General features: G+C 60.7%; 50 protein-coding genes and 1 pseudogene (2 of these 51 only partly in view). 29 read left to right on the plus strand and 22 right to left on the minus strand.

All coding sequences use genetic code 11. From position 1 onward, the window contains the following. The 4 genes in view from ppdK to AB1555_05900 are tightly spaced (at most 26 nt apart) and all read right to left on the minus strand, a layout consistent with a single transcriptional unit that may run on beyond the window. A protein-coding gene (gene ppdK, locus AB1555_05885; GenBank protein ID MEW6246227.1) for a pyruvate, phosphate dikinase crosses the window boundary here: on the minus strand, positions 1–1,847 show its 5' portion. It extends 949 nt beyond the left edge of the window; the window shows 1,847 of its 2,796 coding nt (coding positions 1–1,847); it begins with the start codon at positions 1,845–1,847; its stop codon lies beyond the left edge, outside the window. Between the two features lie 26 nt (positions 1,848–1,873). Then, positions 1,874–2,389 (minus strand): hypothetical protein, encoded by a 516-nt coding sequence (locus tag AB1555_05890; GenBank protein ID MEW6246228.1) that lies wholly within the window; start codon positions 2,387–2,389, stop codon positions 1,874–1,876. 15 nt (positions 2,390–2,404) lie between these two features. Further along, a complete protein-coding gene (gene glyS, locus AB1555_05895) occupies positions 2,405–4,597 on the minus strand; it encodes a glycine--tRNA ligase subunit beta (protein MEW6246229.1) in 2,193 nt (730 codons plus the stop codon). Then, positions 4,594–5,535: a glycine--tRNA ligase subunit alpha gene (locus AB1555_05900; GenBank protein MEW6246230.1), complete on the minus strand. Its 942-nt coding sequence runs from the start codon at positions 5,533–5,535 to the stop codon at positions 4,594–4,596. The genes glyS and AB1555_05900 overlap by 4 nt, the downstream gene beginning before the upstream one ends. A 252-nt stretch (positions 5,536–5,787) precedes the next feature. On the opposite strand from AB1555_05900, the gene AB1555_05905 reads away from it, so the two are divergent. The 8 genes from AB1555_05905 (at position 5,788) to AB1555_05940 (ending at position 13,017) form a co-directional block, all read left to right on the plus strand. Continuing rightward, entirely contained in the window at positions 5,788–6,252 is a 465-nt protein-coding gene (locus tag AB1555_05905; protein MEW6246231.1) for an Rrf2 family transcriptional regulator, read from the plus strand. Beyond that, a complete protein-coding gene (locus tag AB1555_05910) occupies positions 6,236–7,312 on the plus strand; it encodes a sulfate ABC transporter substrate-binding protein (GenBank protein ID MEW6246232.1) in 1,077 nt (358 codons plus the stop codon). Before AB1555_05905 ends, AB1555_05910 begins: the two co-directional genes overlap by 17 nt. A 4-nt stretch (positions 7,313–7,316) precedes the next feature. Beyond that, positions 7,317–8,183 (plus strand): sulfate ABC transporter permease subunit CysT, encoded by an 867-nt coding sequence (cysT, locus tag AB1555_05915; GenBank protein MEW6246233.1) that lies wholly within the window; start codon positions 7,317–7,319, stop codon positions 8,181–8,183. 60 nt (positions 8,184–8,243) lie between these two features. Next, positions 8,244–9,041 (plus strand): sulfate ABC transporter permease subunit, encoded by a 798-nt coding sequence (locus AB1555_05920; GenBank protein MEW6246234.1) that lies wholly within the window; start codon positions 8,244–8,246, stop codon positions 9,039–9,041. 16 nt (positions 9,042–9,057) lie between these two features. Beyond that, complete coding sequence (locus AB1555_05925) at positions 9,058–10,149, plus strand: ABC transporter ATP-binding protein (protein ID MEW6246235.1); 1,092 nt, start codon at positions 9,058–9,060, stop codon at positions 10,147–10,149. Between the two features lie 497 nt (positions 10,150–10,646). After that, positions 10,647–11,030 (plus strand): fibronectin type III domain-containing protein, encoded by a 384-nt coding sequence (locus AB1555_05930; GenBank protein MEW6246236.1) that lies wholly within the window; start codon positions 10,647–10,649, stop codon positions 11,028–11,030. Between the two features lie 167 nt (positions 11,031–11,197). Next, entirely contained in the window at positions 11,198–12,025 is an 828-nt protein-coding gene (locus AB1555_05935) for an HAD-IIB family hydrolase (protein MEW6246237.1), read from the plus strand. Positions 12,026–12,087: 62 nt separating this feature from the next. Continuing rightward, the gene (locus AB1555_05940; GenBank protein ID MEW6246238.1) at positions 12,088–13,017 is read left to right on the plus strand and encodes a mechanosensitive ion channel family protein; all 930 of its coding nucleotides are present in this window, start codon (positions 12,088–12,090) and stop codon (positions 13,015–13,017) included. A gap of 114 nt (positions 13,018–13,131) precedes the next feature. Here AB1555_05940 and AB1555_05945 read toward each other — a convergent pair whose 3' ends face one another. Together AB1555_05945 and AB1555_05950 are read right to left on the minus strand one after the other, a co-directional pair. Beyond that, complete coding sequence (locus AB1555_05945; GenBank protein ID MEW6246239.1) at positions 13,132–14,364, minus strand: sodium:proton antiporter; 1,233 nt, start codon at positions 14,362–14,364, stop codon at positions 13,132–13,134. A gap of 103 nt (positions 14,365–14,467) precedes the next feature. Beyond that, positions 14,468–15,808 (minus strand): ArsB/NhaD family transporter, encoded by a 1,341-nt coding sequence (locus AB1555_05950; GenBank protein MEW6246240.1) that lies wholly within the window; start codon positions 15,806–15,808, stop codon positions 14,468–14,470. 347 nt (positions 15,809–16,155) lie between these two features. Between AB1555_05950 and AB1555_05955 the strand changes: the two genes are divergently transcribed. From AB1555_05955 to AB1555_05980, 6 genes are all read left to right on the plus strand, one after another. Beyond that, the gene (locus AB1555_05955) at positions 16,156–18,039 is read left to right on the plus strand and encodes a transketolase (protein MEW6246241.1); all 1,884 of its coding nucleotides are present in this window, start codon (positions 16,156–16,158) and stop codon (positions 18,037–18,039) included. A gap of 9 nt (positions 18,040–18,048) precedes the next feature. After that, entirely contained in the window at positions 18,049–18,753 is a 705-nt protein-coding gene (locus AB1555_05960; protein MEW6246242.1) for a Crp/Fnr family transcriptional regulator, read from the plus strand. Positions 18,754–19,006: 253 nt separating this feature from the next. Next, the gene (locus AB1555_05965) at positions 19,007–19,879 is read left to right on the plus strand and encodes a multicopper oxidase domain-containing protein (protein ID MEW6246243.1); all 873 of its coding nucleotides are present in this window, start codon (positions 19,007–19,009) and stop codon (positions 19,877–19,879) included. Positions 19,880–20,041: 162 nt separating this feature from the next. After that, a complete protein-coding gene (locus AB1555_05970) occupies positions 20,042–20,650 on the plus strand; it encodes a hypothetical protein (GenBank protein MEW6246244.1) in 609 nt (202 codons plus the stop codon). Beyond that, the gene (locus AB1555_05975) at positions 20,620–21,663 is read left to right on the plus strand and encodes a transporter substrate-binding domain-containing protein (protein MEW6246245.1); all 1,044 of its coding nucleotides are present in this window, start codon (positions 20,620–20,622) and stop codon (positions 21,661–21,663) included. The genes AB1555_05970 and AB1555_05975 overlap by 31 nt, the downstream gene beginning before the upstream one ends. A 33-nt stretch (positions 21,664–21,696) precedes the next feature. Further along, positions 21,697–22,446, plus strand: coding sequence for a DUF3365 domain-containing protein (locus AB1555_05980; GenBank protein ID MEW6246246.1), 750 nt, complete (start codon positions 21,697–21,699; stop codon positions 22,444–22,446). Positions 22,447–22,737: 291 nt separating this feature from the next. Here AB1555_05980 and AB1555_05985 read toward each other — a convergent pair whose 3' ends face one another. From AB1555_05985 to AB1555_06040, 12 genes are all read right to left on the minus strand, one after another. After that, a complete protein-coding gene (locus AB1555_05985; protein ID MEW6246247.1) occupies positions 22,738–23,640 on the minus strand; it encodes a hypothetical protein in 903 nt (300 codons plus the stop codon). A gap of 981 nt (positions 23,641–24,621) precedes the next feature. Then, on the minus strand, positions 24,622–25,194 hold the full coding sequence (locus tag AB1555_05990; GenBank protein MEW6246248.1) for a tetratricopeptide repeat protein: 573 nt from the start codon (positions 25,192–25,194) through the stop codon (positions 24,622–24,624). 289 nt (positions 25,195–25,483) lie between these two features. Then, on the minus strand, positions 25,484–26,017 hold the full coding sequence (locus AB1555_05995) for a hypothetical protein (GenBank protein ID MEW6246249.1): 534 nt from the start codon (positions 26,015–26,017) through the stop codon (positions 25,484–25,486). A gap of 14 nt (positions 26,018–26,031) precedes the next feature. After that, positions 26,032–26,427, minus strand: a complete 396-nt coding sequence (locus AB1555_06000; GenBank protein MEW6246250.1) for a response regulator — start codon at positions 26,425–26,427, stop codon at positions 26,032–26,034. A 151-nt stretch (positions 26,428–26,578) separates the two neighbouring features. Then, positions 26,579–26,794: a hypothetical protein gene (locus tag AB1555_06005; protein ID MEW6246251.1), complete on the minus strand. Its 216-nt coding sequence runs from the start codon at positions 26,792–26,794 to the stop codon at positions 26,579–26,581. A gap of 275 nt (positions 26,795–27,069) precedes the next feature. Beyond that, positions 27,070–28,473 (minus strand): sigma-54 dependent transcriptional regulator, encoded by a 1,404-nt coding sequence (locus tag AB1555_06010; GenBank protein MEW6246252.1) that lies wholly within the window; start codon positions 28,471–28,473, stop codon positions 27,070–27,072. Next, positions 28,474–30,084, minus strand: coding sequence for an ATP-binding protein (locus AB1555_06015; protein MEW6246253.1), 1,611 nt, complete (start codon positions 30,082–30,084; stop codon positions 28,474–28,476). Positions 30,085–30,179: 95 nt separating this feature from the next. Further along, positions 30,180–31,076, minus strand: a complete 897-nt coding sequence (locus AB1555_06020; GenBank protein MEW6246254.1) for a prohibitin family protein — start codon at positions 31,074–31,076, stop codon at positions 30,180–30,182. A 47-nt stretch (positions 31,077–31,123) separates the two neighbouring features. Further along, positions 31,124–31,465: a hypothetical protein gene (locus AB1555_06025; GenBank protein ID MEW6246255.1), complete on the minus strand. Its 342-nt coding sequence runs from the start codon at positions 31,463–31,465 to the stop codon at positions 31,124–31,126. Beyond that, complete coding sequence (locus tag AB1555_06030; GenBank protein ID MEW6246256.1) at positions 31,443–31,658, minus strand: hypothetical protein; 216 nt, start codon at positions 31,656–31,658, stop codon at positions 31,443–31,445. The genes AB1555_06025 and AB1555_06030 overlap by 23 nt, the downstream gene beginning before the upstream one ends. A gap of 181 nt (positions 31,659–31,839) precedes the next feature. Continuing rightward, positions 31,840–32,622: a molybdate ABC transporter substrate-binding protein gene (gene modA, locus AB1555_06035; GenBank protein MEW6246257.1), complete on the minus strand. Its 783-nt coding sequence runs from the start codon at positions 32,620–32,622 to the stop codon at positions 31,840–31,842. A 923-nt stretch (positions 32,623–33,545) separates the two neighbouring features. Then, positions 33,546–33,791 carry a hypothetical protein gene (locus tag AB1555_06040; protein ID MEW6246258.1) on the minus strand — a complete coding sequence of 82 codons (246 nt, stop codon included), beginning with the start codon at positions 33,789–33,791 and terminating at the stop codon, positions 33,546–33,548. A 463-nt stretch (positions 33,792–34,254) separates the two neighbouring features. Between AB1555_06040 and AB1555_06045 the strand changes: the two genes are divergently transcribed. The 7 genes and pseudogenes from AB1555_06045 to AB1555_06075 all read left to right on the plus strand — a co-directional run bounded on the left by AB1555_06045 (position 34,255) and on the right by AB1555_06075 (position 46,696). Continuing rightward, positions 34,255–35,772, plus strand: coding sequence for an efflux RND transporter permease subunit (locus AB1555_06045; protein ID MEW6246259.1), 1,518 nt, complete (start codon positions 34,255–34,257; stop codon positions 35,770–35,772). A gap of 251 nt (positions 35,773–36,023) precedes the next feature. Continuing rightward, positions 36,024–36,329 carry a hypothetical protein gene (locus AB1555_06050; protein MEW6246260.1) on the plus strand — a complete coding sequence of 102 codons (306 nt, stop codon included), beginning with the start codon at positions 36,024–36,026 and terminating at the stop codon, positions 36,327–36,329. A gap of 561 nt (positions 36,330–36,890) precedes the next feature. After that, positions 36,891–40,213, plus strand: a pseudogene (locus AB1555_06055) (efflux RND transporter permease subunit). 1 nt (position 40,214) lies between these two features. Continuing rightward, entirely contained in the window at positions 40,215–41,462 is a 1,248-nt protein-coding gene (locus AB1555_06060) for an efflux RND transporter periplasmic adaptor subunit (GenBank protein MEW6246261.1), read from the plus strand. A 5-nt stretch (positions 41,463–41,467) separates the two neighbouring features. Then, positions 41,468–43,075 (plus strand): efflux transporter outer membrane subunit, encoded by a 1,608-nt coding sequence (locus AB1555_06065; GenBank protein MEW6246262.1) that lies wholly within the window; start codon positions 41,468–41,470, stop codon positions 43,073–43,075. A gap of 300 nt (positions 43,076–43,375) precedes the next feature. Continuing rightward, positions 43,376–45,304, plus strand: a complete 1,929-nt coding sequence (locus tag AB1555_06070; protein MEW6246263.1) for an ATP-binding protein — start codon at positions 43,376–43,378, stop codon at positions 45,302–45,304. Between the two features lie 3 nt (positions 45,305–45,307). After that, complete coding sequence (locus AB1555_06075) at positions 45,308–46,696, plus strand: sigma-54 dependent transcriptional regulator (GenBank protein MEW6246264.1); 1,389 nt, start codon at positions 45,308–45,310, stop codon at positions 46,694–46,696. A gap of 81 nt (positions 46,697–46,777) precedes the next feature. On the opposite strand, the gene AB1555_06080 is transcribed toward AB1555_06075, so the two are convergent. Both AB1555_06080 and AB1555_06085 read right to left on the minus strand, forming a co-directional pair. Then, complete coding sequence (locus AB1555_06080; GenBank protein MEW6246265.1) at positions 46,778–47,689, minus strand: FAD:protein FMN transferase; 912 nt, start codon at positions 47,687–47,689, stop codon at positions 46,778–46,780. Positions 47,690–47,844: 155 nt separating this feature from the next. Beyond that, complete coding sequence (locus AB1555_06085) at positions 47,845–48,456, minus strand: hypothetical protein (protein MEW6246266.1); 612 nt, start codon at positions 48,454–48,456, stop codon at positions 47,845–47,847. 793 nt (positions 48,457–49,249) lie between these two features. Here AB1555_06085 and AB1555_06090 point away from each other — a divergent pair. The 4 genes from AB1555_06090 (at position 49,250) to AB1555_06105 (ending at position 52,503) form a co-directional block, all read left to right on the plus strand. Next, complete coding sequence (locus AB1555_06090) at positions 49,250–50,758, plus strand: hypothetical protein (protein ID MEW6246267.1); 1,509 nt, start codon at positions 49,250–49,252, stop codon at positions 50,756–50,758. 67 nt (positions 50,759–50,825) lie between these two features. Next, complete coding sequence (locus tag AB1555_06095; GenBank protein MEW6246268.1) at positions 50,826–51,290, plus strand: hypothetical protein; 465 nt, start codon at positions 50,826–50,828, stop codon at positions 51,288–51,290. After that, a complete protein-coding gene (locus AB1555_06100; GenBank protein ID MEW6246269.1) occupies positions 51,287–51,964 on the plus strand; it encodes an FMN-binding protein in 678 nt (225 codons plus the stop codon). The genes AB1555_06095 and AB1555_06100 overlap by 4 nt, the downstream gene beginning before the upstream one ends. Positions 51,965–51,990: 26 nt before the next feature. Continuing rightward, positions 51,991–52,503: a hypothetical protein gene (locus AB1555_06105; protein ID MEW6246270.1), complete on the plus strand. Its 513-nt coding sequence runs from the start codon at positions 51,991–51,993 to the stop codon at positions 52,501–52,503. 123 nt (positions 52,504–52,626) lie between these two features. Here the strand turns inward: AB1555_06105 and AB1555_06110 are convergent, their stop codons facing one another. Beyond that, the gene (locus tag AB1555_06110) at positions 52,627–52,947 is read right to left on the minus strand and encodes a cupin domain-containing protein (protein MEW6246271.1); all 321 of its coding nucleotides are present in this window, start codon (positions 52,945–52,947) and stop codon (positions 52,627–52,629) included. A gap of 87 nt (positions 52,948–53,034) precedes the next feature. Beyond that, entirely contained in the window at positions 53,035–53,961 is a 927-nt protein-coding gene (locus AB1555_06115) for a CoB--CoM heterodisulfide reductase iron-sulfur subunit B family protein (protein ID MEW6246272.1), read from the minus strand. 272 nt (positions 53,962–54,233) lie between these two features. On the opposite strand from AB1555_06115, the gene AB1555_06120 reads away from it, so the two are divergent. The 4 genes from AB1555_06120 to AB1555_06135 form a co-directional block, all read left to right on the plus strand. Continuing rightward, positions 54,234–54,593, plus strand: coding sequence for a PilZ domain-containing protein (locus AB1555_06120; GenBank protein ID MEW6246273.1), 360 nt, complete (start codon positions 54,234–54,236; stop codon positions 54,591–54,593). Positions 54,594–55,157: 564 nt separating this feature from the next. Continuing rightward, on the plus strand, positions 55,158–56,027 hold the full coding sequence (locus tag AB1555_06125) for an HDOD domain-containing protein (protein ID MEW6246274.1): 870 nt from the start codon (positions 55,158–55,160) through the stop codon (positions 56,025–56,027). Continuing rightward, the gene (sthA, locus tag AB1555_06130) at positions 56,024–57,442 is read left to right on the plus strand and encodes a Si-specific NAD(P)(+) transhydrogenase (GenBank protein MEW6246275.1); all 1,419 of its coding nucleotides are present in this window, start codon (positions 56,024–56,026) and stop codon (positions 57,440–57,442) included. Before AB1555_06125 ends, sthA begins: the two co-directional genes overlap by 4 nt. A 143-nt stretch (positions 57,443–57,585) precedes the next feature. Then, positions 57,586–57,671, plus strand: partial view of a tetratricopeptide repeat protein gene (locus AB1555_06135; protein MEW6246276.1) — the 5' end (the start) only. 1,612 nt of this gene lie beyond the right edge of the window; 86 of the gene's 1,698 nt are visible here — the first part of the coding sequence; it begins with the start codon at positions 57,586–57,588; the stop codon falls past the right edge of the window.

Genomic DNA, 57,671 nt, shown 5'->3' on the forward strand with positions numbered 1-57,671 from the left:
AACGGCAGCAGTTGCTCCAGGTAGCGTTCCCGTTCTTCACGCGACCGGGCCAGGATCATCCGTTGCATGATCGGCACCCGATCCTCGGCGAAAAACATATGCTCGGTGCGGCAGAGACCGATGCCTTCGGCGCCGAACCCGCGGGCGATCTGCGCCTGCTCCGGCACGTCGGCGTTGGCTCTCACGCGGAGGCGCCGCACCTCGTCCGCCCACTTCAGCACGGTGGCGAAACATTGGTACTTCTCGGACTTGGCCGGATCGAGTTTGCCTTGCAGGACCTGAATAATCTCGGATTCCACGACGGGGATGTCGCCGTCATAGACGTTGCCGGTGGAGCCGTTGATCGAGATGTAGTCGCCCTCCCGGAAGACCTTGGCGCCGATCCGAACCGTCTGACCGTCCTCGACCTCCACCGCGTCGCAGCCGGCCACGCAAACCTTGCCCATCTGCCGGGCGACGACGGCGGCGTGACTCGTCATGCCTCCCCGCGCCGTCAGGAATCCCAACGCCGCGTTCATGCCATGGATGTCGTCCGGGCTGGTCTCCTGTCGGACGAGGATCACCCGATCGCCGCCGGCCTTCATGTCAACCGCGCGGTCAGGGGTCAGCGCGATCTTGCCCGCGGCCGCGCCGGGGCCGGCAGGAAGACCCTTCCCCAACGCGGTGCATTTCGACTCTTCCTTGGGGTCGAAGATCGGATAGAGGTATTGGGCCAATTGATCGGGCGCGACGCGGAGGACGGCTTCCTTCTTGGAGATCAGGCCTTCCTTGACCATGTCCGCGGCGATCCGCACCGCGGCGATGCCGGTCCGTTTTCCGACCCGGGTCTGGAGCATGTACAGCTTGCCCTCCTGGATGGTGAATTCCAGGTCAAGCATGTCGCGGTAATGGCGCTCGAGCTTCTTGTAGGTGGCTTCGAGCTCTTTGTAAGCGTTCGGCAGGAGCCTGGCGAGTTCGCTGACCGGCAACGGCGTCCGGATGCCGGCGACGACGTCCTCCCCTTGCGCGTTCATCAGGCATTCGCCGAAGAACGTTCTCTCGCCGGTCGCCGGATCGCGGGTGAACGCGACGCCGGTGCCGCTCGTCTCCCCCATATTGCCGAACACCATGGCGACGACGTTGACCGCGGTGCCCCATGTGTCCGGAATGTTGTACAGCCGGCGGTACGTCACCGCGCGGGCGCCGTACCACGAGGAAAAGACCGCGTCGATCGCCATCTTCAATTGTTCGAAGGGATCATCGGGAAAGTCCCGCTTCGTGTGCTCCCTGATCAAGGCCTTGAAGCTGGCGACCAGTTCTTTCAGCGCCTTGGCGTCGAGATGGGTATCCTGCGTGACGCCGAGTTCGGCTTTCTTATGCTTGAGGATCACTTCGAAGTGTTCCCGTCCGACGCCCATGACGATGCTGCCGAACATGGCGACGAACCGGCGGTAGCTGTCCTGGGCGAAGCGGTCGTTACGGGTCCTGGCGGCCAGGCCCTCGACCGTCCGTTCCGTCAGACCCACGTTGAGCACGGTGTCCATCATGCCCGGCATCGACGCGCGCGCGCCGGAACGCACGGAGACGAGCAGCGGATCGGCGGGATCGCCGAACTTCGCGCCCATGGAGCGCTCGACTTTTTTCAGGGCCGCGAGGGCTTCGTCCCACATGCCCGGCGGATAGGTCTTGCCGCGCTTGTAATATTCGACGCAGGCCTCGGTGGTGATCGTGAAGCCGGGCGGAACCGAGATGCCGAGGTTGGTCATTTCGGCCAGGCCGGCGCCCTTTCCGCCGAGCAATTCCTTCATGTCGCCGGCGCCTTCCGCCTTGCCGTCTCCGAAATAATAGACATATTTCTTCTTGCCCACGCTGCCGTCTCCTTCTCCTGAAGCCCTTACCGGGTGAGGGATGATTCCTCGGGATCGGCCGAGTCCAGCCGCAGTTTATAACGGGACACCAGATACCGTTTCAACAGGAGACCGCAGGCCACGATCCCGACGACGAACAGGACGAACATGAACAGTCGATAATCCACGCGGGTCCCGTAGTCGAAATACAGCCGTCCGTCCGCTCCCTGTTTGACCTGCGTCTCCTTCTGAAACTGGTGCGTCTGACCGGAAGGGTCGGACAGATTGATCCATTCGGAACAGAGTTGAACCAGTTCGTCGGAGCCGATCACTTTCCGCCACGTCTGGCGCAGGCACACGTCCTGTTTGGGGTTGAACACGTCCGGGATGCGGATCAGGCGGTCGAGATTTACGCCGCTCACCCAGATGCCGAGCAGAAAGACCGCGTTGCACAGCACCATCATTGCGATGGTGACCCCGAGCGAGAATCGGCGCAATCGTCTGGCTCGGCGCTCCTCGGGGCTTTCGTGAAAGGGGCCGGACGTGATGAACGGATTGCCCATCGACACGCGCTCCCATCAGTGGCTCTGCACCATGATGAGGGAGAAGTCGGCGACGCTCGCGAAGAGACGGTCCACCTCCAGGAGCAACGACAGTCGATTGCCGCGAACGGCCGGGTCTTCCGCGTTGACCATGACGCCCGTGAAGAACTCGTCGATGGCCGGCTTCATTCGAACCAGAACGTCCAACGCCTCGGCGTATCGGCCGTCTTTCAGGAGCGACGGAAGGCGATGGGCCGCATCCCCGACGACCCCGTGCAGTTGCGATTCGGCGGGGTGCTGAAACAGCGTCGGATCGACCGGCTTGCGGTCCCATCGTTCTTTTTCGACGAGGCGGTGTGCCCGCTTAAAGCCGATCATCAGGGGATCGAACTCCGGCCGGTCCGTGATGGCCTGCAAGGCCCGCATCTTGGCGAGCAAATCGAGCAGATCGAAGGATCCCGTCTCCGCCGGTTTTAAGGCCGCGTCAATCACGTCGTCCCGGAGCCCGTGGACCGTCCGGCCGTAATGCCGCAGACGCTCGAAGATGAACTCGATAATGCATTGCCGGACGTCGTGTTCGGAGCCGCCGGGAGTGAAACCGTCGGCCGCGACGATGGCCGTCGCCTGCGCGATCGCTTCCGTGAGGTTCAGGCGCAGATTGCCTTCGAGGAGGAGACGCACGATGGCGGCGGCGTGCCGCCTGAGCGCGAACGGATCCTCCGATCCGGTCGGGACGATTCCGACCCAGAAGAAGGCGGCGATGGTATCGAGTCGATCCGTCAGGGACAGGATTTTGCCGACCTGCGTCTCCGGCAGTTCTCCTTCCATCGAGCGGGGCAGGTACTGCTCGCGGATGGCCCGGCTCACTTCCTCGGCTTCTCCATCGTGCCTCGCATATTCCCCTCCCATGACGCCCTGCAAGGTCGGAAACTCGCCGACGATGCCGGTCAACAGATCGGCCTTGCTCAGTTCCGCCGCGCGTCGGCACTCCTTGACCAGCCCGCTGTGTCCCAGCAATTCGGCCAGCTTCGCGGCAAGCCGGATCATTCGCGCGGTCTTCTGATACAGCGTGCCGATCTTCTGGTGAAAGGTGACGGTCTTCAGCTTGTCCACCCGGTCGGCCAACCTGACCTTCCGGTCCTCCTCGAAGAAGAACTTGGCGTCGGCCAGTCGAGCCGCCAGCACCCGCTCGTTGCCCTCGCGAATCAGATCCATGTTCGGCAACTTCACGTTGGTGACGGCCAGGAACTTCGGGAGGAGCGCGCCCTTCTGATCCACCAGGGAAAAATAGCCTTGATGCTCCTTCATGGCGGTCATCAGAATCTCTTTAGGCAGCGAGAGATACTGTGGTGTGAACCCGCCCAGGATCGTGTTGGGACACTCCACCGTGTAGACAGCCTGTTCCAGCAGTTCCTCGTCGCGATGCAACCGCCCTTTGGCGGCCTTCGCCAGTTCCGCCAATTGCTGCATAATCATCCGGCGGCGGCGATCCTGATCGACGATCACGCCGTGGCGCTCGGCGTCTTTCAAGTATTGGGAAAAGCCGGTGACGCGAAACCCTTGAGAAGGACGGCGGTTTCCTTTCGTCGCCACGCGATGGCCGAAGCTGCGATCGCCCGCCCTAATGCCGCCGACTTCGATAGGCAGGACACGGCCTCCATAGAGGGCGGCGAGCCACCGGATCGGGCGCGCGAACCTGATTCCCGTGGCGTTCCAGCGCATCGACTTCGGAAACGAGAGCCCGCTGATCAGATGTGGCAGATGCTCGGACAGAACGTGATGGACCGGCAGGCCCTGTTCCTGCTTCACTGCGAAGACGTAGTCGCCTTTGGGAGTCTGCCGGATCTCCAGATCTTGGACCGAGACCCCTTGCGAGGCGGCGAAGCCCAGAGCGGCCTTCGTTGGCTGACCGGCGTGATCGAAGGCCACGGCCTTGGACGGCCCCATGGTTTCCTTGACCGCCGCGGATTGCCGAGCGGCCAGCGAGTCGACGACCAGGACCAGCCGCCTCGGCGTTCCGAGGATGCGGATGGCTCCGCACGCGAGGCGTTGTTCCTTGAGCAGGCGCTCGGTCGAATCTTTGAGGGCTTGAAGCGCCGGAGGAATGAACTGGTACGGCAATTCTTCGGTCCCGATTTCAAGGAGCAGCTCGGCCGCAGTCCCTGCGGGAGGGATCTGTTTGCCGGACGAGCGTCCCGCTCCCGGTCGCTTGTTGGCAGATTTCTTCATCGGCGTACAGGGGACAGGTTCGCGCCGGTCTTGCTCCGTCGCGCGGCCGGGGCGTTTCCGTCTGCGCCCGAACGCGTCAGCAGCGGATGGCCCATGGCTTCCCGTTCGGCGATATACCGTTCGGCGCATTGCCGGGCGAGCCCGCGGACCCGCGCGATGTAGCCCGTCCGTTCCGCTACGCTGATCGCGCCCCGCGCATCGAGCAGGTTGAACAGGTGCGAGGTTTTGATGCAGTAGTCGTAGGCCGGGAGCGTCAGGTTGCACGCCAAGAGCTTCCGGCATTCCGCTTCGAACGCTTGAAAGGTGGACATCAGCATGCCCACGTCCGCCTGTTCAAAGTTATACCGGGAAAACTGGACTTCGGTTTCGTGGTGAATGTCGCCGTAGGAGACCGACTCCGTCCAGGCCAGATCGTAGACACTGTCGACCTGCTGCAGATACATCGCGATGCGTTCGGTCCCGTACGTGATTTCGACGGTGATCGGATTCAGTTCGATGCCGCCGATCTCCTGGAAATACGTGAACTGCGTGATCTCCATGCCGTCAAGTCGCACCTCCCACCCCAATCCCCAGGCGCCCAGCGTCGGAGATTCCCAGTCATCCTGCACAAACCGGATGTCGTGCTTGGCCGGATTGATGCCGAGGCGGGTCAGGCTTTCGAGATAGAGCGCCTGGATGTCGTCGGGAGAGGGTTTCAGCACCACTTGATATTGGTAGTAGTGCTGCATCCGGTTGGGATTGTCTCCGTAGCGTCCGTCGGTCGGACGGCGACAAGGTTGAGCGTATGCCGACCGCCAGGGTTCCGGCCCCAACGCGCGGAGAAACGTCGCGGGGTGAAACGTGCCGGCTCCCATTTCGAGATCATACGGCTGATGGATCACACAACCCTGATCGGCCCAATAGCGGTGAAGGGAGAGAATCAGGTCCTGGAAGGTCACAAACGGTCCATTCTTCGGGGACTGCCGGCGGCGGTGAACGATCGCTCAGGCGAATTGCCAAGCTAACAAGAAATGTAGGGAGAGTCAAGCCGGACAAGGTGCGTGGAACATACGTAAGGACGCGGTGGAGCGGACGGCGGGACGGCCGTTCGACGGTGCGGTTGCTCGACGAGATTCATCGCCGGTCGAACAGGAGAAGTTCATTGTATTGAAACTTGATGAACTCACTTCACTTCGGTACACTCCGCGCTTATGAGGTTCTCCAAGAAAAGCGAATACGGCTTTCGAGCCCTCCTGGAACTGGCCGCCCATCACAACCGTTCCGTCCTGCTGCGCCAGGAGATCGCCAAACGTCAAAACATCCCCCTGGAATTTCTCGAACAGATTCTTCTGGCTCTCAAACGGGCGGGACTCCTGGCGAGCCGCCGCGGCGTCAACGGCGGGTACACGCTGATTAAATCCCCCGAGGAAATCACGCTGGGTCAGGTGATTCGGATTTTAGACGGACCGTTGGCGCCGCTCGGCTGCGTCAGCAAGACCGCCTACCAGAAGTGTCGCGACTGCCCCTATGCCGAAAAAACACGTTGCCCGATTCAGGACGTCATGCTGGAAGTGCGGAACGCCATCGCCGACATTTTGGACAACTACACGCTGAGCGAATTCGCCGGGGGCAAGAGGCCCCAGGGGCCGCGGGACGGATATGAAGCGAAGTCCTAGCGCGAATATGAATCGGACGGCCGGTCGCATGCTGGCCGGTCTGTTGGGGATACTGCTCCTTCCGGCTGCCTCGATCTCGGCCGAAGACACGCGCGAACTCATTCTGGCCGCGTACAGCGTGCCGAAGGAAGCCTATGAACGGAAGATCATCCCCGCCTTCCAGCGGTATTGGAAACAGCGGACCGGTCAAACGGTCCGTGTGCGCGGCTCCTACGGGGCTTCGGGCGCGCAGGCGCGCGCGATCATCGGAGGGTTCGAGGCGGACGTGGCGGCGCTGTCCCTCGAAGGCGACCTCGATCAAATCGTCAAGGCCGGCGCGATCTCCCATGACTGGCGCAAAGGACCGCACGGCGGCATCATCACGACGTCGGTGGTCGCGTTCGGGACGAGAAAAGGGAATCCCAAAGAGATCAAGACCTGGGAAGATCTGGCTCGGCCCGGCGTCGAGGTGCTGTACCCCAATCCCAAAACATCGGGCGGCGCCATGTGGGATATCATCGCGATCTACGGAGCCGGGCTCAAGCTGGGAGCGCAGCGGACCGGCGCGGGTCGGCCGTCGGACAGAGCCGAGGCCGAAGCCTATGCGTCCGGACTGCTGAAGCGGATTCAGCGGAACGTGAAGGTGATGGACAAGAGCGGGCGCGAATCCGTGACGACGTTCGAGCGCGGCGTGGGCGATGTGATCGTGACATACGAGAACGAGCTCCTGCCCCGGGTCAGGAGCGGGCGCCCGTACGAGATCATCGTTCCCTCCGAGACGTTGCTGATCGAGAATCCGGTCGCGCTCGTCGATCGCCATGTCGATCGCCATAAGGTGCGCGACATGGCGGAAGCGTTCGTCGTGTTTTTGCACGGCGACGAAGCCCAAGCCGCGTTTGCGGAACTCGGCTTTCGACCCGTGAATCGGTCGGCGACGATTCCCGCAAGCGCAGCCTTGCCTCGTCCCGTCGATCTGTTTACCGTCGCCGATCTCGGAGGCTGGGACAAGATCAGCGCGCACCTCTTCGGTCCGCAAGGACTCTGGACCAAGGCCGTGGAAGAGTTGGCCAGAGGCGGATGAGCGCATGACGTCACGCACGGTGATCCAGCTTGCGCTTCGCTCCGCCGCCGTCGGCTACGTGGTCTGTCTGATTCTGCTGCCGCTGTCGGCTCTCGGTCGTGAGGCGTTGGTCGCAGGGCCCGGCAGGTTCGTCGAGGACGTGACGCAGCCGCAGGCGTTCGCGGCCCTGGCGCTGACCCTGGAGGCGGCGGTCGTCACCACGGCGATCCACGCGGTGTTCGGAACGGTCTCGGCGGTCGCGCTCGTCCGTTATGAGTTCCCCGGCAAGTGGTTTCTGAACGCCTTGGTCGATCTGCCGTTTGCCGTTCCGACCTTGGTCGCAGGCCTGATGATCGCGGCGATCTACGGCCCGACCGGCATTCTCGGCGCCTGGCTCCAGGACCGAGGGTTGGCCATTCTGTATGAGAAGCCGGGCATCGTCCTCGCCATGCTGTTCGTCACCATGCCGTTCACGATCCGCGCCCTGCAGCCCGTGCTCATGGAGCTGGAGCGGGAGCAGGAAGAAGCGGCGTTCACCCTGGGGGCGAGTTCCTGGACGACCTTCCGGAAGGTGACGGTGCCGTCGGTGTTGCCGGGCCTGCTGACCGGCGTCTTTCTGACGTTCGTGCGGGCCCTGGGCGAGTTCGGGGCGATCGTCATCGTGGCGGGCAATATTCCGATGAAGACCCAGGTCGCATCGGTCTATGTCTACGGCGAGATCGAAAGCTATAACCCGCAGGGAGCGACGTCGGTCTCCATCGTCATTCTGCTGATTTCCTTCCTGGCCCTCGTCTTGTTGGAGCGGTTGACCCGGCCGCCGGGTGAACGGATGCCCGCGTTCTTTCAGGGTAGGTTGAGGCTCAGGTCGAGGGTCAGGGAACTTCCGACATGATCATCCGGCCGGTTGGAATTGTAACCTTCCCCTCAACCGTAACCTGAACGGGGTGCGCCTATGCGGCTTGTGCTCATTGCGACCGTCTGGCTCTACTTTGCGGTGCTGCTGATCGGCCCCATCGCGTATCTCTCGGCTCAGAGTTTCCGCGAGGGCGTCGCGGCGTTTTGGGAAGAGATCACCAGGCCGGAAGCCGTGCACGGGTTCGCGCTCACGGCGGAAATCACGGCGATCGTTCTGGCGGTCAACGTAGTGCTCGGCACGATCACCGCCCTGGTATTGGCTCGCCAGCGGTTCATCGGCCGGACGCTACTCAGCGGCATCATCGACCTACCCTTCGCCGTGTCGCCCGTCATCGCCGGGTTCATGCTCATCCTGCTCTTCGGTCCGGAGACGATCCTTGGAACCCTGCTCGGCGCGGCGGGAATCAAAGTGCTCTTCGCCCTGCCGGCCATGGTGGTCGCCACGTTGTTCGTCACCTTTCCGTTCGTCGTCCGCGAACTGACCCCCCTCCTGCAGACGATCGGCGCCGAGAGCGAAGAAGCCGCCAGGACCTTGGGAGCGAACGAATGGCAGGTCTTCCTGAGAGTCACCCTGCCGTCGCTGCGTTGGGGGTTGATCTACGGAGCGACCCTGACCGTCGCGCGGGCGATCGGGGAGTTCGGCGCGGTGTTGGTGGTCTCGGGCAACATCCTCATGCTGACTCAGACCGCGACGTTGCACATCTACCAGAGTTACGTCGATTTCAATTACGTCGCCGCCAACGCGGTGGCCTTCACGCTGCTGGCCGTGTCGTTCGGAATCCTGACGGTGCTGGAAGTCGCCAAGGCCCGCGCCGCTGCGGCGCAGCAAGCGTGATCGATCGCGAGAGGCCATGAAGATCGAGGTGCGGGGGCTTTCCAAACGGTTCGGGTCGGTGCAGGCGGTCTCCGACGTGTCGTTCGTCGTTCGGGAAGGCGAATTGCTCGGCCTGCTGGGGCCGAGCGGCAGCGGCAAGACGACGGTGCTCCGGCTCATCGCCGGGCTGGAGACGCCCACCTCCGGCGAGATCTTCATCGACGGGAGGCGGGTGAACGACCTGTCGGTCCAGCAACGCAACATCGGGTTCGTGTTTCAGCATTACGCGCTGTTCAAGCACCTCACCGTCTTCGACAACGTGGCGTTCGGGTTGAAGATCAAAAAGTGGCGGCGGTCGGACGTCGAGGCGCGCGTGGCGGAGCTGTTGCGATTGATGGGACTGGAAGGACTCGGACACCGTTATCCACACCAGTTATCCGGAGGCCAGCGGCAGCGCGTGGCCATCGCCCGGGCGCTGGCGCCGCGACCCAGCGTCCTGCTCTTGGACGAACCGTTCGGCGCCGTCGATGCGAAGGTGCGACAGGAGCTGCGCGAGTGGCTGATCCGCCTCCACGACGATCTCGACGTGACCAGTCTGTTCGTGACTCACGACCAGGAAGAGGCGATGGAGGTCTCCGATCGCATCATCGTGTTTTCCAAAGGCCGCCTCGAGCAGGTCGGGTCGCCCGCCGAGGTCTATGAGGAACCGGTTTCGGAATTCGTCGCCCGGTTCATCGGGTCCATGAACATCCTGGAAGGCGAAGTGAAGAACGGCCTGGTGCGAGTCGGCTCGTTGGAGTTTCCGGCCCCGGGTTTCCAAGACGGCCAACGTCTGCAGGTAGGATTCCGTCCCTATTACGTGAAGGTGTCGGAAGATCCCGCCCGCTTTCGCCAGCAGGCCAGACTGAGACACGTGTATTTTCTCGGGGTTGCGTATCGACTCGAAATCGAGACCAGCGACGGGTTGACCCTTCGCTCGCGCATGAACAAGGAAGAATTCCGGCAATGCCGGTTCGAGGTCGGCCAACCCGTCTCCTACGCCGTGACGCATTTTCGGTTTTTGCCCCAGGAAGGCGTGCCGATTCCGTGCCCTGAAGCTCCGCCGGTAAGCGGACCCTTGACTCCCTAACCTGAACTTGCCAGCCTTTCGATCTTCTTCTTCCTGCTTCTTCCTGGAAATAGTCCTCATGAACCTTCGGCTCACCCACGCCTGTTGAACATCTGGCTGGGCGCGAGGCTCGGGGCGAGGGGCAAGGGGCAAGGGGGTTGCACTCTTAGCCTCTGGCCTCTAGCCTCGCGCCCAATACTGTTTCACATCCTCTGGTGTGTAGGGAGAATCATACGCATGTTCCTTGTTACAAGATCAACGAGATAGCCTGCGACGCCATCGAGCGACTGCAGGGAACTTCCTGCAGCCATGCCTTCCGGTCCCTTCTATAGCGAAGAGCTTTTCCGCTACTGGAGGGAACTCTTGGATGATCACCGCTTCGGCACCGCCCTTGCTTGTGTCTCAATAACCTTAAGATGCATGGCCGGGGGATCGGCGATGAAACTCTTCGTGGCGTTGATTGCGGCGGCCGTGATGTTGGCTCTCGCGTCGGGAAGCCGACCGTCGATGGAGTACCGATGGAAGGAATGAGAGAGCGCGGGCGTCTGAGGCATACTCTGCAGCCGCTGGTGATGGTCGGGGCGCTTCTGCTCTTCGGCGCGTCGCTCGCGGCATGCGGAGGCGGAGCGGAAGGGTCGAGCCCGGAAATCATGACGGGCACCGGACCGACCGGGGCGACCGCCACATTGGCGTGGGATCCGGTCAATGATCCGAGCGTCCAGGGCTATAACGTGTATTTCGGGACTTCCTCGCGGCAGTATCAGACCTACGCGAACGCCGGCCTGACCACCACCTACACAGTGGCCGATCTCCAACCGGGAACCACGTATTACTTCGCCGTCACCGCCTACAACAGCGCCGGCGAGAGCGGCTATTCGGACGAAGTGAGCGCGACGCCTTGATCGTTCCCCGACAGACGCGATCGGTGTGTCGGCTTTCTACGTCGCCTGTTTCCCTCCCGGATTAGAAACCACCCTTCTCGCGCTTCCCCGCTCCTAGCCCGGGCGGTTGCGTAACCGCGAACGCTTCCAGTAAGGTGCTGGTCATCGGCTCGCAACTCCGATGACCTATGACCCGCCTGATAGTCTTCAGCGATCTGGACGGCAGCCTGCTCGATGCGCAGACCTACTCCTACGAGGCGGCGCATGAGGCCCTGCACACGCTGCGGATCCGGGACATTCCGCTGATTCCGGTATCGAGCAAGACCCGCGCGGAAATCGAGCCGCTCTGCTTTCGGTTGGACGTTCGCCACCCGTTCATTACCGAAAACGGAGGAGGCATTTTCGTTCCCAAGGGATATTTCGACTTTCCGCTCGAAGGGGCGGCGTTGCGCGGCAGCCACCAGGTCATCGAACTGGGTACCCCCTACGCGCAGTTGCGCGCCGCGCTGAAGGAGATCGCGCAGACGGTGGGACATCCCTTGCGGGGATTCGGCGACATGCCGGCGGAAGAAATCGCCGAACGGACCAAGCTTTCCTTGGCCGACGCCGTGCTGGCGAAACAACGGGACTACGATGAGCCGTTTCTCATCGACGGACCAGCGGAGCTGGTGAAAGAAGTCGCGCGTCAGGCTGAAAGCCGGGGCCTTCGCTGCGTCACAGGGGGGCGGTTCCACCATCTCATCGGCGATTCGGACAAAGGCAAGGCCTGTCGCATCCTGATCGACTGCTACCGCCGCAGGAGCGGAGGACACGCCGGAGCGTTGGTCACGATCGGAGTGGGAGACAGCGAGAACGATCTTCCGCTGCTGGCCGCCGTGGACCGGCCCGTTCTGGTCCAGAAACCGGACGGCTCCTATGATCCGGCCGTGACGCTGCCCGATCTCGTCAAGGCTCCGGGCATCGGACCGTCGGGCTGGAACCGGGCGATCCTCGACTGCCTCGGCCGTGCCATCTGACGGCTGATGTCCTGCGGCTCGGTTCCAAACCCCTCTCGCGAACAACCAATGGAGGAGCACGCATGAACGCGATTTCCCTGCAGGACATTACTCCGTGGGTCATGACCGCCGCCGCGGCGGCCGCGCAAGCCGGCCTGCGCATTTTCGTCATCTTCTTGGCCGGGTATGTCTTGACGCGATTTCTCCGCGCCGGTATCCGCCATCTGGAAACGATTCTGATCAAAGCGGGGGAGGCGGCCGAGCCGGCTCCCGGAGCCGCCAGAAAGCGGGTGACGACGCTGACCAGCCTTCTCCATACGATGGCGTTGGCGCTGATCTGGGCCGTCGTGGTCGTCATGTCGTTGGCCCAGATCGGCTTGGACATTACGCCCATTTTGGCCGGCGCCGGCATCCTCGGCTTGGCCGTCGGCTTCGGCGCGCAAAATCTCGTCCGCGACTTGATCAGCGGATTCTTCATGGTGCTGGAAAACCAGGTGCGGGTCGGAGACGTGGCCATCATCAACGGAACCGGAGGATTGGTCGAGGCGATCACCTTCCGCACGATCGTGTTGCGGGATCTCGCGGGAGTGGTCCATGTGTTTCCCAACGGCACGATTACCACCCTGTCGAACATGACCAAGGAATGGTCGGCCTATGTGATTGACGTGGGCGTCGGCTACAAGGAGGATACGGATCGCGTCGTCGAGGTGATGCGCCAAGTGGCGGAAGAAATGCGCCGGGACCCGGTGTTCGGCGAGAAGATCCTCGAGCCGATGGAGATTTTCGGTGTGGACAATTTCGGCGAATCGGAGGTGACGATCAAGGCGCGGATCAAGACCAAACCCATCGAGCAGTGGAACGTGGGACGCGAATATCGACGCCGGTTGAAAAAGGCCTTCGACGCGCAGGGCATCGAGATCCCCTTCCCGCACCGGTCGCTCTACATGGGCGAAGCCAGCGCGCCGTTCAAGGTGCACGTGGTCAATGGTAAGGAAGTGATGGGTGATGGGTGATGCGTTAAACGTGAACCGTTAAACGGACGACCCCAGCTTCACGATGAACGCATAAGGATTAACGAGTCTCAGTTGACGAATGACGGATGACGGTTCCTGTCCGAACAGATCGGGCTAGGCGCGCGAAGTCAGGGAGACCGCGCGGCCCAGCGTCAAGCCTTGAACGAGGATGGAAAACGCGACGACCGCGTACGTGATCGTCAACAGCGCGTCGCGGGTTTCGCCAGGCGGAAGGGACAGGGCCAGTGCGACGGAAATGCCGCCGCGAAGACCGCCCCAGATCATGACCCCCATGCCTTCACGGTCGACCAGCCGCAGCAGGCTGAACAGCCGCATCGGAATGCCGACGCTGACCGCCCGTGCCAGGAGCACGACGGGAATCGCGATGAGCCCGGCCTCGAGGTATTGAGGCCGGAAGCTCAACACCAGCACCTCCAGGCCGATCAGGACGAACAACACGGCGTTGAGGAGTTCATCGACCAGTTCCCAAAACGTGTCCAAGTACTCGAGGGTCGTGTCGGACATGGCGAAGTGCCGGCCGTGATTGCCGATGAACAGGCCCGCCACCACCACCGCGATCGGGCCCGAGGTGTGCAGCGTGTCGGCCAGGGCGTAGCTGCCCATCGCCAGGGCCAGGGTGATCAGCAATTCGACCTGATGCTGGTCCACCGACTTCAGCATGCGATACGCCAGGTATCCTAAGGTGAACCCGATCACGGCTCCGCCCGCCGTCTCTTGCACAAACAAGAGCAGGACATCGGCCGCGGTGGTCCGTCCTGTGGAGGCCATGGTCAGGAGTGCGAGAAACACGACGACGCCGACGCCGTCGTTGAACAGCGACTCGCCCGTGATTTTGACCTCCAGCGATTTGGGCACGCCGGCTTTTTTCAGAATCCCCAGGACCGCGATGGGATCGGTGGGCGAGATCAGCGCGCCGAACAAGAGGCAGGACATGAGCGGGAGATCCAGTCCGATGAGACCGAACAGGTAGAACGTCAGCAGGCCGATGACGAGGGTGGATAAGACCACCCCCAGCGATGACAGCAGGCCGATCGACCATTTCTGCTCCAGGAGGTCGTCGAGGTTCACGTGCAGGGCTCCTGCAAAAAGCAGAAGACTGAGCATGCCGCCCAACAGGGCGACGTTGAAATCCACGCCCCGGATGAAGGATTCCGCTTCCTGCTCGATGACGAAACCCATCTTGCCCAGGATGAGCAGGGCGAGGGACATCAGTAGCGCGATGGCCATCAAACCGATGGTCATCGGCAGTTTGATGAACCGGTGGTTGAGATAGCTGAAGCCCGCCGACAGGCAGACGAGGATCGTGATGGTGTGGATCAGATTCACGGCGCGTCCTCCGCGCCGCTCCGGTCCCGTCCGGACGCGAAGAGCGCCGGGCGGCCGTCTCGGCAGGGCGGCGGGCTCGCTGCGTCGCGCGTCTCAGGCCGGATCATAGAAAGAAGCGCAGCCACAGATAGATCATGCTGATGAGCACGGAACCGACCATGATCGGGAACCCGAACGCCATGAACCGCCAGAAACTGATGGTGTACCCGGCGCGCCTGGCCAGATCGACGATCACGACATTGGCCGTCGCCCCGATCATCGTGCCGTTCCCGCCCAGACAGGCGCCCAGCGCCAAGGCCCACCAAAGCGGCAGGATGTCCGGCTGATGGACCAGCACGGCGTGCTCCGTGATTTCAGGATGCATCGAACGGGCCAGGTCTATGATCAGCGGATTCATCGCCGCGACATACGGAATGTTGTCCACGATGGCGGAGAGCACGGCCGATCCCCACAGCACGGCGAACGTCGTGCCCGCCACGTTGCCCCGCGTGACATGAACCAATTGGTCAGCGAGATAGCGGATCGCGCCGACTTTGACCAAGCCGCCGACCAGAATGAACAGTCCGATAAAGAAGAAAATCGTCTTCCACTCGACTTCGGTCAGATAGTCGAGTTCGCCCGCGCCGGACACCGCCTCGTGACCGTGACCGACCAACATGAACAGGCTCGCGCCCAGCAGGGCCACCGTCGCCGGTTCCAGGTGAACCAGCCCGTGCACGCAGAATCCCAGCGTCGTGAGCCCCAACAGCCATAAGCACTTGATGAGCAGGGGCCGGTCGCGGATGGCGTCCCGTTCGTTCATGGCCAGGACGGCCTGTCGGCGCTCGGGCGAGACCTTCATGGTTCTGCCGCTGATCAGCCACAGCACGGCGATGAACACCGCCATGATGACGAGGACGATCGGCCCGAGCATGACCAGAAACTCCATGTAGCTCAGATCCGCTTTGCTGGCGATCATAATATTGGGTGGATCGCCGACCAGCGTGGCGGTGCCGCCGATGTTGGACGCCAGCGCCTCGGTCACCAGGAAGGAGATGGGATTCACATCCAGGCGCTTCGAAATTTCCAGCGTCACCGGCGCCATCAACAGGACGGTGGTCACGTTGTCCAGGAAGGCGGAGAGCACGGCCGTGATGACGGCGAGCAGCGCCATCATCCGGAACGGCCGGGCCTTCGCCCGTTTCGCCGCCCAGATGGCCAGCCACTCGAACAGTCCCGTTTTCCGCGTGATGTTGATGATCACCATCATCGCGATCAGCAGAAAGATCACGTTGTAGTCGATCCCGTATTCCTGCGAATGGAAGGCCTCTTCCTGGGTGACGACGCCGAAACTGATCATCAGCGCGGCGCCGAACAGCGCCACGATGGTCTTGTGAATCCGTTCGGTGACGATCGCCAGGTACGCGGTGCCGAAAATGATCAACGCCAGCGTCACATCGGACATGAGCGCTCCTTCATTTCACAAGAGGGCCGTCCGTCCAGATCACGCTCGATCGCGCAGAAACGAAGCCGTGAACCGCGGCGATCCCGCGTGCCCGGACGTTCTCATGAGGCGGGCGATACGACGGGGAGCTGTGCGGGGGAACGGAAGGTCCGTCTGCTTCTGTTCGACGCATTATGCAATGAACGACCGGCTTGCGCAATCCGTCGGACGGATGCGGCGGACGGCGCCCCAACGTTCGTTGACTCCGTCGGTTTCCTTCTGTTAGCCTCAGCGGAGTCGACAGTTCCTGCCGCAACGGAATCATGCCGGACATCGTCACAGCCTGAGACGGCCCGAAAGGAGTAGCCATGGCTTCACGTGCGACCGTGACTCCCGAGTTGGTCACGATGCTGCGAAACAAGGCCACCCATCTGAGGATCGACAGCGTACGCGCGACGACGGAGGCCGGCAGCGGCCACCCGACGAGCTGCTGTTCGGCGGCCGATATCGTCGCGACGTTGTTCTTCGCGGTCATGCGATACGACTCCAAAGATCCCCGGCGTTCCGGAAACGACCGGTTCGTCCTGTCGAAGGGCCACGCCGCGCCGCTGCTGTACGCCGCCTGGGCCGAAGCCGGCCTGTTCGACAAGGCCGAATTGCTCAAGCTGCGCACGTTGACCTCCGATCTCGAAGGCCATCCGACTCCACGGCTTCCGTTCGTGGACGTCGCGACCGGCTCGTTGGGCCAGGGTTTATCCGCCGGCGTGGGCATGGCGCTGAACGCCAAGTATCTCGACAAAGCCGACTACCGGACCTACGTCCTCTTGGGCGACGGCGAGTCGGTGGAGGGTGCGGTGTGGGAAGCGGTGGAACTCGCCCGCCACTATGCGCTCGACAACCTCTGTGCCATTGTAGACGTGAACCGCCTCGGCCAGAGCGATCCGACGATGTTGCAGCACGACATGGAAGGGTACCGGTCGCGCTGGGCCGGATTCGGCTGGCACGCCGTCGTCGCGGACGGGCACGATATTCCGGCGTTGCTCGACGCGTTCGACGAAGCCGCGCGGACCAAGGGCAAACCGACGGTCATCCTCGCCCGCACGTTCAAGGGCCGCGGGATCTCCTTCGTCGAGAACAAGCCGGACTGGCACGGCAAGGCGCTCAAGAAGGGCGACGAGGCGAACCGGGCGATCGAAGAGTTGACGCGCCAACTGAAACCGATGGCCGGCGAATTGACGATCGGCCGTTCTTCCCCTCCCCAACCTCGAACCGCGAACCGCGAACCTCGAACCTGGGCGCCTATGCCTCCGCCAGCCTACAGGCCGACCGATCAGGTCGCGACGCGCGAAGCGTTCGGGTCGGCGCTGCTCGCCCTCGGCGAGGTCCACCCCTTGGTCGTGGCGCTGGACGCCGACGTGAAAAACTCCACCTACACGGAAAAGTTCGGCAAGAAGTTTCCGGACCGGTTTTTCGAGCATTTCATCGCCGAGCAAAACATGATCGGCGCCGCCGCCGGCCTCGCCGCCTGCGGCAAGATTCCCTTCGCGGCGACGTTCGCCTGTTTCCTGACCCGCGCCTATGATTTCATCCGCATGGCGGCGATCGGCCAAGCCAATATCAAGCTGGTCGGCACCCATGTCGGGGTGAGCATCGGCGAGGACGGCCCGTCGCAGATGGGCCTCGAAGACATCGCGATGATGGCCGCGCAGCCCGGCGTGGTGGTCCTCTACCCGTCGGACGCCGTGTCCATGCATCGACTGGTCGAAGCCGCGGCGCGGCATCGGGGCATGGTCTACCTCCGCGCCGGCCGGCCCAAGTCGCCTGTCTTGTACGGGAACGACGAAACGTTTCAGATCGGCGGCTCCAAGGTCGTGCGGCAGAGTCCTTCGGATGCGCTGACGATCGTGGCGGCCGGGGTCACCCTCTTCGAAGCCCTGAAGGCGCATGACCAGCTCAAGGCGGCCGGCATTGCGGTGCGGATCATCGACCTCTACAGCGTGGCTCCCATCGATCGCGCCACCTTGCTGGACAGCGCCCGCGCCACACAGGGCCGCGTGCTGACGGTGGAGGACCACTACGAGCACGGCGGGATCGGCGATGCGGTGCTGAACGCGCTCGGCTCGGAAGGCATCAGGGTTCACAAGCTGGCGGTCCGGGAGATTCCCCGCAGCGGGAAGCCCGAGGAGTTGATCGACCATTTCGGGATCGGAGCGCGCTCGATCGTGGAGACAGCCAAGCGGATCGTCAAATAGCGACCGGCGATGACGGCAACGGACCCCCTGCGGCGCATCCCCCTCTTCGACCTGCTCAATGAGCGGGACCGCCGTCGCCTGGCCGGCGAAGTCGTCGAGGCCCGTTATCGGAAGGGCGAATATATTTTCCGCGAGGGCGATCCGGCCGAGTATTTCCACATTCTTAACGAAGGCGCGGTCAAGTGCGTCAAATCCTCCCCGTCGGGAAAGGAGTGCACGCTCAAGGTCCTCATGCCCGGCGACCTGTTCTGCTGCGAGGCCGCGGTGTTCGACGGAGCCCCTCATCCGGGCAGCGCGGAGCCTCTGTGCGACGTCAGCATCCTCCGCGTGAGCAAGAAATCCTATTTCGCGATGCTGCGCCGCAATCCCGACGCGGCGTTGGAAGTGATTAAGTACCTGGGCAAGCGCCTGAACGAGGCGCAGGAAAACGCCAAGATCCTGGCGCTCGACCGCGCCGACCAGCGGCTGGCGTCGCTGCTGGTGAAGCTGGCCGAACGGGTGGGAGTCCGGGAACCGGGCGGACTCCGCCTAGCGGTGCGCCTGACTCGCCAGGATCTGGCGAACATGGTCGGGATCACGGTCGAGACGGCCATCCGCATCATGAGCCGTTTCAAGCGCGCCAAGCTGGTGTCCGGCAGCGCCGAGCACATCGTGATCCGTGATCTGACCGGGTTGAAGCACCTGGCCGCCGATCCTCTCGCCGTCCGCCGCTGACTGACATCCCATCCGGCCCGTCTTGAGAATATGACCTAGATCATAGAATGGGTCGCGAGAACCGTCTATCCTTCCCGCGCGTGGTCTTTTCATCACAGGCTTGCCATCACTCCAGGAGGCATTTCCAATGTTGCTTTCAGATCTGAGGATCGATCGTCGCTTAGGGTATGCGACGGCGTGGCTATTCGCCGTGAGCGTGTGGGCGGCGGGCTTCCCGCTGCACGACGCGTTGGCCAAAACTCACGCAGTCGAGATGACCGCCGTCGAGACCGAGGTGGTTATCGACGGGGGCGGAGAGAAATATAAGGCTTGGACTTTCAACGGTCAGTTCCCCGGTCCGGTGGTGCGCGTCACCGAAGGCGACACCATCAAGTTCACGCTGACGAACCCGGCGACCAACAAGAATCCCCATGCCATGGATTTCCACGCCGCCGAGGTGGACATGTTGAAGAACTATCGGGCGATCAACGCCGGGGAATCCGTCAGCTTCACGTTCGTCGCCAAAAAACCCGGCGTATTTTTCTACCACTGCGGGGCGCCGCCGATGATCCAGCACGTCGCCCGCGGGATGTTCGGCGCGATCATCGTGGATCCGAAAAATCCGAAAGCTTTGCCCAAGGCGGACCGGGAGTACGTGCTCATCCAGTCGGAGCTGTTCAAGAATCCCGACGACGTGCAAAGCATGTTCGACCGGAAATTCGATCACATGATTTTCAACGGCGGGGTCTTCAAGTATCACCCGTTCGTCACCGGCGGGCATGCTCTGGAGGCCAAGCCGGGCGAGCGGGTCCGGATCTATTTCATCAACGCGGGCCCGAACGAGTTCTCGGCCTTCCATCCCATCGGCGAGATCTGGGACAACGTCTATGAGAGCGGCAATCCGGCCAACAAGTTGAGCGGCGTGCAGACCTACGTCGTCGGTCCCGGCAGCGCCGCGACGTTCGACGTGGTCGTCGAATCGGAAGGCGCCTACCCGCTCGTCACTCACTCGTTGACCGGCGCTCTGCGCGGGGCCATTGCCGTGCTCGTCGCCAAGCCGGACGCCAAGCCCGCGCCGCTGATGCCGCACACCCCGTGGAAGGTCGCGATGCCACAGACGGAGATCACCCCGCCGTCCGCACCATAGCCGAGAAGAAAGCGGCATCACTGTGACCGGCGGGGTCGGCCTGTGTGGCCACCCCGCCGGGTTTGTTTCCGGCGGCCGTCAGGGACGCTGACGTCGCCGAGGACGGGCGACGACCGGGAAGCCGGGTGACGCATGCTGAGTAAGGGATGCAGGGCAAACTCCGTGATTCCGGCGGAGAACTGCCGCCGTTGGGTCTTTGTCGCCGTCCTCGCGTTGATCAGTCCGTCCCCAGCCTTAGCCCAGGAAGCCTTCCTTGAAGTCCTCCCGCTCCGGCCGTTCAGCTTCGACGTGGCCTTTCGCCAGCAGACGTTTGCGCCCGATGACCGGGAAATCGGGATTCAGGCCGGTTTTACCGCGTTGCGGTATGGGAATCTCGAGGTGAGAACCATCTATCAATTCTTCAGCATCCACGCGGAGGAGACGAAGACCGACCAGCATGCGCTGTTCGTCAATCCCCGGTGGAACAATTTCATCGATATCCTGGATTTCCCGAAAGGGAAGCCGATCAGCCGGATCATCCGGCACGTGCTGTTCGGACCGTTGGAGGATCGGGCGGTGCCGTATGTCGGGCTGTTGGGAGGAGCGGTGATGCCGGGACCGGGCCATGACACGCCGGGCCATCTCGTGGGCGGACAGGTCGGCGTGCGTTTTCCGGTGGCCGGCGGCTTGGCGGTGGACGTCACCCTGCAGTACGCACAATACGGGGTGGATTTCCGGGGCGAGGCGGGGCAGGCGCAACAATGGGTGTTTTTGACCGGCATTCGGTATTAGCGCTGAACGCGACGGGGTGGGCGTGCGCGCTTGGGCTGGGGTTCATCCTCCAAGGGTGCGGCCTGGTGTTCGACGCGATCCAATATATTCAGCCCGTCGCTACCAACGAGCTCGACGCGATCTGCGCCCGCAAGCGGTTGCAGGTGGGCATGGGGTTCGAACCCCGGCGGCCGTTCGTGTTTCCCGCGATTTTCACGGACGAAGGCCTCCGTGTGACCGGGCTGGATGTAGAGTTGGTGCGGGAAATCTCGGCGGCGCTGACCGCGCGGTGCGGAGGCGAGCCCGTCGTCCCGGTTCTTCATCTGGTTCCCTATCGCGCGCTCTTCGTGCTCTTGCACGAGGGCAAGCTGGATCTGTTCGTGTCCGCCACCACGGCGAACGTGCCCTCTCCGACGAGGGCCGGACTCGCCTACTCGGTGCCGTATTTCACGAACGGCGGTCTCGGTATGATTACCCGTCGGAACGGGGTGGCCGAGCGTGTGCGCGAGATCCTGCAACGTGATCCTCACGCCGTGTACGAGCCGGCGAAGATTCGGACGGCGTTGGTGGGATTGACGGTGGCGGTGCAGGAAGGAACGACCGCCCACCTGTATGCAGAAGCCAATCTCGCCGGGGTCCGCCTGGTCCTGTGCGATTCCCTTCCCGCAGCGTTCGAGTCGCAAGATCCGCCCATCGACGTGATCGTGGGCAAACAGCCGATCCTCCGGTTCACGGTGTCGCGGGTTCGGAAAGATTGGCGGGTCCTCGAAGCGGAAGACGGGAAGCCGATCATCCTGACCAGGGAGGACTATGCCGTGGTGATGGCGGAAGAAAGTTATCGACTGCGGAGGTTTATCAACGATCTCTTGTTCCGATTGGACGCCGGAGGCAGGTTGGCCGACATGCGGCGCCGCTGGTTGGAGGAACCCTATGCCTTTCCACGGCGAGCTGCGGCAGAAGGTCTCCCGTTTGCGGCGGAGAATATGCCGCGCCACTACGATCAAGGGCGGTGCCGGCGCGCGTCGGGCGGCTGACACTGCTCGCCAAGCATGAGAAGGGACAGAGATATGAGGCGACGCCGAAAAAGACGATGGTGGGTTTTCGTAGCGGGACTGCTCGTGATGCTGCCGCCGCAGGGCTCCGCGGTTTCGAGGGAAGAAGCGCAGGAAACGGCTCATTTCCTGGCGAGCCTGCTTGATGCCGGGCGGGTCGTGATCGATCGAAACCAGTCCTTGATCGATGATCCCCACAAGGGGGACAAGGGATTCACGCCGGAGGTGTTCGAAGCGCAGGTCGTGGAAGAATTCAAGGCGCGGACCGGGATCGATCTTGGTCGGCCGGAATCGGCGCCGCTTCCTTCATCGGCGAGGGAGTTGCTGCTCGGGCTGCTCGACGCGAGCAAAGAGGTAGTGGCCGATGCCCAGTTGGTGATCAATCAACGGGGGGTCGGCTACAAGAACTTTATCCCGGCGACCTTCGGCAGTCAGGCGGCGATTCGGTTTTCGCGGCGATCCCCTGTCCGACTGAAGCAGACGGCGCTCCATCCGAGAAATCTGAAGAACGCGCCGGACGAGCACGAAACGGAGATCTTGCGGCGGCTGGCCGACCAGCCCGCCCCGGCATCGCCGGTCAGCGAGCTGGTCGAGGGCGGGACCGCACTACGGCTCATCGATCCGATCTACTACGAAAAGGACTGCCTCAAGTGTCACGGGGAACCGGCCGGCGAAGAGGATATTTCCGGTTATCCCAGAGAAGGCAAACATGAAGGCGACCTCGCCGGCGCGATCAGCGTGACGATTCCGTTCACAAAACAATAACCTCAGCAGCTAGGACCCGGCTTCCCCAGACTAACAGCGCCACCAGCGCCAACAAGATCCAGAACAGTTCTCGGTCGCCCCATTGTTTCCAGTTTGGTGTGAGCCAAGTCCGCACGACTCTCTACTCCTTGGTTTTCTCAGTACTCATGATTTTGCGAAGCAAGCAATATGCATACCATCACAGAATAGTACAAATGACGGAAGCTTATTGGGGAAGTGGCCGTCCTTGCGAGCGGATCCGCACATGACGCACTGTGCGGAGAAGTCTCGCGCCCATGTGCTGTAAGACGATCACCTCATCATGACCTTGCCCTTGCCCCAATAGTAATAGAGGGAAATGTTCGGATAGATTGCATCGATGTTGTTCTGGCCGGCAATCGAGAAGAGCACACCGGCGGCGCCGACCAACGCCCCGTTCGAGTTGTGGAAGAACTTGTACTGGACGGAGGGCTCGACGCCGATCAGACTGAAACTCGTCGGCTTGAGATTGACATCATGGCCGTCCAGGCGAAAGGGAAGACCGTGCAGCGTCACGAACTCCAAATTGAATCCTAGGCCGCGTTGCTCGTTGGCGATGTATTCGATGATGAAGCGCGTATTCACAATGTCGCCGTTGTACGTGTTCATCCCGGCTGTGCTTCCCGGCGCCGTATACGAATAGTACACACCTGCGTTGAGACGAAAGGGATTCAGGTTCTTACGGAGCAGAATGCCTTCGGTGAACGAGAGGCCGCCGAACTTGGTTCCCGGCAGGCGCCCGAGTGGTGAAAATCCGCCGGGGATCCCTTTGGTCCCGAACCACTGACTGCTCGGAAGCGTCACGCCGTTGTAGATCGTAACGGAGGGGCGTGCCGTATCGGGGTCCTGCACGATCGGGCGAAACTTGAGATAAATCGTCGTATCACCGACGTCGTTTTCTTCCTGGATCGTTTTCCCGTCGGAGCCACCGGCTTGACGGGAGTTGAACCAGATCCACGAAGGCGCCACATTGAGTTCCAAATGGTCGGTGACACCGTAGGCGAAGATCACCGTCGGGGCGATGGCTCTTAAGTGGAAATGCGAATCTGTGGTGGCTGTGCCGAATTGATTCGCAAACCTGCTGTGGCCGATCTCGCCGAAGACGAACGGCTGGATCAGGAACTGGCCCTTCGGCTGGATATCGATGCCCGTGTTCAAGATAGGACCGTGGGTCATGGGATTCCAACTTCGTCGATACTTTCGAATCTCCTCTTCAGTCGGCATCCATTTCCAGGTTGTTGGATTCCACACACTCGGTTCCCTGGATTGAGCGTGTTCGGCTCTCTCCTCGGCTACCGCGTAAGAGTGAATGCCGCATACCATGCTCAGCACAATCGTCAAGGCCCCCGCAACCATGCCCGTCGGCATAAGACCTCCTTCCCCACTTTTTGATCGCAACGTTGAGATGCGGTACCACTGCCGCGACCATCGCGGCATGCGGGTTTCCGGAGGTGCATTTCCGGAGCCGACACGGTAACGAGTTTGTAAATTGTGTGTTACATGCGGGTAAATTCCATTGGCCGGAGAAAACCCTTGCTTTGCTGGGGGCTTGCATGCGTGATGATGAGCGGGCGTGTGCTCCACATCGATTGCTGGCTGTGACAAAGGGCGTGGGCATAGGGCTTATGCCGGAACCATACAAAGAATCATGCACGTCATCTTGTGACAGCTTGGCACGGCGTGCCAGATTGGCCCATTCCTCTGAGAAGGAAACGCAATGAAGCGCCGAGTCGGCTGGAAGAAGGCATTGGCCATCCTGGGTGTGCCTGGGCGTGATCGTTTCAACCGCGGAGGCTGCCGATGTGTCAAGAGACCAGGTCGTGAGGTCTTTGCTCGCCGCCGTCCATGCCTTCCGCACCGCTTACGTTGAGCAGATCACGGAACAGGTCAGGAACGTCGGGATCGCGGCCAAAGAGGAATGGTCCACGCACGACCACGCGATCATGCCGCCGTTGCAGTTCGTGAAGATGGGTGGCTCTGGAAACTCACGGCCGGCCCGCAACACAGCATCGCCACGTCTGCCGATGGGAAGCCATGCAAAGGACTCATGGCGGACTGTCGGGAGCGATCACTGTGCGGCTGAACAACCGTCGCAGACCGTGAGAGGAGAGACGGCCCCTCTCCCTCGGTATCGGACGAGGATTAGGCTGCAGTGGCTCACCGTGGAGGAAGCTCATTCCTGTACAAGGTCCGATCGTCTCTATGCTTCGACCATATCTCAAAGGCTCGAGTTTGCAACTGCCGGGCTTCCTCGTCTCGATGCTCCTTCTTGAGCACAAAGGCCAGAGCTTCAAGATTGGCAGCGATGTCTAAGTGGTCGGAGCCAAACACCTTTTCATTGATCTCCAGTGAGAGCCGGAGGTGACGCTCCGCTTCGGCATACCGGCGTTGCACGGCATAGAGACTCCCCAATTTAATCAGAAGAGCCGCTATCCGAGGATGGTCCATGCCGAGGGCCTGCGAAGTAATCTCTAACGATTGCTTTAAAAGGCGTTCGGCTTCGGAATAGTTACCGCGTTTCGCCAAGCTAGCTGCCTGCGCGGTAAGGTTCATGGCCAGGTCCGACGGGTTCTGTTCACGATCCATTCCGCTGATCGTCACAATGCGCCACGAACCGTAAACCAGACCCTGTTCCCATCCGTTTCCCCAGATCCGCGGGTAAGCCGGCTCAGCGATCAGGCTCATGATCGCCGTAGCTGTCAGAGCAAGAACACCGTGGTACATGCCCATGGAACACGTTCCTCAGCTACTATCCATCCAGCTCTCCTTTTTCATTCGTCGAGCAAGCTCCATCGCCCGGCGTGTGCCCATGCGATCCGACTCCGTTTTACCGATGAATGCTGCACAGGATCTTCCCGGTCATCCTCTCAGCGGAAACGCTTCTTCCAGTCTGCCTCCCCATCGACGAGAGACGCACATCTTCGGTGTGTTAACGGCTCGACCTGTATCGACACACTGACGGGGAGCCTGGCCATCCGGTAGACGCAGTCAATACGCAACTGATGTTGTCTTCGCGAAATCATCGCTGGGAGACGATCCGTTGAACGGATCCGATGAGCGCTGCTTCGGAACCATCGAGCTGAAAATGTGTGTCCTGTTCGATCTGTGTCAAGCCTCGTCTGGCCTGAGTGGCATAGTAGGCGTACTTCGGTTTCGCATAGGTTGAAATCACGACGCGATACAGCTCGGCTGCGGTGCGGTACCGGCCGGACGCGTGGGCGGCCTCCGCAGCGTAGAGCGTGCAGGCCACGACCATCGCGTTCGGATCCACAGAGACGCGCGGCGGAAGCTCCTCAATCAGGCGTTTGAATGACTCCGATAGCGGGACGGATGGCTTCTCGTCTTGCTTCATCGAGCGGGTGGCCAGGGCGAGTCGTTGCGCATCTTCGCGCTTTTCGTCCGGATTCATACTGGTCCGGCAATGGCCGTAGGTATGCCACAAGCTCATGAACGTTCGGTCGTCCAACCAAACGGTCCCGCCCCACGGTCCTGCGGTCTGACAGGCGCCGAGGGCCAGCAGCAAACCGATGTGCACAGCCGCGACGCGCTTCATGCGGCGAGCCACCATCACGCGGTGTGTGTGCGGTCGTGCGTCGATCGCCGCGCCGCTTCGTTGACGACGTCGAGGAGAAATGCGGTTTCGTAGGGTTTGCGAATCCAGGCGAAGGCGCCATGCTGCGCCGCCAGGTCGGCCATGTTGCCCTGGCTTCCCGAGACGATCACCACAGGCAAATCCGGCCAGACCACCCGGCTCAGCATCAGAAGCTCGAACCCGTTCAACCGCGGCATATGGTAATCGGTCACGACGACGTCGAATCGCCGCCGTTTCATCTCGTTCATCGCTTCCAGACCGTCGGAGGCTTCGTGGACGCTATAGCCGGCTTGGACGAGCAACAGAGCGAGAACCTGCCTTGAATCCGCATCGTCATCCACCACCAACACTCTCTTGCCGTAACCATCCATACGTAACCTCCTTCCGGTCTCCACGTTCGCGCCTGTTCAGGACCTCATGCACGGAACGAGGCCTCTCCAGAAAGGCCGAGAGGCGCCGATGCGGCGGGGCGCAACCGTCGCCTGCCCTTCCGCTCATGAGGCCCTGCTTCCGGCACACGGGTCATGGCAGGAACAGGATTCGTCGGCCAGCGACCGAACCGCGCGCAGCCGGGCGCCCCAATGCCGGGGGCTGCGTGCGATTGGCGCGAATGACCGGGTCGTCGATGCAGCCGCAGTTCACGCATCGGGAGCCGCGGCAGTGCATACGACTCGCTTCTTCCTGCGGATCGTAGAGCAGCTCGACGACCATCAAGCCCCCGCACCGTCTGCACGCCATAGCTCGTCTCCTTTATGCTCGGTTTCGGTTAGTTGCTTATCGATGACGGCTCCGCGTCCGGCGATCACGATCCGGCTCATGCCGCGCTTTCCGTGTGTGAAACACAGCAAGCGAGATGCCACGCGACGTGGTGCATGTTCCAGACAACGAACCCGCTAGACATCGACGAATTCCATGGGAGCAACGAAAGGCGAGCCGATAAAGGGCCGGTGGTCCGATGTGCCAGGATGGCACGCAACGCTAGAACGACACACACGCGAAGCGAAGCCGAGGTTTCAAGTGAAAGCGGTGCCGGACGGTTCACTATCGAGCTTGGATTGGGTCTTGGTCAGGCCGTAGCGGTCGAGCAGTCGGTATAGCGTTCGCCGGCTGATGCCCAACAGTCGCGCCGCCTGCTCCTTGTTGCCGCGGGTGGTTTCGAGCGTGGACAGGAGGTGTTCACGGCGCAGCGCGTTCAGCGTGCCGGGCAAGCCGTCCGTCTGTTCCCCCGTGCCGTTGACTTTCCGGAGAATGTCCGGCGGCAAGTCTTCGACCGACAGGACCGAGTGGGTCGCCAGAGCCACCGCCCGCTCGATCACGTGCTCGAGCTCGCGCACGTTGCCGGGCCAGGGATACTTGACCAACGCCTGCATCGCGTCTGTGGAGAGCGAGATGCCGGCCATCCTCTCTTCTGCGCCGTGGCGGGCGAGAAAGAATTCCGCGAGCAAGGGAATGTCTTCCGGTCTCTCCCGGAGTGGCGGTAGGACAATCGTCACCGTGTTGAGGCGGTACAACAAGTCCTCGCGGAACCGTCCTGCGGACGCCAGTTGCTGAAGATTGCGCCGGGAGGCGGCGATGACGCGAAGATCGACGGAGATCGCCTCGTTGCTGCCCACACGCCTGATCTCCCCTTCCTGCAGCACCCGCAACAATTTCGCTTGGCCCGCGGGAGAGAGGTCCCCGATCTCATCCAGAAAGAACGTGCCGCCGTCGGTCTCCTCCAATAAGCCGCGCCGAAACGCGTGAGCGCCGGTGAACGAGCCTTTGACGTGACCGAACAGCTCGCTTTCGAGGAGGGAGTCCGGGATCGCGCTGCAGTTGACGGCGACGAACGGGCGTGCGGCTCTGTCGCTGTGATCGTGGATCGCGCGGGCGATGAGTTCCTTCCCGGTGCCGCTCTCGCCCTGGATCAGCACGGCCGTCCTGCTGCGCGCCACCTTGCCGACCAGTTTGAACACTTCCACCATCTTTCGACTCCGGCCGATGATGGATGTTGCATGAGGTCGCTCGGTGAACACGCGCTGGAGCCGGCGATGCTCCCGCACCAGGCGACAATGGTCCACTGCCCGCCGCGCGACCAGCACCAACTCATCCAGGTTCACTGGCTTCGTAATGTAATCAAACGCCCCTGACTTCATGGTTTGGATGGCGGTTTCCACCGATCCGAACGCCGTCAGCAGCACGACGGGCGTCTCCGGCGAGGTCCGGCGGAAGGTATTCAGCACATCCATCCCCGTCACCGGCGCCATCTTAATGTCGCTGATCACCGCGTCGTAATCGTGGACGCCGCAGCGTTCGATCGCCTGGCGGCCGCCGTCGGCCAAATCCGTTTGAAAACCGGCGCCGCGGAGCGCCTCTCCCAGCATCTCCAGATTGCGCCGGTCGTCGTCGACGACGAGAATCCAACCATCGCCGCCCATTCAGTTCTCCCGAACGGTAGATGTTTTCAAAACAGGGAGATCGACGACGACGGTCGTCCCCTGCCCGACCCCGCTCCGCACTATCAGCCTTCCGCCGAGGGAGGAGATGACCCGCTGGCAGATGGCGAGCCCGAGCCCTGTCCCGCCCTCGCTCTGGCGCGTCGTGAAGAAGGGTTCGAAGATGCGCGCGAGATGCTCGGGCGCAATACCCTGCCCGGTGTCGCCCACGGACAGACGCACCGCGTCATCAGCCAGATCCGGCCTGCCGGCGAGGATGACATGCCCCTCGATCGCGCCCCGAAACACACGCTCCGTGTAGATACGCAATTCACCACCCAGCGGCATGGCCTGCACGGCATTGGTGGCCAGATTGAACATCACACCGTGGAGGGCTCGTCGGTCTCCGGCGACTGGGGGGAGAACGGGGTCCAATTCGGCTTTCACCACGATCCGCCGCCCGGCCAGGCCTGGAGAGATCAAGGTGATGACCTCCTGAACGACCCGGTTCAGATCGACCGGAGCGGCCGTCACCTGCACGCGGGTGGAATCCAGGATGTGCTGAATGGTCGCGATCATGCGCGCGATCTCGCACCGGATGAAAGCGAGATGACGCTGCCGGGCAAGGGAGTCCGGCTCCTTCGCGAGCAATTGAAGATAACCGGAAATCGCATTGAGCGGATTGCCGAGTTCGTGCGCCACGACGGCGGACAGTTCGCCCAGCGCCGCCAGTTTTTCCGCCCGTTCCGTCTGCGCGCGCGCCTCGACCAGCGTCTGGTTGGCCCGCTGCAGCTCATCTTTCGCCTCAACGATCTTGGCCATCAGCGCGTCGTTGAAGCCCTGCACCTCAGCCAAAAGGTGCTCCTTCGCGGCGATGGCCTCACGAACCCGTTCCAGCATACGGTTGAACTGGTTTGCGACCTCCCGGAGATCGGATGGACCGGTCACCGGAGCGCGGATGGCCAACTCGCCGGCTTCGGCGCGCCGCATGGCGGTCAAAAGCTGGCGGATGGGGTCATGGACCTGCACGCGAATCAGGATCAGAAATGCCAGAGACGTGATCAGGACCGCTCCAACCCCAACATCTTTGGCCAGTTCGGTTTCTCGCCGGATGAGTTGGTCGTACTTCCCGATCGAGAACCGCCCGCGCAACGCTCCCACGACCTGCCCGTCCATCATGAGTGGTGCCGTAATCAGCCAAGCTCGGTCAAAAGGCGAGTTCACAAAGTGGGTGACCGTATGCCCGGCGAAGACGGCACGGTGCTCCTCGGGGTTGAGATGTTCCGGAACATTCTGGGGGTTGCTGCTGTAGATCAACGCGCTGGAGGCTGGCGAAACCTCGAACACGGAAAGCCGGAGAATCCCAGGCCGCAGCTCGAAGATTTCCTCAAAGGCTTGCTTGATGGCACCGACGTTATGCACGTCTCCCGACTTGCTCACGATGCGGTTGACGGATTCAGCGATCCGCAAGAATGCATCATGACGATCCTGAGCCGCAGATCGCTCGATCACGAACTGGTCCAGCAGGTTCAGCACGGCGACGGTGGCCACGACCACGAGGATACCGACGAGCAATACCCACCCGAGAACACCGTTCAACCGCAGCATTGCCATGAATCACCTTCCTGACCCGTCTCAACCGAGCACCGTCCTAATTTGACCACGGAGTGCCCAATGTTACGAAGGGTCAAGCTTGCGCTTCACCTTCATCAGCGCCCGGTCATAGACTCCTGCCCGACTTCTGCAGTTTTTCCGGGCAGTGGACCGGGATTGATGAGAATAGGAACATTCAAATTGTCCGGGAGTAGGACGAACTTTGCATTTTGGCTGTCGTACAGCTTGAACCGGAGATACTCGGGCGTGAGCGTTTTGGCGATCGTCTCTTGCGCCTTCGCCTGTCCGATCGCGCGGATTCGCAAGCCTTCCGCTTCTCCTTCAGCGCGAATCCGGATCGCATCGCCCTCTCCTTTCGCCCGCGTGCGGGCGATCTCGGCGTTTTTAGCGGCGATCGTCAGCTCGAACTCCTTTTGTTCTTTTTCCTGTTCCTTGGCCTGCTTTTGTTCGATGGCGTTCAGGACGAGTTGAGGGAAATCGACATCCGCCAGGGCAATGCTTTGAATCTCGAGGTGCCGCCCTTTCAGCTTCTCAGTCACCACCGCTTGTACCTTGCTGGCGATCTCAGCACTCCGTTCCGGGACGGTCACCATGTTGTATCCGGACACTACGCTTCGCACAGCGGCCAAAAACTCCGGCTTCACGATGCGGGTGTAGAAATCCGTTCCGACCTCATGGGCGAGAAAATAGACCTCTTCCGGAATAGGCCGAATGATGATCGCCGCCTTGATCAGGACCTGGAGGTCGTCGGCGCTCAGGGCATCGATGTGCTCCGTGTAGCTTTGCCATCGGATGTCGTACAGGTAAATGCTGTTCCAGGGTGCACGCCAGTAGAAGCCGTCCTTCAACGGCTCGGGTGAGAGCCCTTCGGAAAACGGGCGCCACATCAACCCTCGGTAGCCGGGCTGAACACTGGTCCCCGCACAGGCGCTCAACGACAGGATGGCCACAATGACAATCAGCGGCAGGGTATGTGTTGTAGGGTGAGACATGGCATCCTCCATAGACGTCAGGGAAAGGCAGGCGCAGCGACCCGGGATCAGCGTCCGTTGGCGGCCAGTTCAAGATGCATGTCGGCGAGGCGCTCCCGTTCTTGAGCCGCGTTCCGATAGAACTCAACCAACAGTTTCGTCCCGCCCACCCATTCCGAGTCCGGCCCGAACAGCCGTTCGTACACCGCCACCCGTTCAGCCAACTCATCGGCCTTGAGCCTCAGCAGAACAGCTTCGCGACTATAATAGCTCGCGATTTTCCATTGGTCTTGCGAGGGGTCAGGGGAAGACAGGTCGAGCGGCGCAGAGGTTCTTGCGCAGCCGAGCGCGACAAGCGACAGGAACAGAACGAAGACGCCGATGCGGTTACACGGGCATCCTTTGTTCATGCTCGCACCGCTCGCCGATCTCTGGCGAGCCGGAAGGGGCTGGGTCGGAAGGGTCACCGGACAGGAAAAGCACTTCATAGTCCCACTGGTGCGCTACCAGTTCGATCCGTTCCTGCTTCCGCAGCCGCATGAGAACGTCGAGAAGCATCTGCCAGGTGCAGTCGGGCAGCCTACACGCGATGTCCAAGAACATGAGTCTCCGGTGGCGATGCAGAAGAGCCAAAATCCGATCCGCAAGTCCGGTGCGAGGCACAGGTCCGTCACGTGCATTCATCATCGTGTGTTCCCCCGAAGGTGTCGGGGCCGGAGCCGTAATGTGCCGGAGGAATTCCTGAGAAAGCCGGCGTCGACAGTATTTCCTCCACGGCACCTGCTCAATTGCTCTGAAGTCCAGCCTCTAACTCATTCGATGATACGGCTTCAAATCCATACTGCAGGAGGAGTTTCTGTATGCGGGTGCTCATGATGAAAACGAGAAATTCCTGCGCGACAGGAAGAGCCGACTTCCGACAGGTCCAGACCACCGCTGCACCGAACCGGACCATTGTTTCGCCTGGAACTACCTCCATGAGGCGTAACTCGCCGCCGTTGAGGGCGTCCGCGCGGTAGACGATGCCCATGTCGGCCGCCCCGGTACGAACCAGATGCAAGATATCGCCTGTATGTTGGGCATAGCGAAGGTGGAGACGGCTCCTGTACGCCTGGTCGAGCTTGGCGAGCGCACGCGCCGTAATCTTTCCCAATGCGGAGGTCTTCGGGTCGGCGACGGCGATGCGGGTTGTTCCATTCGGCAGCACATCGTGAAAGGAGATCGGAGTTGCCGGCGAGGCCGCCGACATGACGAGGACGAGAGGGGCTTGCGCGTAGATCCGAGGTTCGCCGAGAGTCAGTCCTTTCTTGTGCAGGGTCTCGACTTCCTCAGCGGCCCCAGGAAGGAACACATCGATCGGTGCGCCCTGTTCAATTTGTCGGCGAAGCGCTGCCGACGGACCGTATACGACGTGTACCGTCGCGCCATATTCTTGCTCGAACATCGGGATGATTTTTTGGAACGCCGCCTTCAAGCTCGGAGCCGCCCCGACCGTCAGGGGTTCAGCTTGAATCGGCTCCCCCGCTGCGGCGGCGCCTGCTAGTCCTCCCATGAACGCTATTGTCATGCCGAATGTCCGCAATCCCACCATAAAGAGCGTGTTCCTCTTCCTAAGAGGGGCTTACCAGTGATACATGACTTGAATCGATTCTCGTTGCCGGAAATGCGAGCGATCAGAACGAGTGATTCTCAATCGAGAAGGAATACAGCAAGATCGATACCAAACAGGTATCCGTTCGATAGGCTGTCAAAAGCACTCCAACCGACGCATTTCTCGTGGATTCACCAGTGGGGTCGGGCCAGACGCCCAACCCACGCCTCCTCGGAATTGTGAAATTTCGCACAATGCGCTCTGAGCGCAAAGTCATAATTCGCGATCTTCGGCATCGCGCTTCGAGACGAACCAGACAGCGTTCTCAACGCAATTGTACGCGATAAGGTGCGCCTATCCTGCCCTTGCTTACCCCTGAATGACGACTGGCAAGTACTTTGCTCCGTCCCAATCCAATCGAATGATCCTCCTAGGCCGCGATCGAAGTGAGGCACGCGGGATCTGCAGAGAAAAAGACCGATCACTGCTTCTATCACCTGAGGAACGGGACACGATGCCGGGGACCGGCTTTATCACCGATGATCACCCCACCATCCGCGAGACGATCATCAAACGGGTGTCTCGGCGGCCGCACGTGGTCGTCGGCTTTGACTTCGTGAGGCGATGCTCACTGCGCTCGAACGCATAGTCCCTGATCTCATTCTCCTTTGACTTGGAGATGCCGGGACTGTCCCGCCTGGAGACATTGAAAGCGGTTCGTCATAAATCTCCCTGGTCGCCACATGGCTTATCCCGCCAGAGAAATATCTGAGGAAGGGATCGAAAGCGCGGAGACCAGCCAGGCGCTGAAGGAATTCATTTGGCGAGAGCGTCAATCCCGAGAAGACCGCGTCTCAATATGGTGGGTCAGCATCGAGATGGTCATGATCTTTCTCATTCTAGTCTTGCTCCTGATCCAAGTTGTATTTTCCGGGCCGAAAAACAGACATCCACCTGAAAGCGCTTGGTACCACCACGCTTTGCCCCTTTTCAACATTCGATCTGCCGCACTGCCGTTGAATCAATTCATTCTTCACCGTACTGAAGAAGCTTTCCGCCGCCGCCCTCAGCGTCAGCGTTTCAGCCTGAACGGACTCCCCTGTCACAACGTCGCCTGCGAGTCCGCTCACGGCAGCCATCGCCATGCTGAATTTGCGAATTCTCGCCGTGGTACTCCTCGCTCCTGTTCTATCCGCACTGGCGTCAAGAGATTGGTCCTGATCGAAGCAAAGATGCCCATCGGTCCTCCTTCTGACGAGTCCGATGGGCCGGAATGTCGGCGATCGAAATGGATCACGCAAGATCAATACCGATTGTCGTCTCCATTCGATTCGTGGAAGACACCCAGTCCAACCGCGGCATATCCAACGAGTTCAGTACCGCCTCAGGACCATCCGCATAGCCGCGCCAGGGTGGAATTGTGAGATGTCGCGCGATGCGCGCAGTGCGCAACTGCGCGCCCTCGATTCCCCAGACTTAACTAGCCAGATGAGTACCAGAGAGCGATGAGCGCAATTACGCCAAGAAATCGCGGGCATCCTGGTCCTCCCAACCCCGCACGTCGAATAAAGACGACGACCGGTAAATACTTTGCTACAGACTTGGCGTATGAACCAGATTGTCCTCATCGCCCTACGCAGACCGTACACCTTTGTCGTTATGTCGATCCTGATTGTGCTGTTTGGAGGCATGACAGTGCTCCACATGCCGACCGATGTCTTTCCGAACATTTCGATTCCCATCACCTCCATAGTCTGGGACTACGCCGGCTTGCTGCCGGCGCAGGTAGAAGGGCGGATTACCTATATGTTCGAGCGCGCCGTGACCGCGACGGTGGAAGGCATCAAGTACATGCACAGTCACTCCTACTACGGCTTCAGCATCACCAATATCTTTCTGCAGGACGGCGTGGACGTGGGCCGGGCCGAAGCGGATATCACGGCCATTGCCCAGCGGGTCGTCAAGTGGCTGCCGCCGGATATTTCGCCGCCCATGATCATGCGGCTGGCCCCCTCCGCGATTCCGGTGGCCATGCTCGAAGTGAGCGCGGACCACATGACTCCCGCGGAACTCTACAACCTCGCCTACATGCGCATCCGCCCTCTGCTGGTGACGGTGCCGGGGGCGATCCTGCCACACCCTTACGGAGGGCAGGACATGCAGGTGATGGTCAATCTCGATCAGCAGAAGTTGCTCGCCCGCCACCTCTCGCCGGCGGATGTCCACGACATCCTCATGCGGCAATACCGCGTGCTGCCGTCCGGCGACATTAAGATCAAACAGACCGACTGGATCGTTCAGACGAACGCCTCCCCGTTGCGGATCGAGGATTTCGAAAATATTCCGATCAAGCGGGACGGCAACAAGTTCATCTATCTGCGCGACGTCGCGACGGTACGTCTGATGGGCCGGGTGCAACAGAACGCGGTGCTGGTGAAGGGCAAGCAGATTGTCATCATCGTCGTGATGAAGAGCACGGAGGCCTCGACCCTGGCGGTGGTGGACGGGATCAAGAAGATGATTCCGCGCGCCGAGCAAGTCGTTCCGGAGGGAGTCAAGATCCGGCTCCTCGACGACGCCTCGACCTTCGTCAAAGACGCCATCTCGGACGTCGTGCACGAAATGCTGACCGCCGGGGTGCTGGTCGGGCTCATCGTGCTCTTGCTGCTCGGCTCCTGGAGGGCTACGGCCATCGTGTGGACCTCGATTCCGCTGTCCATCCTGACCGCCGTCATCGGCCTGCATTGGCTCGGAGAGACGATCAACGTCATGACCTTGGGTGGGCTGGCGCTGGCCGTCGGCATTCTGGTCGATGATGCGACCGTGATGATCGAGAATATCGACCGCCATCTCGACATGGGCAAGCCGCTGGAGACGGCGATCATCGACGCCGCCAATCAGATCGTCGTCCCGACGTTCGTCGCCACCCTGTGCATCGCGATTGCTTGGATCCCGCTTTTCGGGCTCACCGGCGCTTCCGGCTACCTGTTTAAGCCCATGGCGGAGGCGGTCATCATCGCGATGCTGGCTTCCTTCGTCCTGTCGCGCACGCTGGTGCCGACGATGGCGAAATACATGATGACGGGACACCACGACGGAGAATCGGCACATGCCGCCGGTGCATGAGCGCAATGGGGGCCGGATACACCTCCATCGCTGAATGTTGTCGTCCTTTTCGGAGGGGGGTGAGTGCTGTCCGATGGTCTTCCTGCGACGGCCCGAAAAACCGCAAGCTAAACCGTCATCTGTTCAGTAGCTGGTTAGGTTGAACGGGACACACTGCTGAGACGTCCTCTTGTGATTTAAGAATGATGGGCAGAGAAAGCCTATCCTCTGCGAAGCTCAGAGCAAATAACTTAGAAGGAGGCGCGGGCACCATGAAAATGCTGATCATCGTGGCTCGGGACTCCATGTTGGAGGAACTGGAGGCGCTGTTGCACGATACCGGCGTCAAAACGTATACCGTGCTGAGCAATGTCAAGGGTGAAGGTTTAACCGGGAAAGTATACGGGACGTTCCTCCAGCCCGATATCAATTGCATTATCTTTTCGGCTCTCCCATCTGATCAAGCCAACAGTGCGGTCAAAGCGCTTCAAGCGCATTACGCGGCACGTGTAAAGGCCGCACGTGGGCAGCCTATTCCGGTCAAAGTGTTTACTTTCCCTTGCGAGGAACACGTATGACGTTCCAGGTTAGGACCGCCCACTCTTCTCATGGCAGGAGTGTCTGATGAACATTCTGAGCGATCAATGTTGTTCCTCCTTGGGGCCAGAATCGCCATATACTGGCCGCTTGAATTCCCTCGCGTCATGGAATCTGCAACACGGGGCAAAAGTTGTGCCGGGCCGATGAACAGTTACCGACCAGCGTAAAAGCCTCGCGAGTTTTTCAGAGCAACAGGAGGACAAAGTAACGCAGGTGGGGATCACCGCAGATTCGAACCTAACGAGCACATTCGGAACCGTGTCAGCCCAATACCCACCATTTCTAAGGAGTCCTCTAGATTTCTTGCCAAGCTGGAATGGGCCAACGCCTCGAGCAAAGGCGTGCACTATCGCACGATGCGCGCAGTGCGTAGCTACACGGCTGCACGACATCATTTTGCGGACATGGCGATTCAAGTGTAAACCAAACAGTGCGGTTGGCGGTATTGTGACAGGAAATTGCGGACATCCTGGGATTTCGCTCCTCAGCCGTCGAATGAATCCGATACGCGGTAAGTACTTTGCTAACAGCTTTTACCGATGGGCCAGATCGTTCTCATCGCTCTGCGCAGACCGTACACCTTCGTCGTACTGGCCATCCTCATCATTGCGTCGGGGACGATGACAGTGCTCCACATGCCGACCGATGTCTTTCCAAATATCACGATTCCCATCACCTCCGTCGTGTGGGACTACGCCGGCCTGCTGCCGGCGCAGGTAGAAGGGCGGATTACCTATATGTTCGAGCGCGCCGTGACCGCGACGGTGGAAGGCATCAAGTACATGCACAGTCACTCCTACTACGGCTTCAGCATCACCAATATCTTTCTGCAGGACGGCGTGGACGTGGGCCGGGCCGAAGCGGATATCACGGCCATTGCCCAGCGGGTCGTCAAGTGGCTGCCGCCGGATATTTCGCCGCCCATGATCATGCGGCTGGCCCCCTCCGCGATTCCGGTGGCCATGCTCGAAGTGAGCGCGGACCACATGACTCCCGCGGAACTCTACAACCTCGCCTACATGCGCATCCGCCCTCTGCTGGTGACGGTGCCGGGGGCGATCCTGCCACACCCTTACGGAGGGCAGGACATGCAGGTGATGGTCAATCTCGATCAGCAGAAGTTGCTCGCCCGCCACCTCTCGCCGGCGGATGTCCACGACATCCTCATGCGGCAATACCGCGTGCTGCCGTCCGGCGACATTAAGATCAAACAGACCGACTGGATCGTTCAGACGAACGCCTCCCCGTTGCGGATCGAGGATTTCGAAAATATTCCGATCAAGCGGGACGGCAACAAGTTCATCTATCTGCGCGACGTCGCGACGGTACGTCTGATGGGCCGGGTGCAACAGAACGCGGTGCTGGTGAAGGGCAAGCAGATTGTCATCATCGTCGTGATGAAGAGCACGGAGGCCTCGACCCTGGCGGTGGTGGAGGGGATCAAGAAGATGATTCCGCGCGCCGAGCAAGTCGTTCCGGAGGGAGTCAAGATCCGGCTCCTCGACGACGCCTCGACCTTCGTCAAGGATTCGATTCAGGACGTAGTCCATGAAATGCTGACCGCCGGGGCGCTGGTCGGGCTCATCGTGCTTTTGCTGCTCGCCTCCTGGAGGGCCACGGCCATCGTGTGGACCTCGATTCCGCTGTCCATCCTGACCGCGCTCATCGGCCTGCATTGGCTCGGAGAGTCGATCAACGTCATGACCTTGGGCGGGCTGGCGCTGGCCGTCGGCATTCTGGTCGATAACGCGATCGTGATGATCGAGAATATCGACCGCCATCTCGACATGGGCAAGCCGCTGGAGACGGCGATCATCGACGCCGCCAATCAGATCGTCGTCCCGACGTTCGTCGCCACCTTGTGCATCGCCATCGCCTGGTTCCCGCTTTTTGGGCTCACCGGCGTCTCCGCCTACCTATTCAAGCCCATGGCGGAAGCGGTCATCATCGCGATGCTGGCTTCCTTCGTTCTGTCGTTCACATTGGTGCCGACGATGGCGAAATACATGATGACGGGACACCGTGACCCAGACGTCGCGGCCGTTCAAGGCCATGGTGGAAGCGGTCATCATAAGGATGTCGGCCTTGGTCATCCTGTCGTTCACGCCGGCGCCGACCGTGGCCAAGCACATGTTGAAGAGTCACCGTAATGCAGACGCCTGAGCACAAGACGCAGCGCGGCGGGGAGCCATCGCGGAACGTCTTCGTTCGCTTTCAGAAGGGGTTCGAGGGCCGCTTCAATCGGTTTCGCGAGAGCTACGGCATGCTGCTCGAACAGGTGATCGCCCGCCGCCGCGCCTTCATCAAGATCTCGCTGGCGATCGCGGTCGCCTCGATGAGCCTGTATTTCTTTCTCGGGCGCGAGTACTTCCCCGAGATCAGGTCGGGGACCATTCAAATGCACATGCGGGCGCCGCTCGGGACGCGCATCGAAGTCTCGGGCCGCCTGGCCACGCTGGTCTCGAAGAGCATCGAGGAACTGCTGCCGGGCCAGGTCCGCAACATCGTCAGCAATTGCGGCTTGCCGGTCGGACCGCACAATCTCGCCTTCATCCCGACGCCGACGGTCGGCCCGCAGGATTGTGACCTGACGATCATCTTAAACAATGAAAAGTCGCCGGTGTGGGAATATCGGCGCGTTCTTCGCAAGGGCTTGAAGGAGCGCTATCCGGGCACCGACTTCACGTTCCAGCCGTCCGATCTGACCGCGAAGATTCTCAACTTCGGCGCGCCTGCGCCGATCGATGTGCAGATCAACGGCCCGGATATCTATCCCAACTACGAGTTCGCTCGCAAACTGGCGGGCAAGTTTCGCGAGATTCCCGGCGCTGCGGATGTGGTGATCCAGCAGACGATGCGGACGCCGACCCTCATGGTCGAAGGCGACCGCACGTTCGGACTCGGGGTCAACAAGACGCTGAGCGACATGGCCGACAGTATGCTCATGACGACCGCGGGCAGCCAACAGGTCGACCAGATCTATTGGCTCGATCCCAAGACCGGCATGTCCTACCTCATCAATGTGTATACGCCGCAGCCGCAGGTCAACAGCATCAATAGTCTCAAGACCATTCCGGTCAAGTCCTCGGACAACCCTTCGAACAATTCGGACAATGCTTCGAACAAGGATGATGTACAGCTCCTCGGCAATTTAGCCAAGCTGTCGGTCGAAGGAACTCCGGGTGTGGTCACGCACGGGAACATCATGCCGCTCTTCGATATTTATGTCTCCGCCGAAGGGCGTGACCTTGGCGGGGTGCTGGCGGATGTCCAGAAGATCGCCAAGAGCATGGAGCACGAAATGCCCCGGGGCGCCTCGCTCGACATTCACGGCCAGGCCTCGCTGATGCACGAGGCCTATGCCGAGCTGATCTTCGGACTGCTCGCCGCGATCGTGCTGATCTATCTGTTGATCGTCGTCAACTTCCAATCCTGGCTTGATCCCTTCATCATTATTACGGCCTTGCCGGGTGCGCTGGCGGGTATCGCCTGGTCGTTGTTTTTCACCCAGACTCGACTGTCGGAGCCGGCCCTGACGGGGGCGATCATGACGATGGGCACGGCGACCGCCAATTCGATCCTGGTCGTGTCCTATGCGCGAGAGCGGCTCAAAGAGCACGGTGACGCCCTGCGCGCAGCGATCGAAGCCGGAAAGACCCGCTTCCGTCCGGTCATCATGACGGCCTCGGCCATGATCATCGGGATGGTTCCTATGGCGACGGGCTATTCCCAAAATGCGCCGTTGGGTCGCGCCGTCATCGGCGGCTTGCTCGTCGCCACCGTCTTCACCTTGTTTTTCGTGCCCTGCGTCTACGCCATCTTTTACGAGAGGCGGACGGCCGACCTTGAGGGAAAGGTGTAGCATGAACGGTCTCCGTGGAAGAAGTCTGACGATTGCTGCGCTCGCCCTGTTCGTGCTCTACCTCGGCTACCGGATCTATGAAAGCCGACTGGACGCCGCTTCGCTTAGCGAACAAACGCTGACGAACGCCGTGCCCACCGTGGCCGTCGTCTCTCCCAGGCCGGTGCCGGCGACCGAGACCATTATGCTTCCCGGCAATATCGTGGGATGGTACGAGGCGCCGATCTACGCGCGCGTCACAGGCTATGTGAAGATGTGGTACAAGGATTACGGAGACGTGGTGCATAAAGGCGATGTCCTCGCCGAAATCAACGCGCCGGATCTGGACGCCGAATATAGGCAGGCCAAGGCGGACCTGGAAACGGAACGCGCGAAGTATGCGCTGGCCGTGGTGACGACGCAACGCTATCAGGCGATGCGCCGCACACACGCGGTTGCGGAGCAAGCCATTACGGTCCAGGAGCAAAACTTAAAAGCGCAGGCCGCGACGCTGAAGGCCGCAGAGCAGAAGGTCAGGAACATCGAGGCGTTCATTCAGTTCAAAACGATCGTCGCGCCCTTTGACGGCGTAGTGACCCAACGCAACATCAACGTCGGCGACCTGGTCAGCAAGGAAGGCGCACTCAGCACGCCCAATGCCAAAAGCAATCTCTTTACAGTCGCCGACATCAGTATGATGCGGCTCTTTGTCAACGTGCCGGAGCAGTTCGGGCCCTTCCTTCAGCCGGGACTGACAGCCGACGTGACCGTGCCGCAATTACCGAATCGTCGATTCACCGCCAAATTTCTGACGGTCGCCCGCGGGTTCGACGTCAGTACGCGCACGGCGGTGACTGTCTTTACGATCGACAACGAGGATCGCTCGCTCTGGCCGGGCTCCTACGCCGAGGTCACGCTCACTGCGCCGGTCGCGCGGCGAGCCTTCACGATTCCCTCCACCGCCTTAGTGTTCCAGGAGCACGGCACGCAAGTGGCCGTGGTGACGGACGCAGACCGCGTGCACTTCAAACCCATTACCGTGAGCAAACTTATGGACAATGCCATCGAAGTGGCGGACGGAGTTTCCGAGAGCGACCGCGTGATCAACAATCCCAGTGCTGCCCTACTCGAAGGCGATTCGGTTCGCATCGTCACGCCAGCGCCGGGCTATGATCTTGTCAACGGTACGGAGCCGGCCCAAGCATCCCAGGCACCAGGGGCACCGCAGCCGGAACAGGCGCCGCGATTGTCTCCGCAGAACCGGCTATGATGATCATGGAGCGCGTTCCAGTTCAACAGGTGTGGACAGGAGTTCGCCGCCATGCGCCCCGCTGCGTCGCTCTGCTCGCGCTGACCCTGTCCGGCTGCGGTGACTGGTTGCCGCACGTCGATCTGGCGCCTCCCTATCAACCGCCTCAGTACGTCGTCCCCGTCTCATGGCGCGGAGCAAGCCCCTTCGTCGAGGCGAAGCCGTCGGACGACGAATTGCGGCCGGATTGGTGGAAGCTGTACGGCGATTCGGTCCTGGACACGCTCATTGAAGAAGGAATGGCAGCCAATGCGGACCTGCAAGCCGCCGCCGAGCGGTTCGTGCAGGCCCGCGACGTCATGATGAAGGTCCGCTCGCAGCGGATTCCGCAGATCGGCATCGGAGGGAGCGCTTCGAACAACCGTCTATCCGACAATGCGCTGTTTCGACCGCCCAATATCGATAGCACGCAATCGAGCATGGTCGTAGAAGGCCTGGCGTCCTGGGAGCCCGACTTCTGGTCGGCGATCCGCAATGCGACGCGCGTCGAGACCTACCGCGCCCAAGAGCGGGCCGCCGACTATGGGCTAGCACGCCTCAGCCTGCAGGCGGAAATCGCCGCGGACTACTTTACGCTGCGCGGCTACGACGCGCAGGTTGCAATCTACACCCAATCGGTTGCCCTTTACAAAAAGACGCTCGAACTCGTCAAGACCCAGTTCGCCGGCGCTCTTGCCTCGTCGCTCGACGTCGCCCGCGTCGAATCCCTGCTGTACAGCACCGAGACGAAATTAGCCCAAGTGCAGGGTCAACGGCAGGTGACCGAACAGGCGATCGCCATCCTGGTGAACAGAGCCCCGGCCAGTTTCACGATCGCGCCGGTCGATGATCTGCGCGTCGCACAGTTCACGATTCCGCGGACCATGCCCTCCACCCTGCTGGAGCGGCGCCCCGACATCGCCGCGATGGAGCGCCGGATGGCGCAGGCCAACCGCGCCATCGGCATCGCTCGAGCCGCCTTTTTCCCTAACGTGTGGTTCCGGGCTGATGGGGGCTTCGAGGACACCGGAATCAACCTCTTCACGCTCGCCAACAGCCTTTGGTCCTATGGTTCCAGGGTCGCGCTGCCGATCTTTCAGGGCGGGTATCGCCGCGCGCAATTGCAGCAGGCATGGTCGGCCTACCGAGAGACAGAAGATCTCTACCGTTCGACCGTGCTGAACGCTTTTCGGGAGGTCGAGAACGCCTTGAGCCTGACGAACCGGCTGACCGCCGCAGCCGAGCGGCAGGACGCCGCTGTCCGAGCCTTCGTCAAGACGCAGGACCTGACCTCCGAGCTCTATCAGGGCGGGCTGGCATCCAGCCTGGAGCTCATTTATGCGCAGGTCCAAACGCTCCTGGCGCGCATCGACGCGGTGCAGCTCAAGGCCGACCTGCTGAGAGCCTCGGTGGCCCTCATCCGCGCGCTCGGCGGCGGTTGGAACCGCGGCCAATTACCGGCCGACGGGGAGATTCAGCCCTTCGATACTTTGCAATATGTCAATCTGGACAAACCGCCGCGCGCCGGCGGAATCGACGTCAACGCGCCGAATAACTGGGTGAACAATGATCTGACCACGCCCTCCGTTCCTTGACTGTCGTTCACAAACTTGTATCTTGGTGCCTCAATCGAAACTTGACGCTTCTCTCGGATGAAGAACCCGAAGGGTAAGGGCTAGTCACCCAAGGGAGTCAATCGGGAGTGACTGGTTGCCCATTAGGCAAGTTTCGGACGTATCAGGAGTTCTGATCCGCGCGACGGGCATCGGAGTGATGGCGCCCAGGTTCCGTGTGACTCAGGGTACGCCGCAATGATTGTCCGTCATGTTTTGCAGCGCAGCCTGAGGTTTGACAACGCTGCTCGTTGCCTTCTAGGATACGGGCGCGAGGTACCGATGCGACGGCTTCTGCGGTTGTTCAGCGACCTGCCGATCGCCCGAAAGCTCTTTCTCGCGTCCGTCATTCCCGTCGTGGCGGTCGCGCTGCTCAGCGTTGTCACCTACCGGACCGTGATTACCTTTTCAGAGGACGAGGAACAGCTCAACACCACCTATTTCGTCCAACGGCGAGCGGCCGAATACATGCGGCTCATCCTTGACCTTGAGACGGGTTTCCGGGGCTTCGTCCTGACGAAAAAGGAAGAGTTTCTCTATCCGTTTCGCGCCGCCCAGGATCGCGTGTTGTCCGTGGGGAGGTCCCTTGAGCAAATGTTGCAAGGGCAGGAAGAGCAACAACAGCTCATCTTTCGGGTGCAGGATTTGGTACAGCGGTTGATCAGGGAAAAAGATGAACTCATCAAAGCCATCAAAGCCGGCCATTCCGAGGATGCGCGCCATTACGTCGAGGCGGGCCGGGGGCGGATGCTCATGAGCAGCATCCGTCAAGAAATGGCTCGTTTCGACCGGTTGGAGCAAGACGCGCTGAACCGTCGGCTCGCGAGGATCTACCCAGACCGTTTCTCCATGCTCATGGTGATCCTGGGCGGCGGTGTTCTCGCGATCGCGCTTATGCTGTTGACGCTGCACATGATCGCGAGATCGATCACGGCTCCCCTCGCCAGCCTGGCCAAAGCGGCCGGATCGTCATCGGCGGGGTTCGTGCCGTCGCTGCCGGTGCTGGAGCGAGGCGACGAAATCGGCGACCTGACCCGCGTGATGCACGCGATGAGCGCGCAGATCAGGGATCACTTGGAGAAGGTCGAGAAATCGGAAGCCGAACTCCGGGCGTTGAACGTGGTCTTGTCCGCCTCGGAATCCAAGTATCGCAGCCTGGTCGACCACGCTCCCTTCGGCATTTTTACGACGAAGGGCATGGCCATGGTGTTCAGCAACCGATACAACCGTATCTTAGCGGGCCTTGATCCGGATGGGGAAGGTGATCCCGAAGCCATCCGGCAGGCCTACCATCCTGAAGATCGGGAGCGGGTTCTCTCGGAATTTGCAAAAGCGGTCGAAGAAGAGTGCCCGTACGAAACCGTGTTTCGCTTTCTTCATAAGGACGGCACGGTCCGCAAGGTGCTCAGCCGGCTGATTCCCATCCGCGACGGCGACGGTCGAGTGGTCATGTATCAGGGCTTCAATGTGGACATCACGGCCTTGGATGAAATGCAGGCCAGGTTGCACCGCGCCGAGCGGCTTGCCACGTTGGGGCAGGTCGCCGCCGGCATCGCGCATGAGATCAGGAATCCGCTGGTCGGCATTGGCTCCACCACCTCGCTGCTGCTGGAGGATACGAAGGCGGCCGACCCCCGGCGGCCGGATCTGGAAGTCATCCTGCGGGAAACACGGCGGCTGGATCGGATCGTCAATCAGATCATCGATTACGCGAGACCCCGTTCGATCGCGCCGGTGCTGGTTGTCCTGCCCGACTTGGTTCAGGAGGTTGTGAAACTGCTCGCCGTTCCGATTACGGAGAAGCGCCTGGAGGTGCGCAGTTGTCTGCCTCCGACGCTGCCGCCGCTTCAGGCCGACCGCGACCAGATTAAGCAAGTACTCATCAACCTCATTCAGAACGCGATCGAAGCCTCCGCGGAAGGCGGATCGCTCAGTTTGACCACCTTCGAGTCGGCCCGTGGGCAAGAGGCCGGCATCGCGATCACCGTGATCGACAAGGGTGTCGGCATCGCCGCCGAAGCCCTGCCCCACATGTTCGAGCCCTTCTTCACGAGCGGGAAACACCGCGGAACCGGCCTGGGACTGGCCATCTGCCGGAACATCATTGACGCCCACGGCGGCGACATCCAGCTCACCAGCCAACTGGGGGAGGGAACGACTGTGCGAATCTGGCTTCCCATGCGCCAACTGCCGCGGGTCGTGGAGGCCTAGCCGATGCGCGCGACCATCTTTGTCATCGACGATGAACCGGCCATCCGGTCGGCGATCGTGAAACGGCTGTCCCGCCGCAATCATCGCGTGGTGGGATTTGAGTCCGGAGAGGACTTGATGAAAGGCCTTGAACAGGACCAACCTGATCTCGTGCTGCTGGATCTGAAAATGACCGGCATGAGCGGGCTCGATGCCTTAAAGCGCCTGCGTTCGCTGGCCCCCCATGCGCTGGTGATCATGCTCACGGCCTATGGGACCATACAGGACGCGGTCGAGGCGATGAAGCAGGGTGCCTACGATTTCCTCATCAAGACCGTCGACCTGGAAGGGATCGATCCGGTGGTGGAACGGGCGTTGGAATTCCTGACCCTTCGCCGGCGTGTGGAAATCGAACGGGAGGATGAGGACGGTCAGTATGCGCTGTCGAACCTCGTAGCGCACAGCCCGGCGATGCGGCAGTTGCTGGCCCAGGTGCGCGACGTGGCAGCGAATCCGAAAGCCACGATCTTGCTTCAGGGAGAGACCGGCACCGGCAAGGAGTTTCTCGCGCGGGTCCTTCATCATAACGGACCCCGGGCAGCCGGACCCTTCGTCGGCGTCAATTGCACCGCGATTCCGAAAGACCTGTTCGAGAGCGAACTCTTCGGCTACGAACGCGGCGCGTTTACCGGGGCCAACCAACGGAAACTCGGGTTGTTGGAGAAGGCCGAAGGCGGCACGCTGTTTCTGGATGAGATCGGGGACCTCGATCTCTCCACGCAGGCGAAGCTGCTCCGTGTGCTTCAGGAGCGGTCGTTCAGACGGCTGGGAGGAACGGATGACATTACGGTGGATTTCCGCTTGATGACGGCCACCAATCGCGACCTCAAACAGCAGGTCGCCAAGGGCATATTTCGTGAAGATCTCTACTTTCGGTTGAACGTGGTCACCTTCGATCTGCCTCCGTTGCGGAAGCGCGTCGAAGACATCATTCCACTCGCACTTCGCGCGGTCGTTCGGTTCGCGAAAGACTTCGGCAGGGACGTGCAGGACATCGAGCCGGACGCCCGAGCATTGTTGGAGCGATACGCCTATCCGGGCAATATCCGTGAGCTGCACAACATCATCGAACGGGCCATGATTCTCTGCCATGGGAAGGCGTTGACCGTGGGGTGTCTCCCGCGCGAGTTACACGAAACCTCATCGCAGACGGCGGTGGCGGTGAGCCAAGGCGATCAGCAACTCGTGCGCGTGGAGATGGTGCTGGGAAAACAATCCCTGGCCGATGTGGAGTCGGCGATCATCGAGGAGGTCATCCGGCTGGCAGGACACAACAAAAGCCTGGCGGCCAAGTACCTTGGCCTTACCCGGTTTTCGCTTGACCGTCGGTTGAAGAAAATCGAAGAAGAATAAGACGACCGGCAGGTGGGGGTCGGAGCGACTAGAGCCGGTATTTCCGCTCCGGTGAGGCTGAGCTCGTCGTTCTCCGGTTGATCAGTTCGACTCTGACACGAGGCGCACCCGCCCCTGGAGGCCGGACGACACCAGTACCCGTCCCTCCTGGTCTACGATCACCGCTTCGACATCGGGGAGCCGTTCGACGAGCGCCATGCCCCGTTCGGGTCCGAGCACGAAAATGCCGGTATCCAATCCATCCGCCATCGTGCCCTCGCGCGCGATCACCGTCACGCTTTGGCAGTTTCGCGCCGGATGAAGGGTGGCGGGATCGAGGATATGATGATAGCGGACCCCGTCCCGCTCGAAGAACCGCTCATAATCGCCGGCTGTAGAAATCGCCTCATCGTGAAGCTCGACCCAAGCCAACACCGCCCCCTCTTTCCTCGGGTGCTTGATTCCCACGGGAAATCGCGATCCGTCCGGCAACCATCCGAACGTTTTAATGTCTCCTGAAAGTGCCACAACACCCGCAACGGCGCCGGCTCGTTGCATGACCTGGACGACCAGGTCCGCAGCGTAGCCTTTCCCGATCCCTCCGACGTCTATCCGCATGCCAGGTTTGGACAAGAACACTGTGCCGGCGGTCTCATCTAACTGAATGTGCGAAAGATCGACGAGCGGCCGCAGCGCCTGTAGCTCCGCATCGTCGGGGATACGCGCCTGGTCCGTCACGCTCCACGCCTCCACAGCCGGACCGACGGCGATGTTGAATCCGCCTTCTGTGAGCGTCGCGAGTTCGAGCGAGCGTTTCAGGACCGTAAAGGTCTCAGGACTCACCTTGACAGGATTCCACCCTGCGGCGGCGTTGACCTGAGACAGCTCGCTGGTGGAGATCCAGGTGCTCAACAGTTCCTCCAATCGATGCACTTCACGAAAACCCGCGGCGACGGCCGCCTGCGCCGCGGCTTCCGTCGGCGCCACCGCCGTGATCGTGACCAGCGTACCCATGTGTATCTGGGACCGCTTGGCGAACGCGGGCTCGGAGTAAGGTGAAACGGACGCACAGGCGAAGGAAACGCCGCAAACCAGTAAGGCGGCTGCACGCGCACTCCGAGACAAGCATCGTCGCATGAGAATCGATCGCCGAGACAACGGGCGGGCTCCTACCACCAATGGCGGCGGAAATAACGAGGATAGCGCGGGTATGGCATTACTTCATATAGGCGGGATTCGGCTTGACTGGGAACGAGCAAGACAGTCTCGACGGGTTGGCCTTCAAGGGCTGGATATTTGGCCAAGAACTCGCGCTCGGCTTCCGCTTGGTCCTTCCGATCCTGAACGGTCGAGATGACCACCATGCGGTCGTAGCGCGGCGTGTCCACGCCGAACCTCCAGGTCCCAAGGTATGTGATCTGATCAGCGACGACTTCAAAGGTTGAAGAAAAGTCGGCCATGGACAGAAACGGCCCCTCGTTGATCTGCACGCGGCTCAACTCGTATTCGCCGGCGGGGATCTGAAGTACGAACACTTTATCATCCGACTGCACATCCACCTTAAACCGCTCATGGGTCTTCCGGTTTACGAGTTCAAAAAACCTGACCTGCGGTTCATACCATCGGGTCGTCTTGCCGGTGACGAGCGCGACGGTCCGACCGAAGACGATCGGAGTTTTCATGTCCTGCGCTTCCGGTGCCGTGGGGAGATCGGTGGCGCACCCGGCGGCAAGCAGGACGCCGAACCAGAGGGAGCACAACAGGGCCCACCTTTCCGGCATGTTTACCTTCGCGGACATGGAATCATTATATTGGACCGTCGATGCTGTTTACACCCGTCACTTCCTAATCACCGCGCGTTCGGCTCCAAAGGTTTTCATTGACACCGAGTGGCCATCTATTCAGTGTCCTCCGCACAGTGCGCGCTGTGCGATTCCGCTCGTTCTTTTCAGCTCTATCGGGAGAAACTCCAGCGATATCATCACGTGACTCAATGGCATATGAATTGCTTAAAAAGAAATGAAGTTAATAATCGTTCTCAATCTCATTGCTACCTACGCCCGGAATTAATTATGAACAATCTCAGACGGCAAAACGTCCACCCTCCTGAGGGCGGCGCGACACGTTGTGAATGCGGCCAGCTCATCGCCAAGGTGCGGGACCAAGGCCTCGAACTCAAGTGCAAACGCTGCAAGCGACTCGTGGTTATCCCCTTCACTTCGATTGAAGGGGGAACGTTTCTGTCCACCTAGCCGCATTGTTCATGACGGTTCGTCGCGAAAACGCGCAGACGCGTCGTGAGACGGGTAAGCACAGCCGCGAGGGACCGAGGCGTACTTGAACAATACGTCGAGGGACTGAACGGCGAGCGCGCCCGTCGCAACAGCGTATCCGCATTTGCAGCAGAAACGGTCATGAATAATACGAGCTAGATTCGACCGAGTCTTCCCCGAAAGGAGGTTTACAGACGGCAAAACACGCATGAGGACTTAGCGACCACCCTGGCGCGCGAAATAGACCAGAGACCCGAGAGTCCCGAGTCAGACCACAACCCATTTTTGATGGAGGTTTCCGATGAGGATGCGGTCGATCCTTGGGGCTCTGATGCTGTGCCCGCTGTTGGCACTCCCCGCTATGGCAGATGAAAAAGCCTTGGAAGAGCGAGTCAAGAAGCTGGAGCAGATGTTGGAAGAACGAGAAAGGCGCGAACGCGAGGGGATTTCTCCCGGTGTCGAGAGGCCTGAACTGGTCAGACCGGAGGCACCTCCTGAAGAACCTGGCGTCGGCCCGCTACCTGAAGTCGGTCGGGAACGTCGAGCCGAGAAGCAACCGGCGTTGTCCTTCGGTTCGACCGGGTCGGGTCGATTGGTCTATGCAAAGCCGTTCGTCGCGGCGCCGAAAGCCATCGTCGGCGGCTACATGGATATCCAGTACCGATCCCATCGGAAGAGCAGCATCGAGAACGGATTCGGCGGGCTCAGCAACAACTTCGACCAACAGCGGTTTGTGCCTTTCATTTACGCGGATATTACGGAGCATGTGAAGATGGCCGCCGAGTTGGAAATCGAGCACGGCATTCGCGAAGAAGGCGGACCCGACCGTGCACTCGAGTTCGGACTGGAATTCGCCCACATCGACTATCTGATCAAAGAGCCCATCAACCTCCGAGCCGGCATTCTGTTGGTTCCAATCGGCAAGTTTAACCTGCTGCACGACTCCCCATTGAACGATCTCACCGACCGGCCGTTGGTCAGCCAATTCATCATCCCGACCACAGTGGCGGAAACCGGTGCGGGTATCTACGGCACCTTTTACCCAGGCCGTACGTCCAAGCTGGATTACGAGCTGTATGTCACCACGGGACCTTGCGGCTATGAAACCAATGGAACACCGACCATCAACGAGGCGTCGGGCACACGTGGGGCCCGCCAACGGAAATGCGGAACCGATGATGGGTTCGATATCAATAACGGCAAGGCCGTCGCCGGACGTGTAGCGTTCAGCCCGGTGCTCGGCATCGAAGTCGCCGGATCGGGATACTACGGTAATGCGGCTCCGCAAGGGGGACAATTTGGCTCTAACTATAACCCTCTGAGCATTTTCGCCGTGGACTGGACCCTCCAAAGGGGGCCGTTCGAGATCATCGGTGAAGCCGCATGGGCCTACGTCAGGCATAATTCTCGGGCCATTACCGGAAACACGATCGGATTCGCACCGGGCTCCCTGCTGACCGGTTTGGGTGGCTTGAATCCGCTGGGGATCCCACCGCAACGGATGCAGGGGTTTTACATTCAAGGCAACTACCACTTCATGCCTGAGTTCCTGGCCAAGTGGTCGCCGAAGCGGTTCGGCGAGGGGTCGACCTTCACGGCCGTCGTTCGTTATGACAGGGTCAACACGAACATAGACTTCTCGGGGGGTGAAGGGGACTTGGAACAAATCTCTTTCGGACTGAACTACCGGCCGATCGAGGATGCCGTGTTCAAAATGAGCTACCAGTACATGCCGCAGGCCTTCAATCCCAATTCGGGACAACGGATTCACGACAGCGCATTCGTGATTTCGGCTGCGACGTATTTTTAACGTGTTGCCTGCGCACTCTCCCGAATCGGGAGAGTGCGCAGGCCATGCGATGGAGGCAAACGCTGCCATGCGAGCATTCATCACCGCCATCAGTCTCTCGATCATCACAGCTTGTAGCGGCTGCGCCACATTGAGCGGCGGCCAAGATCAGTATTTTGTCTGCTCGTATGACCTGGTGTGGGAAACGGCTTTGGAATCCGTCAAGGATCGTCCCATCACCGTCCAGGACAAGGACAAGGGGTTGATCGAAACCGGTTGGGTCGAAATGAAAGGCAAAGACCGTCCGTACGGCATATTCGGACGGGAGGGCTTCGGCAACAGAGAGCGGGCTCGGATGACTCTCGCGCTAAAAAAGCAGGATGACGTCACGGCCGTCAATGTTTTGGAAACTCGGCAGCGGTGGCATGCGCGAGGCGGCGTGACGCAACAGGCCACGAAGTGGTGGCCGATTGAACCTTCGGTAGAAGCGATGACGGCGGCGCTGACCCGTCTTAACACAAAATTACAAGAGAAAGGCTGCTCCCCCACATGAAGACATCGTCTCTCAGCCTCATCGCCATCCTGGCCATCTTTGGGATGCCGGTTCCCGCCTGGGCCGAACGAATTTGGGACAGCGAACTCAAGCGCTACCTCACCGAGCAGGAAATGATGCACGCGGAGGTGTATCTGACCGAGGAAGAGGCGCTGAAACTCATGTTTCCGAAATCAGAACGCATTCGGAAAGAGATCATCACGCTCAGTCCCGAGAAAAAGAGTCTGGTCCAGGAACGAATCGGGTGGAAATTCCCCGAGGAATCCTTCGAGGTGTATATCGGCGAGACCGGCTCCACCGTGGACGGCTATGCGATGATACAGAATACGATTGGCAAACATAAGCCGATGACGTACATGGTCGGGGTCGATTCCAAGGGACAGTGCACGGACGTCGAATTGCTCGTCTTTCGTGAAGCCCGTGGCAGCGAAGTCCGCACCAAACGCTTCAACGTTCAGTACGAGGGCAAGACCGTCTTTGACCCGATCCGCATCAATAAGGACATCATCAATATCAGCGGAGCGACGATGTCGGTGCGCTCGATGAGTGCCGGCGTGAAACGCGTGCTCGTGCTGATCGACGAGTTTTACCTCAAGCCCCAAGGAATCGGTAGCGATACGATCCAGGCGCGGAAAGCGGAGAAAGGGTTTTTCGGCTCGCTCTTCGGCTTTTAGCGAGGATGTGAGTCGGGCTCTCGGGCATGCGCAATTTCAACACTCGGTTCCGCCTGCGGGATTCCGATCGCCAGGTCCGGCTGGTGTACACGCTGTTTCTCTTGTCGATGCTGGCCGGGTTCGCGTTTTCGTTTTTCTGGGCGCACAGCATGACCGGTCTGTCGCCGCAAGGGATCGCCGACCATTACCGGGGCTCGGACGCGACCTTCGGCGAACCCATGTCCTTCCGGGAACTGGCCGAGATCACCCATTTCCATCTGTTCACGATGCCGGTGGTGTTCATGATTCTCGTGCATGTGCTGTATCTTACCGGTGTAAGCAACGGCGTGAAGGTGAGCATGACGTGGGCGGCGTTCTCCGGCGTGATGCTCGATCTGGCGTCGCCATGGCTGATCAGTTACGTGTCCCCGATCTTTGTGCTGACCATGCTGGCCGGCGATTCACTGATGCTGGTCAGTTTTCTGGTGATGTTCGTCATTCCACTGTATGAAATGTGGTTCCTTCAGCAACCGTTGATCGCCAAAAAGAACGAGGAATGATCGTGTAACCGGTTTCGCCAGGCCGCAGCCCGCTGGAACTTTTGACCGGAAATCGATCGACCGCACTATCCTTTCGCTTGACCGTCGTTTGAAGAAAAATCGAAGAAGAATAAGGCAGCCGGCTCACGAGGGATTGGGGGCGACAAAGACCAGCACTTTCAGCCGGGCGCTGGTATGATTGGTCACGCCGTGCGGCTCGCCGGCCGGAGCCAGCGTTCCCTGTCCCGGACCTAATACCTGCGTGTCTGATCCGACCGTGAAGGTGCCCTGCCCTTCCAGCACCACATAAACCTTGTCCTGATCGCCATGCACATGGCCTTTCTGTTCCTGCCCCGGCTCGAAGCAGTACACGTCGCAGAAAAACCGGGGCGTCTGAAAGATATTGTTCTTCTTCATCTTCTCCAGGCTAAACTGCGAATAATCCGAAAGATTGATGACCTTCATGCCCTTCCGCTCCTGACGTTGAATAGTTATCAGTCTTCAGCTATTGGCCATCAGACATCAGCTATCAGCTATTAGCTATCAGCAAGTTTATTGCTGTCGGCCGAAAGCTGACGGCTGATCGCTTGTAGTTCGTTGCTTCTCGATTCTCCGAACGATCGAATCCACCGGTACCAGGTGGCGGGACACCCCCAAGTCCTTCGCCGGCACACCCATCGCGAGCCCGAGCAACTGCGGCAAGTGCAGGATGGGTAACTGCAGATTCGCGTTGACCGCCTTTCCGGCCCGGTCCTGGTAGATGTCCAAGCTCATGTGGCACAAGGGACAGGGCGTGACCATGAAGTCCGCCCCTTCATCCTTCGCCTCCTTCATGTTCGTTCCCGCCATCGCCACCGCGATCGCTTCTTTTTCCAGAATGATCGGAAAGCCGCAACAGTTGGTTCGCCCGGCATAGACGACCGGTTCGCCGCCCACGGCCTTGATGACCTTCTCCAGCGATCTGGGATTTTCGGGGTCGTCGAATCCGAGATCCCAGGAGGGTCGAAGAATATAGCATCCATAAAAAGGAGCGATATGGAAGTCGCTCAAGGGGATCCGGACTTCCCGGGTCAACCGCGGCAAGCCTACTTCCCGCACGACGACCCAGAGCAGATGTTTGACCTGGACGGTGCCCCGATACGTGATACCGTCCTGAGCGAGCAACTTGTTGATCCGGTCCAGGAGCGCCGGGTCCGATTTCAGCCGTTTGTTGGCGGGGCCCATGACGCCCTGGCAGGTGCCGCAGATCGTCATGACATCCAGCCCAAGCTGCTCGGCTTGCGCGAACGTCCTGGCGTTCAGCGCGAGCGCGACCTCGGGATCCGCCTCGGTGACCACACCCGCGCCGCAACAGGAAGCCGCCGCCAACTCCACCACCTCGATGCCCAGCCGGCCGATGATCGCCATCGTGGACTGATACAATTCCGGCGTGGCGCCCTTCGCCGCACAGCCGGGAAACAACGCATATCGCAGGGCCATCGAGACTCCTCTGTTCAGCGTTCCGGTTCGGCCGTCAATGTCTGTACGGCCGGTGCAACCTCGGCAACAGGGATGTTATCGCGCTCATGGTTCGAGGCAAGATCTTCTCGGCCGTCCCTCTTACCGCTACGGTGGAGTATACCGGGCATGGACACCGAAGTCACCGGCGTGCTCAAGGCTCAACGCGACTCATTGGACCAACCGGAGCAACTACGAGCTTGCAAGAGCTCATCAAGAGGAGTATCTTGGAGCCGCAGCGGGGAAAAGAAACCATGACGGACCACGGATGTCGGTTCGATCATCGGGTGCCCGATACGGATTGGGCGGAAGTGCTCTCCCACCCCGATCGCCGTTCGCTTGCCGTCGGCCATCTGAAGGATGTGAGCGAAGGCGGCCTCTCGCTGCATTTGCCTCTGTGCCTCCCGTCCGGGTCTCGCATTCACGTCAAGCTCTCGCGCATGACCAACGGAGTGATCCGGCATTTTGAATTCGCCGGCACCATCGTGCACGTGGAAACCTCCGGCCAAGGATACACGCATGGCGTCAAGTTCGGCGAGATGACGCCGGCTCAGCAGACGGCATTGACCGATTATCTGTGTCAGGTCGAGTGGCAGTATCGGATGGCATCGTAACCGGTCGGGCCGCACTGCGCACCCGGCCAGCCCGACCCCATGTCGGGCTTTAACAAGGAGGGGGTCGCATGATGAAAGACCTGAATCCCCCGGACCACAACGGCCCGGCGGCGGCAGCGCTCGCCTCACGAGATGAAGCTTTCCGATTGAGTGGCGGAATGTGAACGGACTCCATGGCGCGTCTACGCCTCAGGTCGACGGGTGTTCGGCCAATCCGGCGGAGTCGGAAGACCGATGGTTCGGTCGTTCCATTCACGCTATCACGCGAACGGATAGATTTCACTCTCTGTTGATCGCCGGGTCTCGCAAGAACCGAGCGACGGTCACATCCAACACAGTTAGCAGGCGCCCGAAGCGCCAAACCGGGGGTCATCGGCGTCGATGGCCCCTTTTTTGTTGGTCTCCCACCGAAGGTTCGCCCGTCCCTGAGAACGAGCCACAATAACGCGGTCTTGGCGGCTTGATCGGGATCATCAGCGGCTAAGGTTTTTGGCCATTCAGCCGAGAAGAGTCTGTGCCGAACTCGGTTGACAATCAACAAACTGGGACGAATCAGGGGGAGCTATGCCGGCTGGATCGGACCATCCCGCCACTGCTCAGGCGATACAACAATTGGAGCAGCAGTTAGCCCGGCGGATCGAGAGCGGAGCAGTCGACCTTCCTCTTTTGCCGCAGGTGGCCAGCCGGGTGATGGTGTTGGCCAACGATCCGTCAGCCGATGCGGCTCGTCTATCCGCGTTGATTCACCAGGACCAGGCATTGGCCGCCCACGTCCTCAGAATCGCCAACTCCCCGGCCTACATGCCGCGTACGCCGATCGTCTCGCTGCAGCATGCGGTCGCCATGTTGGGAATGGCTCTTCTGTCTGAGATTGCGTTTACGGCTTCGCTTAAAGCGGGCGCCTACCAGGTGCCGGGGTACGAAGCGGAAGTACGACAACTATGGCGACATGCGTTGGGCAGCGGCGCGTACGCCAAAGAAATCGCCCGGCTGCGCCGGCACAACGTCGAGAGCGCCTACCTCTGCGGATTGCTGCACGCCATCGGTAAACCAGTCGTGTTGCGAATGGTGGCCATGCTGTCAAAGGAATATCAGGTACCGGTGGAGCGCGACACCCTCATGATCCTATTGGAAGGTTACCATGCCCGCGTAGGCACCATGATCGCCGAAAAGTGGGGTCTGCCTAAGCAAGTGGCGGAAGCTATCGCCTATTCCGCGTGCTATGACCAGGCACCGACCTTTCGCCAGGAAGTGATGATTACCTGCCTGGCCGACCGGCTGGCGACCTATGTGCTGGAAGCGGATGTCTTCGACGATCTCACCGTTTGTGACCATCCGGTTTTCGGCGATCTGAATCTCTATCCCAACGACGTGGATACCTTGCTGAATGCCAGAGACAGGATTCTCGCCGTCGTGGAGGCGATGACCGTATGAGCGCTGTGGCTCAGTTTGACCTCCTCGTGATCGGCAGCGGACCGGCCGGCCAAAAGGCAGCGATACAAGGGGCCAAGGCCGGTCAGCGCGTGGCCATGATCGAACGCGAGCCGGGCATCGGCGGGGCTTGTGTCTATCGAGGGACGATTCCCAGCAAGACCCTCCGTGAGACTGCCTTGCAATTGGAGCGGCTGAAACGATCGGCGGCGGTGTTTGAATTCCGGCTGCGACAAGACGCGGCGGTGTCAGTCCTGATGCACCGCATGGATGAGGTGGTCAAGGCACACGCCGCCTATATGAGCGAACAACTCGCCCGAAACGGCGTGTCCCGCTTCCACGGGCGCGCGCGATTCTTGTCGGACCGGCTTGTGGAGATGCTGTCGGTGGACGGCGCCAAGCAGCGATTCACCGCCGAGACGATCGTGATCGCCACCGGTTCGCGGCCTCGTGCCCCGCGGGACATCGTCATCGATCATGAGAACATTCTCGACAGCGACTCGATTCTCTCGATGATCTATTTGCCTCGAACGCTGACCGTTCTGGGCGGAGGCGTCGTCGCGTCGGAGTATGCGTCGATCTTCAGCCTCCTGGGTGTGGAGGTGACCATGATCGATCGGGCCGAGCGCCCTGTGCAATTTCTCGATCGGGAAATCGTCGGGAAATTTGTACAGAGCTTTGAAAGGCAAGGCGGGCGTTATTGTGGGCGGCAGACAGTGACCGACGTCCGATGGGACGGCGTCTCGCAAGTGGTCACGACATTGGCTGACGGCCGGAGGATCACGAGCGACAAGCTGTTGGTCGCGCTGGGACGGCAGCCGAACCTGGAAGACCTCAATCTGCGGGCCGCCGGACTCGCGCTGACCGAAAAGGGTACCCTGGCTGTCAATGCCTATTGCCAGACGGTGGTACCACACATTTATGCTGTGGGCGACGCGATTGGACCGCCAGGCCTCGCTTCCTGCGCGATGGAACAGGGCCGGCGCGCGGTCTGCCATGCCCTGGGCCTACCGGTCAGCAGCATGCCGGAGACCATTCCTCTCGGCGTTTACACGATTCCGGAAATGGCCAGCGTGGGGCTGGACGAAGCTGCCGCGACCAAACAGCATGGCGCGCCGATGGTGGGTCGAGCACGATTCGACGAAGTCGCACGCGGTCAGATATCTGGCATCTGCGACGGGTTACTGAAGATCGTCGCCGATCCCGCAGGCGAGCGCCTACTGGGCGTGCAGATCGTCGGGGAAGGCGCGACCGAACTGATCCATCTCGGCCAAATGGCCTTGCAGAACGGCACTAAGATCGACGCCTTCGTCGAGAGCATCTTCAATTTCCCGACATTAGCCGAAGCGTACCGCGTAGCTGCCCTCGACATCATGGGGCAACGCTGCAAGCGGGCGGGGCAGGCTCTTCAGACGTAAAGGTTTTGACTGCCCTGGTTCCCGTATGCCTTAAGACCTCAATTCTCGTCCCTGCCTGTGGTGTTTGACTCCCCCATCGGTCTTGGGATACCCTCCTCGCCAGCTTGGGTGATTAACTTCACCATCTACGCCAGATGATTTCCATGAATCGGGCGCAGCGAAGGAGACTCGAAAAACTCCAAGGGAAGCCGGGTCCTTCGCGGGACAGTTTCGCTGTCGCCACGCTGCT

Source organism: Nitrospirota bacterium (assembly GCA_040755395.1).
Taxonomy (GTDB): domain Bacteria; phylum Nitrospirota; class Nitrospiria; order Nitrospirales; family Nitrospiraceae; genus DATLZU01.

Bases quoted from the DNA above. Each gene is read 5' to 3' on its own strand.
- AB1555_05890 (MEW6246228.1), bottom strand. From the start codon at position 2,389: ATGGGCAATCCGTTCATCACGTCCGGCCCCTTTCACGAAAGCCCCGAG.
- glyS (MEW6246229.1), bottom strand. From the start codon at position 4,597: ATGAAGAAATCTGCCAACAAGCGACCGGGAGCGGGACGCTCGTCCGGC.
- AB1555_05905 (MEW6246231.1), top strand. From the start codon at position 5,788: ATGAGGTTCTCCAAGAAAAGCGAATACGGCTTTCGAGCCCTCCTGGAA.
- AB1555_05910 (MEW6246232.1), top strand. From the start codon at position 6,236: ATGAAGCGAAGTCCTAGCGCGAATATGAATCGGACGGCCGGTCGCATG.
- cysT (MEW6246233.1), top strand. From the start codon at position 7,317: ATGACGTCACGCACGGTGATCCAGCTTGCGCTTCGCTCCGCCGCCGTC.
- AB1555_05920 (MEW6246234.1), top strand. From the start codon at position 8,244: ATGCGGCTTGTGCTCATTGCGACCGTCTGGCTCTACTTTGCGGTGCTG.
- AB1555_05925 (MEW6246235.1), top strand. From the start codon at position 9,058: ATGAAGATCGAGGTGCGGGGGCTTTCCAAACGGTTCGGGTCGGTGCAG.
- AB1555_05930 (MEW6246236.1), top strand. From the start codon at position 10,647: ATGGAAGGAATGAGAGAGCGCGGGCGTCTGAGGCATACTCTGCAGCCG.
- AB1555_05935 (MEW6246237.1), top strand. From the start codon at position 11,198: ATGACCCGCCTGATAGTCTTCAGCGATCTGGACGGCAGCCTGCTCGAT.
- AB1555_05940 (MEW6246238.1), top strand. From the start codon at position 12,088: ATGAACGCGATTTCCCTGCAGGACATTACTCCGTGGGTCATGACCGCC.
- AB1555_05950 (MEW6246240.1), bottom strand. From the start codon at position 15,808: ATGTCCGATGTGACGCTGGCGTTGATCATTTTCGGCACCGCGTACCTG.
- AB1555_05955 (MEW6246241.1), top strand. From the start codon at position 16,156: ATGGCTTCACGTGCGACCGTGACTCCCGAGTTGGTCACGATGCTGCGA.
- AB1555_05960 (MEW6246242.1), top strand. From the start codon at position 18,049: ATGACGGCAACGGACCCCCTGCGGCGCATCCCCCTCTTCGACCTGCTC.
- AB1555_05965 (MEW6246243.1), top strand. From the start codon at position 19,007: ATGACCGCCGTCGAGACCGAGGTGGTTATCGACGGGGGCGGAGAGAAA.
- AB1555_05975 (MEW6246245.1), top strand. From the start codon at position 20,620: ATGGGTGTTTTTGACCGGCATTCGGTATTAGCGCTGAACGCGACGGGG.
- AB1555_05980 (MEW6246246.1), top strand. From the start codon at position 21,697: ATGAGGCGACGCCGAAAAAGACGATGGTGGGTTTTCGTAGCGGGACTG.
- AB1555_05985 (MEW6246247.1), bottom strand. From the start codon at position 23,640: ATGACCCACGGTCCTATCTTGAACACGGGCATCGATATCCAGCCGAAG.
- AB1555_05990 (MEW6246248.1), bottom strand. From the start codon at position 25,194: ATGGGCATGTACCACGGTGTTCTTGCTCTGACAGCTACGGCGATCATG.
- AB1555_05995 (MEW6246249.1), bottom strand. From the start codon at position 26,017: ATGAAGCGCGTCGCGGCTGTGCACATCGGTTTGCTGCTGGCCCTCGGC.
- AB1555_06000 (MEW6246250.1), bottom strand. From the start codon at position 26,427: ATGGATGGTTACGGCAAGAGAGTGTTGGTGGTGGATGACGATGCGGAT.
- AB1555_06005 (MEW6246251.1), bottom strand. From the start codon at position 26,794: ATGGCGTGCAGACGGTGCGGGGGCTTGATGGTCGTCGAGCTGCTCTAC.
- AB1555_06010 (MEW6246252.1), bottom strand. From the start codon at position 28,473: ATGGGCGGCGATGGTTGGATTCTCGTCGTCGACGACGACCGGCGCAAT.
- AB1555_06015 (MEW6246253.1), bottom strand. From the start codon at position 30,084: ATGGCAATGCTGCGGTTGAACGGTGTTCTCGGGTGGGTATTGCTCGTC.
- AB1555_06020 (MEW6246254.1), bottom strand. From the start codon at position 31,076: ATGTCTCACCCTACAACACATACCCTGCCGCTGATTGTCATTGTGGCC.
- AB1555_06025 (MEW6246255.1), bottom strand. From the start codon at position 31,465: ATGAACAAAGGATGCCCGTGTAACCGCATCGGCGTCTTCGTTCTGTTC.
- AB1555_06030 (MEW6246256.1), bottom strand. From the start codon at position 31,658: ATGTTCTTGGACATCGCGTGTAGGCTGCCCGACTGCACCTGGCAGATG.
- modA (MEW6246257.1), bottom strand. From the start codon at position 32,622: ATGACAATAGCGTTCATGGGAGGACTAGCAGGCGCCGCCGCAGCGGGG.
- AB1555_06040 (MEW6246258.1), bottom strand. From the start codon at position 33,791: ATGGCGATGGCTGCCGTGAGCGGACTCGCAGGCGACGTTGTGACAGGG.
- AB1555_06045 (MEW6246259.1), top strand. From the start codon at position 34,255: ATGAACCAGATTGTCCTCATCGCCCTACGCAGACCGTACACCTTTGTC.
- AB1555_06050 (MEW6246260.1), top strand. From the start codon at position 36,024: ATGAAAATGCTGATCATCGTGGCTCGGGACTCCATGTTGGAGGAACTG.
- AB1555_06060 (MEW6246261.1), top strand. From the start codon at position 40,215: ATGAACGGTCTCCGTGGAAGAAGTCTGACGATTGCTGCGCTCGCCCTG.
- AB1555_06065 (MEW6246262.1), top strand. From the start codon at position 41,468: ATGGAGCGCGTTCCAGTTCAACAGGTGTGGACAGGAGTTCGCCGCCAT.
- AB1555_06070 (MEW6246263.1), top strand. From the start codon at position 43,376: ATGCGACGGCTTCTGCGGTTGTTCAGCGACCTGCCGATCGCCCGAAAG.
- AB1555_06075 (MEW6246264.1), top strand. From the start codon at position 45,308: ATGCGCGCGACCATCTTTGTCATCGACGATGAACCGGCCATCCGGTCG.
- AB1555_06080 (MEW6246265.1), bottom strand. From the start codon at position 47,689: ATGGGTACGCTGGTCACGATCACGGCGGTGGCGCCGACGGAAGCCGCG.
- AB1555_06085 (MEW6246266.1), bottom strand. From the start codon at position 48,456: ATGCCGGAAAGGTGGGCCCTGTTGTGCTCCCTCTGGTTCGGCGTCCTG.
- AB1555_06090 (MEW6246267.1), top strand. From the start codon at position 49,250: ATGAGGATGCGGTCGATCCTTGGGGCTCTGATGCTGTGCCCGCTGTTG.
- AB1555_06095 (MEW6246268.1), top strand. From the start codon at position 50,826: ATGCGAGCATTCATCACCGCCATCAGTCTCTCGATCATCACAGCTTGT.
- AB1555_06100 (MEW6246269.1), top strand. From the start codon at position 51,287: ATGAAGACATCGTCTCTCAGCCTCATCGCCATCCTGGCCATCTTTGGG.
- AB1555_06105 (MEW6246270.1), top strand. From the start codon at position 51,991: ATGCGCAATTTCAACACTCGGTTCCGCCTGCGGGATTCCGATCGCCAG.
- AB1555_06110 (MEW6246271.1), bottom strand. From the start codon at position 52,947: ATGAAGGTCATCAATCTTTCGGATTATTCGCAGTTTAGCCTGGAGAAG.
- AB1555_06115 (MEW6246272.1), bottom strand. From the start codon at position 53,961: ATGGCCCTGCGATATGCGTTGTTTCCCGGCTGTGCGGCGAAGGGCGCC.
- AB1555_06120 (MEW6246273.1), top strand. From the start codon at position 54,234: ATGACGGACCACGGATGTCGGTTCGATCATCGGGTGCCCGATACGGAT.
- AB1555_06125 (MEW6246274.1), top strand. From the start codon at position 55,158: ATGCCGGCTGGATCGGACCATCCCGCCACTGCTCAGGCGATACAACAA.
- sthA (MEW6246275.1), top strand. From the start codon at position 56,024: ATGAGCGCTGTGGCTCAGTTTGACCTCCTCGTGATCGGCAGCGGACCG.